The sequence below is a fragment of the Brachybacterium sp. genome (assembly GCF_052095815.1).
GTDB lineage: Bacteria > Actinomycetota > Actinomycetes > Actinomycetales > Dermabacteraceae > Brachybacterium.
Genome location: NZ_JBQDLF010000002.1, coordinates 56,690 through 112,437 on the forward strand (window position 1 = coordinate 56,690; position 55,748 = coordinate 112,437).

The following is a 55,748-nucleotide window of genomic DNA, read 5'->3' on the forward strand; positions in this document are numbered from 1 at the left end:
GCCTGGCAGGTGTTCAGCACGCCGCGCACGTTGACGGCGAAGACTCGGTCCCACAGCGCGGGGTCGAAGCTCTCCAGCGGCCCCTCGGCGTTGATGCCGGCGTTGTTGACCAGCACGTCGAGCCTGCCGTGCCGCTCCTCGATCCTCGCGATCGCCGCCCGTACCGCCTCAGGATCGGTGATGTCGCAGGTCAGGACCGTCTCGGCGAGGCCCTCCTCGCGCAGCTCGGCGAGCGCGTCGGGGTCGATATCGAGCCCCACGACAATCGCTCCCTCCCGGGCGAAGGTCTGTGCGATGGTGCGGCCAATCCCCCGCGCGGCGCCGGTGACGAGCACGACGCGCCCTGACATGTCGATCTGCATGCTTCTCCTCGGATCATGGGCTCCCGGGCGCGGGCGCGTGAGTGCGCTCTACGCTGGGCGGGACCCGATCTCGGGTCCACAGACACCGGGTCCCACTGTCGCCCCTGCTTCGGGCGTGGTCAAGGGACCGGAAGGAGAGACAGCGATGGATGCACGCACCGTCTGGGTGACCGGCGCGGGATCGGGGATGGGCCGCGCCTCTGCGCTCCTCGCGGCGCAGGACGGGAGACCGGTGGCGCTGTCCGGTCGGCGTGCCGAGCCGCTCGAGGAGGTCGCCGAGGAGATCCGCGCCGCGGGCGGGACCGCGCTCGTGGTGCCGCTGGACGTCGCCGATCGCGCAGCCGTGAAGGCGGCGGCCGTGCGGATCGGCGAGGAGCTCGGGAGCATCGAGGCGCTGGTGCTGTCGGCCGGGGCGAATGCGCCCCGCCGCTATTGGCGCGATCAGGACCTCGAGCAGTTCGCGGCGCTCACTGACATCAACCTGCTGGGACCGGTGGCGGTGATCGACGCGGCGCTCCCGGGGATGCGGGAGCGCGGCGCGGGCACGATCGTGCTGATCTCCTCGTATTCGGCCTGGCGCTTTTCGCCAGACGCCGGGGTGGCCTACAGCGCCTCGAAGACGGCGCTCGGTCCGCTGGCGGCGACCCTGAATGCGCAGGAGAACCAACACGGCATCCGTGCCTGCCACCTGTGCCCGGGAGACGTCGACAGCGCCTTCCTGGACCAGCGGCCGCAGGTGCCGGGAGCCGCCGACAGAGCCGTCATGCTCAGTCCTGAGGACGTGGGACGGGCCGTGTCGTTCGTGCTGACCAGTCCGCCGCATGTGGTGATCGACGAGCTCGTCATCAGCCCCGCGAAACCGGCCGTCTGAACCGGCTGTCTGAACGGCACCCGGAACTTCGGCCGGAACGGCATCCGGAACTGCGGAAGGGCCCCGCTCCTGTGCGTCACAGGAGCGGGGCCCTTCTGCATGCGGAGCCGCCTAGGAGAATCGAACTCCTGACCTATTCATTACGAGTGAATCGCTCTACCGACTGAGCTAAGGCGGCGTCGTCGCCGGGGCACGGCGGACCGGTTCACTGTACGTGACCTGCAGGGCCCTGTGCAAAGCAGGAAGGGGCGATCCGTGTCACCCCGTCGGCCGCCGCGGGCTCAGCAGGTCAGGCCGTCCTCCGGCACGGTGCCCTCGAGCAGGTAGGCGTCGACCTGTTCCTCGATGCAGCCGCCGGAGCGCCCATAGGCGGTATGGCCCTGCCCCTCGAAGGTCAGCAGCACACCGCTCTCGAGCTGCTCGGCGAGGCTCTGCGACCACTGGTACGGGGTGGCCGGGTCACCGGTGGTGCCGATGACCACGATCGGGCCGGCGCCCTCGGCGGCGATCGGGGCGGGCTCACGCAGCGCAGGGACCGGCCACTGGGCGCAGCCGCTCCCGCTGAACGTCGGGCCGAAGGTCGGGAACTCCTCCGCCAGGCGCTGCGCCTCCTGCGCGACCCATTCCTCGTCGGCGACCTCGGGGCGGTCCAGGCAGTTCACCGCGGCCTGCGCGAAGGTCGCGTTGGTGCGGTAGGTGCCATCCGCGGAGCGTTCGGAGGAGCTGTCGGCGATCGAGAGCAGCAGCGAGCCGTCCCCGCTCATCGCGGCGGAGAGCGCGTCGCGGCCGTAGTCCCATAGCCCGTCGTCGTACATCAGCAGCATCACGGCCGACCGGGCGAGGCTCCCGGTGAGCGGCCTTTCCGGGTCCCCGCTGTCCAGGGGGGAGGATTCCACGGCGGTGAAGAAGGAGAGCAGCTGCTGCCTGGCGTCCTCCTCGCTGCCCTTGAACGGGCAGCCCTCCCCCGCCTCCAGGCAGTCCGCGAGGAACGCCTCGGTGGCGCGTTCGAAGCCCTCCGACTGACCGGCCGCGAAGTCGTTGCTGGTCAGTGTGGGGTCAATTCCGCCGTCGAGCACGAAGTGGCCCACCCGCGCGGGGTACAGCTCGGCGTAGCTGGCGCCGAGATAGGTCCCGTAGGAGTAGCCCAGATAGTCCAGCTGCTCGGAGCCGAGCGCCGCACGCAGCACGTCCATGTCGCGAGCGGCGGAATAGGTGTCGAGATAGGGAAGGACATCCTCGGAGTGCGCTTCGCAGGCTTCGGCGACGCGGGTGCCCCATTCGATGGCGAGCTGCTGGGCCTCCGGAGAGCCGGGCTCCGCTCCGGCCGCGAGGTACTCGTCGGTCTCCTCGTCGCTGAGGCACTCGATGCCGGCGGAGCGGTTGACCCCGCGCGGGTCGAAGCCGACCAGGTCATAGGCGGTGCGCACCTCGGGTGAGATCAGGTAGGGCATGCTCTCGAGGTAGTTCACGCCGGAGCCTCCGGGCCCGCCGGGGTTCGTGACCAGGGCGCCGACCCGTTCACCCGAGGCCGCGATCCGTCCTACCGCGAGCTGGATGTCCCCGGCCTCCGGGTCGTTCCAGACCAGCGGCACGTCGATCGTGCCGCATTCGATGTCCGGCCCGTCCACGCCCTCGCAGGGTCCCCACTCGATGTCCTGCGCGTAGTAGTCCGCGTAGGCGGGATCCTCGGCGGGATCCGCAGGCAGGTCCACGGCGGCGGAGGTGCCGAGCTCCTCGAGCGCCGACCCGTCCGGTGCAGACCCGTCCGGCGCAGGCCCCGGCGCTGCTGAGGCGCCGCCGCCGTCGCTCGCCCCGTCACCGTCATCCGGCGCCCCGTCGGGCGCGGTGCAGCCGGCCAGCAGCAGGATGGTCACGGCTGCCGCGGCGGCGAGACGCGTGAGGCGGGGGTGGGCGGCGAGAGTCATGCAGGTTCCTTGTCCGTACGGGAGGCGGGCTGGACGGGCGGGGCGGCGGGATCCGCAGGGCCCGGGGGCGCGGCATGCGGTGGGCTTGGCGTGCGGGTGGCGCGGGGCCCGGCCATCCTAGGCCCCGCGCATGTCCTGCTCCCTGACCGTTCAGCCCACCTCGCGCCGGTTCCAGCGCCGGATCCCGAACACGGTCGGCACGATCACCAGCAGCAGCAGCGGCAGCAGCTCGAAGGCGGTCGCCTCCCCGCCGCCGAAGGTGATGGCGGCGGTCTGCAGGTCGACAGCGCGGATGATGTCGCTGATCACCTCGGAGCCGAACACCATCGCGAGGGTCCCGGCGGTGGTGATGACGAAGGGTGTTCCGATCGCGGTGACCAGGCCGATCACCGTGGACTGCAGCAGGATCGCCATCGCCAGGGAGAACAGCAGCGTCGCCGCCATCATCGCCAGCTGGGTGGTCAGGACTCCCTCCATGCTGGAGAAGATCGCGCCCTCGCCGAGCAGCTCACCGCCCACCCAGGTGGCGGCGGCCGCGAGACCGATGGACAGTGCCATCAGCGCGAGGAACACCACCGTGGCGGCGAGCACCTTCGAGGTCAGCACCGCGAGCCGGCCCGGCCGCTGCAGCAGCGTGTTCTGGATGGACTTGTCGGACCACTCCCCCGCCACCATCATCACCGTGATCACGGGGATGATCAGGCTCAGCGGGAGTGCGAGGACGGCGAAGGTGAACTCCACGTCGGAGGTGCCGCCCGGCATGACGGCTGGCTGGATGAGCCCGCCGAGGGCGGCGAAGCCGGCGATGATCAGCACGGACAGGGTCAGCAGGAACGCGGCTCCACGGGTGTCGAGGAAGCTGCGCAGGTCGATGGCGGGTCTCATGGGGTGACTCCTCAGGTGGGTCAGTGCGGGGCAGTGCAGTGCAGTTCAGGTCAATGCGGTGCGGGTCGGGTCGGGCGGTGCCGGCCAGCGCAGGGCGGGCCGCGCGGTGCTGATCAGCGCAGCGGTGCCGGGGCGGGCTCGGGGGCGGCAGCGGTCTCCGAGAACGCAGCGGCGTTCACGGGCTCCGCGCCACCGGACTGCTCGGCGCTGCCGGTGAGGGCGAAGAATAGGTCCTCGAGCCCGCCGCCGGAGGTCGCACCCAGGGAGGTGAGCACCAGCTGCTCGCGCAGCGCCAGGCGTCCCATGTCCTCAGGGGCGAGGCTCACCTCGAGCTCGGCGTCGAGGCGCTGCTCATAGGCGATCCCGTGCTTGTCCAGGGCCTTCAGGAGGGCGGCTGCGTCCAGTGCGGTGACGCGGGTGCCCGTGCCCGAGTCGGTGGTCAGCTCCTCGAGGGTGCCCTCGCGCACCAGGCGGCCCTGCGAGATGACCACCAGGCGGTCCACCGTCGCCTCGACCTCGCGCAGCTGGTGGCTGGAGAGCAGCACGGTGCCGCCGGCTGCGGCGAAGGAGCGCAGCAGGCGGCGCATCCAGCGGATCCCCTCGGGGTCCAAGCCGTTCGCGGGCTCGTCGAGGACGAGCACGGCGGGGTCACCGATCAGCGCCACCCCGATCCCGAGCCGCTGGCGCATGCCATAGGAGTAGCCGCCTACGCGCTTGCCCCCGGCGTCCTGGAGACCCACCTGCTCGAGCACCTCGTCGGCCCGGGAGGCGGGCATCCCGATCGTGCGGGCGGTCAGCCGCAGCGTCTCCAGGCCGGTGCGGCCACCGTGCAGGGCGCGGGCATCGAGCATCACCCCGATGGTGCGTGCGGGGTGGGAGAGCCGCCGGTAGGGCTCCCCGCCCACGAGCGCCTCGCCGGCGTCGGCCTGCGCCAGGCCGGTCAGGATGCGCAGCGTGGTGGACTTGCCGGCGCCGTTGGGGCCGAGGAAGCCGGTGACGGTGCCGGGACGGCACACGAAGCTGAGGTCGTCGACGGCCGCGCGCTCGCCGTAGCGCTTGGTCACGCCGCGCACCTCGAGGGTGGGGCCGGAGGATGTGGATGAAGGGGTCGTGATGCTCATGGGACGAGACTCCTCCTGCATCACGCGGCCGCGACAGCGTCGCGGGGCCAGGCCGGTGGCGACGAAGGTCGGGCCGCGGGTGGTCCACGGGGACGGCAGGGGCGACCTCCGTCGATCCCGTCCCCGACCTGGGGCGAGGACCGGGCGGACGCTGCTGGTCCGGGCGGGGGCCGGGAGCTGCGCGATTACAGTGGCCACGTGGATGAACCCGGAGCCCCGAGGCGGCAGCGCTGGCAGGAGGTGCTCGTCCTCGCCGTCGTCGTGGCCGAGGCGATAGCGCAGCTGGTCGTCGTGACCTCCCCCTTCGAGCCGTGGCGCGCCGCCCTGACGCTCGTGCTCGGGAGTGCTCTGCTGCTGCGCCATCGGCACTGGCGCTGGCTGCTGCCCGTGCTGCTGGTGCTCAACGCGGCGGTGATGGCGCTCTCGGTGCTGATCATCGTCGTCTACAGCTTCGCAACCCGCAGCCACCATCGGCTGCTGACCCTGCTGGTCGCAGCGCTGGCCGTGGCCGCCGGGGCGGTGCCCTCACTGCTCTGGGTCGGGGCCGGCCCGTACATGGGCATCACCGGACTGGTGGTGAGCACGCTGATCGTCGCCGCCTCAGCCGCGACCGGGATGTACACCTCGACCCGACGCGCCCTGCTCGCCCAGCTCCAGCAGCGGGCGGAGCAGGCGGAGTCCGGACGTGCTGCCGCCGAGGAGCAGGCCCGGCGCGCCGAGCGCACCCGCATCGCCCGCGAGATGCACGACATCGTCGCCCACAAGATCTCGCTGGTCGCCCTGCAGGCCGGCGCTCTCGAGGTGAACCCGAATCTCGAGCGCGCCCAGGTGCAGCAGTCCGCCGGCCTGATCCGGCAGACCGCGACGACCGCGCTCTCGGAGCTGCGCGAGGTGCTGGGAGTGCTGCGCGGCGATGGGGAGGAGGCGCCTCTGGCACCGCAGCCCACCTGGGAGGACGTGCGCCGCCTGGTGGCCACCTCGCAGGACGCCGGCATCTCCGTGGACCTCTTCGATTTCATCGACGATCCGGTGCCCGATCAGCTCGCGCGCACCGCCTACCGGGTGGTGCAGGAGGGGCTGACCAACATCCATAAGCACGCCCTGCACACCAAGGCGCGGGTGGCGCTGATCGGCGAGCCCGGCATCGAGCTGGTGATCGAGGTCAGTAATGTTCTCCCCAAGGGGTTCACGACGGATCTTCCCGGGGCCCGGATGGGCCTGTCGGGCATCGAGACCCGTGTCACCCACGCGGGTGGCACCATCACGTCGGGCCCCACCGACGACGGACGCTTCGAAGTGAGGGCGGTGATCCCGTGGCCGACGGCGACGTGACTCGTGTAGGACTGATCGACGACGACTCCCTGGTGCGTGCTGGGCTGGCGATGATCCTGGGAGCTGATCCGGCCATCGAGGTGGTGGGTCAGGGCAGCGATGGCGCGGAGGCGGTGACACTGGTGCAGAAGCACCGCCCGGACGTGCTGCTGATGGATGTGCGTATGCCGAAGCTCGACGGGATCGCCGCGACCCGCGCGGTCAGCGCCCTGCCGAACCCGCCCAAGATCATCATGTTGACGACGTTCGACATGGATGAGTACGTCTTCCAGGCGCTCGAGGCCGGAGCCAGCGGCTTCCTGCTCAAGGACACTCCGCCCCAGGACCTCGCCCGTGCAGTCCATGTGGTCGCCGGAGGCGAGGCCATGCTCTCCCCCACCGTCACCCGACGGATGCTCTCGCACTTCTCCGACGCCAATCCGGGCTCGCGCCAGGAGCAGCACCCCGGGCTCGATCAGCTCACCGAGCGCGAGACCGAGGTGCTCGGCGCGGTCGGCGCGGGACTGTCCAACGCCCAGATCGGGATGCGGCTGTTCATGAGCGAGGCGACGGTGAAGGCGCACGTCTCGAAGATCTTCGCGAAGCTCGACTGCACCAACCGCGTGCAGATCGCGATCATCGCCCATGAGGCCGGGCTCACGGACCTCGACGCCGACCAGGTCTGAGCGACCCGGCAGCAGTCCTCACGGGTCAGCCCCAGCCGAGCTCGTGGAGGCGGGCGTCGCTGATCCCGAACAGGTGGCCGAGCTCATGCAGCACGGTCACCGCGATCTCCCGGACCAGGTGTTCGCGGGAGATGGCATGGCGCTGGAGCGGGCCGCGGAAGATGAAGATCCGATCCGGCTGGGCGTAGCCGTCGAAGACCGAGCGCTTGTCCAGCGGGATCCCCTCGTACAGGCCCAGCAGCTCGCGACCGTCGGCCTGCTCCGGTGACGGCTCCTCCTCCACCAGGATCACAACATTCGCCTCGGCGATGGCGCGGGCGATCTCCTCGGGCAGCGAGTCCAGGGCGTCATCGACCGCTTCCTCGAACTCCTCGCGACTGATCCGGATCATGGAGCCATCGAACCATGCGCGGGCCGTACGTGGCGGGCTGCGCGCGGGACGTGACGCGACAGCCTGGAACTGCGCCGCATCGTGTCGGATACGACGCATCCATGCCGAACCCGGAGGCATAGATCGCCAGAGATGGGTATGCTCTGCGTCGGGCAGTTCTGCTGCCCGGGCCCCCATCGTCCAGTGGCCTAGGACACCGGCCTTTCACGCCGGCGACACGGGTTCGAATCCCGTTGGGGGTACTTCGCTCCAGGTGCGACGGAAACGTCCGGACCAGGCGAAACGGAAGTGCGAGACGGCTCACAGCCAGTTTGGTCGAGAGCCATCTGAACATCCGGTAGAGTTATTCGAGTCGAAGCGAGTACGCGAAGCGCACAGACACGCATGGCCCTGTAGCTCAGTTGGTTAGAGTGCCGCCCTGTCACGGCGGAGGTCGCCGGTTCAAGCCCGGTCAGGGTCGCCATCGAAAGCAGGCCCCGGAACATCGTTCCGGGGCCTGCTTCGTTCTCTGGATCCCCCAGCAGCCGACGCAGGTTCGAGTCCCCTAGCGGGGCATATGCCACCGCTCGCAGCTCACCCCCTCCGCTCGTTTCCCCTTACGCTCGAGGGATGAGCACCTCCCTGCGCAATCACCGCATCCGCCTCGCCTCACGCCCCCAGGGCGAGCCCGTCCCCGACGACTTCACGCGCGACGTGAGCGAGGTCCGGTCCCCCGAGGCGGGCCAGGTGCTGCTGCGCACCCGCTACCTGTCCTTGGACCCCTATGTCCGCGGCCGGATGAGCGCCGCGAAGTCCTATGCGTCGCCGATGGAGGTCGGGGACGTGATCGTCGGCGGCACCGTCTCCGAGGTGGTCGAGTCCGCGGCCGACGGCTTCGCGCCGGGCGACACCGTCCTCTCCTACGGCGGCTGGCAGGAGTACAGCGTCGAACCCGCCGCGCAGCTGCGCCGCCTGGACCCCGCCGCCGCCCCGGTCACGACCGCTCTCGGGGTGCTCGGCATGCCCGGCTTCACCGCCTACGCCGGTCTGCTCGCGATCGGAAAGCCCCAGCCCGGGGAGACCGTCGCGGTCGCGGCGGCCACCGGGCCGGTCGGCTCTGCCGTGGGCCAGATCGCGAAGATCCACGGTGCCCGCGCGATCGGCATCGCCGGCGGCGAGCAGAAGGTCGCACGCCTGCAGGAGCTCGGCTTCGACGCGGCGCTCGACCACCGGGCCCCGGACCTGGCCGGCAGGCTCGCCGCGGCCGCCCCCGACGGCATCGATGTGTACTTCGAGAACGTCGGCGGCACAGTGTGGGACGCGGTGCTGCCACAGCTCAACGAGTTCGCGCGAGTGCCGGTATGCGGGCTGGCCGCGAACTACAACGCGACCTCGCTGCCCGAGGGCCCCGACCGCAGCGGGCAGCTCATGGGCGCCATCCTCGCGAAGAGCCTCACCCTGCGCGGATTCATCCAGCGCGAGTTCGTCTCGGCGATGTTCGAGGACTTCCTGCGGGACATGACCGGGTGGCTCGCCTCCGGCCAGGTGCAGCACACCGAGGACATCACCGAAGGGCTCGACCGCGCCCCGGAGGCGTTCGCGGGCATGCTGCGGGGCCGGAACTTCGGCAAGGCGATCGTCCAGGTCTCCTGAGCAGAATCCTCGGCCCGACCGCGTCTCGTGGCGTGCCTTACACCACGCCGATCTGGTGAGGTGCCGGCCTCTCCCGCCTGGTACTCTGTTCCCTGGTCGCCTCGGCGGCCGCGGCTCTGTAGCTCAGTTGGTAGAGCGTTCGACTGAAAATCGAAAGGTCACCGGATCGACGCCGGTCGGAGCCACCACCACGAAGCCCCCTGGTACGCCAGGGGGCTTCGTCGTTCTCCAGGCTCGATCTCCTGCTGGGTCCGCCCTCGCGCTAGGTCCGACCCCGTGCTGAGTCCGGCCCCGTGCTGAGTCCGGCCCCGTGCTGAGTCCGGCCTCGTGCCGGGCCCGGTCTGACACTGTGCCCGGTCTTGTGCCGGGTCCTCCACCGCCCTACCGTCGGCCTGGTGAACCCCCGCGACGTCCTCCCTCTCCTCCACGCCGAGCGCCTCGCTCTCGCCGATGCGCTGCGGGACGTGCCCGACGTGGACTGGGAGCGTCCTTCGCTCTGCGCCGGGTGGACGGTACGGGATGTGCTGACACATCTCACCGCCGCAGCGCGCACCCCGACCCTCCCCTGGCTCATGAACATGGCCGCCGCACGGTTCGACACAGACCGGCACAACCAGCGCCTGCTGCACCGGCATCGCGCTGCGGATCCGGCCCGCGGGCTGGCTGCCTTCCGTGACTCGGCGATGTCGTCGGCCGCACCGTTCGGGGAGCGGGCAGGCATGCTCGGAGAGGTCGTGGTGCACGGGCAGGACATCGCGCGACCGCTCGGCCTGCCGCTGGTCCCCGCGCGCGAGGCGGTACGGGTCGTGGCCGAGTTCTTCGCGAGCAAGGACTTCGCCGTCAACAGCCGCACGCTGGTGCGAGGACTGCGCCTCGAGGCGACCGACGATGACCTGGCCGTCGGCGACGGCCCCGAGGTGCGCGGCACAATGCTCGACCTCGTCATGGCGATGGCGGGACGTACCGCTGCGCTCGACGAACTGGAGGGAGCAGGCGCGGAGGTGCTCAGGGAGCGGCTCGCCCAACCCTGAACGCGGCGACCGGGCGACGTGCCCGGAGCTGGGCGGGACGGATCAGGACCGGCTCAGTCGTCCGTCGGCTCCTCCAGGTCCATATCGACCATCCCCCGCTCAGCCTCGACGGCTGCGACGATCTCCTCCACGGCTTCGTCGAGCGACATCTGGCTGGAGTCAATGATCAGGTGATAGCGACCCTCGTCGGTCGGCTCCCAGTGCATGAGCCGGCGCGACATCCGCGGCCGCATACGGTCCTCGCGCACCTGCCGCTGCTCGGCGACCTCGCGGGTGATCCCGTAGTCCGCGGCGGCCCGGTCCACGCGGTCCTGGACATCTCCGATCATCCGGATGTGGACCGCGCCGCGCATGTTGTCGAGGATCGCGGTCGCATCCCGTCCGAGCACCACGCCGCCGAAGCCTTTGACCAGGCCCATCACCTCGTCGATGTTCTTGGAGACCAGATTGGTGCCCACCTGCGCGTCTCCGGAGGCGGTGGCGACGTTGACGTCCATCCCCGGCCAGGAGAAGGAGTGCAGCCATCGCAGGGACCTGCCGGTGGTGTCGTCGGCCAGCACCTTCGGGTTGGAGGAGGACGCCCGTTCGAGATCCTCGGAGCTGAATGCGAGGCCCGCGTACGGCACCCCGAGCTTCTCGGCGACGCGCGGAGCCACGTAGGAGGCGCCGGCGCCGTAGTCCTCGTTGACGGTGACCACCGGGCGGCGGGCGATGAGCTGGTCGCCGCGCGAGGCGAGCACCACTCCCGCGCCGGGCGCGGTCTCCCCCAGGGCGCTGCGTGCTCGCCGCTGGTGGAGCTCCTTGACGATCCCGGTGTGCTCCTTCGCGGTGAGCGGGTACAGGAGCATCACCAGCACCGCGATCAGGCACAGCACGGCAGGTGCCCAGCCGGCGGCGAACTTGATGCCCTGCACCGCCTGGTCGGGCTGGTCCGGAGCGCCGGAGACGTAGCCGAAGGCGGCGATGATCGCGCCGCCCAGGAAGCCGCCGATGCCCTGGCCCGTCTTGCGGACGAAGGAGAGGATCGAGTAGCTGCCGCCCTCGGCGCGGGTGCCGGTCCTCCATTCGCCGTAGTCGACGGTGTCGGCCTGCATCGAGAACATCAGCGCATTGGTGCCGCCGAAGCCGATGCCGTAGATGAGGAAGGCCAGCAGCGTCATCGGCAGGTTCCCGGTCGGGGTGAGGCCCACGATGCTCAGGCCCAGCACGGCGAACATCGCCAGGCCCACGTAGCTGGTGCGCTTGCCGAAGCGTTCCGAGATCCGCGGGATCACCGAGGCGATCGCGATCGTGCCGACCGTCTGCAGCAGGAACAGGAGCGCGAATTATCCGGCGCCGCCGACCACGTCGCGGGCGTAGTACATCATCACCGCGTTCATGGTGAACGAGCCGCCGAGCAGGAACAGCGCTCCCACGCACAGCACGATCAGCGGCTTGTTCCGCCGCACCATCGACATGGTGGTGCGCAGGTTGACGGTGCCCGTGCCGGCCGTGACGACCTCCTTGGTGTTGCGGAAGCAGACCCAGTAGAAGACGAGCGCGAGGGCGGCCAGGACCAGGGTGGCGATCGTGAATTTCAGGCGGATGCCGTCGACGGCCGTGTTCTCGAACTGCGGGGAGAGCACCATCGACAGGATCACGCCGGTGACCGCGCCGCCGATGGAGCGCGCGCCCGCCAGGCGTGAGCGGTCGGTGCCGCCGATGCCGAGCCGGTGCCTGGTCCGCCCCAGCACCAGGTCTGCAGTTCCCGCGTCTTCCTTCTCCCACCGCCGTAGGCTGGTCCTCGGATCAGCCCGGCCCCGTGCCCGGGCGCTCGACACCCAATGGAGGACGACGATGTCAGCCGAGAACCCGGACCTTGCGATCGCCCAGGCGGCGACCCTGCAGCCCATCACCGAGATCGCCGAGAGGGCCGGGGTGCCCGCCGAGGCCCTGGTGCCCTACGGCTCCTACAAGGCCAAGGTCGATGTGCGGAAGATGACGCCGACGGGGACGACCGGGAGACTGATCCTGGTCTCGGCCATGTCCCCCACTCCGGCCGGTGAGGGCAAGTCCACCACCACGGTGGGTCTGGCCGATGCCTTCACGCTGCTGGGGCACCGGACCATGGTCGCGCTGCGCGAACCGGCGCTCGGCCCGATCATGGGGATCAAGGGCGGCGCCACCGGTGGCGGTCACGCCCAGGTGGTCCCGATGGAGGACATCAACCTCCACTTCACCGGGGACTTCCACGCGATCCAGATCGCCAACAACACCCTCGCCGCCCTGGTCGACAACCACATTCACCAGGGCAACGCCCTGAACATCGATCCCCGCCGGATCCAGTGGAAGCGCGTGGTGGACGTCAACGACCGGGCTCTGCGGAAGATCACGATCGGTCTGGGCGGCCCGACCCAGGGCGTTCCCCGCGAGGACGGCTTCGACATCGTGGTCGCCTCCGAGATCATGGCCGTGCTGTGCCTGTCCACCGACCTGAAGGACCTCGAGGCCCGCATCGATCGCATCGTGCTGGGCTTCACCTACGACCGGAAGCCCGTGAGCGTCGCCGACCTGGGCGTGGGCGGCGCGGTCACGATGCTGCTCAAGGACGCTCTGCTGCCGAACCTCGTCCAGACCCTCGGCGGGACCCCGGCGCTCGTGCACGGCGGCCCCTTCGCGAACATCGCCCACGGCTGCAACTCGCTGGCCGCGACCCAGCTGGCGCTGTCCCTGGCGGACATCACCGTCACCGAGGCCGGCTTCGGCTCGGACCTCGGTGCGGAGAAGTTCCTGGACATCAAGGCCCGCCTCGGCGGTCTCTCCCCCGACGCCGGGGTGGTGGTCGCGACCGTGCGCGCGCTGAAGATGCACGGCGGGGTCGCCAAGGACGGGCTGGCGACCGAGGACATCGACGCCGCCCTGGCCGGCACCGTGAACCTCGCCCGTCACGTGCAGAACATGCGCAAGTTCGGCATCGAGCCGGTCATCGCGCTGAACCGCTTCCCCACCGACACCGAGGCTGAGCTCGAGGCAGTGCTCGGATGGGCGAAGGAGCAGGGCTTCCGCGCCGCGCTCTCGGAGGTCTGGGCGAAGGGCGGCGACGGCGGCCTGGCGGTCGCCGAGCAGGTGCTCGCCGCGATCGAGGAGGACGCCCCGGACTTCCGCCACCTCTACGACCCGGCCGAGGGGATCGAGGCATCACTGCGGACCCTGGCTCGCGAGATCTACGGGGCCGACGACGTGGTCTTCGAGGACCGCGCACCGGCACAGCTGCGGATGCTGAAGCGCAACGGCTGGGACACCCTGCCCGTCTGCGTCGCGAAGACCCAGTACTCCTTCTCCGATGATCCCAAGGCGCTCGGCGCCCCCACCGGGCATGTGCTGCATGTGCGGGATCTGGTGCCGAAGATCGGGGCCGGCTTCGTGGTCGCGCTGACCGGCGCGATCATGACGATGCCGGGGCTGCCCAAGGAACCTGCCGCGCTGCGCATGGGTGTCACCGACGCCGGGGAGTCGGTCGGGCTGTTCTGAACTGAACTGAACTGAGTTGAGCCGGGGCGGGCCCGGCAGCCGGTGCGAGCCGGGCGGCCCGGCGGAGCGAAGGGCGCGGCGGGGCGGGCGGGCCGGCCCGGCGGAGCGAAAGGCGCGGCGGGCCGACGAGCCGGGGTGTCGGCCCGTCACCGGTGGTCGCGGCGGGCCGACGAGCCGGGGTGTCGGCCCGTCACCGGTGGTCGCGCTCGGCGACCTCCTCGGCCTCGAGCTCGGTCTCGTCGTCGAGGTCGATATCGATGATGTCCTCGTCCTCGACGTCGTCCGCGCGTTCCTCCGGGTCCACCCAGTTGGGATCCGTGAGCGGTTCGACGGTCTCGGTGAGCACGTTCTCGGGGAAGCGATCCACGTCGCCGTCGGCCATCCCCCGGTGATCGTCCCCCTCTTCGTCGATGAAGCCGTCCTCGTCATCGTCATCATCATCGGTATCTGCCAGCCGGGGGCTGAGCTCGTCGATCGCGTAGTCGCCGCCGCGCACGAAGCCGCGGCGGAAGGCGGCACGGCCCACCATGACGCTCGAGACCGGCACGGTCAGCATCTGGGCGAGCAGCACCACCAGCAGGAAGGCTGCCAGGGACCAGGAGCCCGAGAACAGCGCCGCCCCGCTGAACACCAGGATCAGCCCCAGCACCTGGGGCTTGGAGGCTGCATGGATGCGCATCAGCACGCCGTCGAAGCGGTTGAGCCCGATCGCGGAGACCACGCCCAGCAGCACGCCGCCGGCGATCAGCACAGCGGCGATGATCTCGATCGTCGTCATCGGGGCTCCTCCGTCGTTCCGGGATCACGGACGCCGCGGCGCTCGTCCTCGAAGCCGCGCCAGCCCGGCTGGGCACCGAACCCGTGCTCGTCCCCGTCCTCGAACGGCTCCGGCTGCTGCGGGGCGTCGCGCCCCTCCCCCGGCCGGCCTGTCTCCTCGAGAGCCTCCCCCGGCTGGAGCGGATCCTCCAGCGGGTCCTCGGCGGTCAGCGGGTCCTGGGACTCGGCGTCGACGAAGGTGTTGCCCGGCGTGCTGCCCGGTGTGCTGTCCGATGCGCCCCCCGGCGCCTGGTCCCAGGCCTCCGAGCTGGAGGGGTCGGGGTGGATCGCCTCATGGGGGCCGGTGTCCGTGCGCGGCTCGCGGGAGTGGCGGGTCCGGCGGCCCTGCATCGGGTCCTCGCGGGCCACGAAGCGGGCGAAGGTGACGGTGCCGATGAAGGCCAGGCCGGTGAGTCCCAGCAGTGCCGGCCCCGCCCAGGCCGCCTGGGCGTGCGCGGCGTAGAGGGCCATGCCCATCACCACCAGCGTGACCAGGGAGTCGCTGGAGATCGCACGATCCAGGATCGTCGGGCCCACCACCATCCGGTACACCACGCCCAGCGCAGCGGCCGCGAGGATGGCGGCATAGATGACCAGCAGGATCTCGAAGGTGCTCATCGCAGACCCGCCTCCTCGAGGACCTCGCGGCGGCCGACGGCCCACAGCAGCCGCTCCTCCTGGGCACGGACCTGTGCCCGCGCCTTCTCGACCTCCTCGGGAGTCCCGGTGTTGAAGGTGTGCAGGAACAGCATCCCGGTGGCGCGCTGCGCCTCGACCACGACAGAGCCGGGGATCAGGGTGCACAGCACGCCCGTGAAGGTCAGGAAGAAGTCCGAGCGCGACGCCATCCGCACAGCGATCACCGAGCTCGGCGGCTGCGGGCCCGGGCGCAGCGAGTAGTAGCCGACCTGGATGGCGGAGACCACCACATCGGCCAGGAAGCGGGCCGCGAAGAGGAGGAAGCGCACCGGGCGCAGGGTCAGCTCGTGGCCCGTCGGCGGCATCGGGAACAGCACGAAGACGAGGACGGCGACCGCGATGCCGCCCAGCACGTTCTTGAGGTCCACACCACCCCACAGCAGGCACCACAGCGCCACCGAGACCAGCGCCCAGATCCATGAATGCCGAAGGTCCCTGAAACGTCGGGAGATCATTCGTCCACCTCCTGCCCGTTGCCGTCGAGGCGGTGCCCGGCGTCATCGATCCGGTACTGCAGCTCGCCGGCGGCCTCGTCGCCGAGCACGGCGCCCACATACGGGGTGCGCTCGAGGATGGAGCTCGCCGCATTGTCGGCGTAGGTCATGATCGGGCCGGCGAGCACCGTGAGCACGAGCGAGAAGGCGATCATCGCGGCGGTCGCCCCGCCCATCACCTTGGGCAGCGGGACGTCACGGGCGATGATCTCGGCGCTGGGCTCCTGCCAGAAGGCGCGGTTCCAGATCTTGGCGATCGCATACAGCGTGAGCAGGCTGGTCAGGACGCTGATGACGATGAGGATCCAGCCCGCGGTGCGGTCGTACTGGATGCCCGCCTCGATCAGCCCCACCTTGCCGATGAAGCCGGAGAAGGGCGGGATGCCGGCGAGGTTCATGGCGGGGATGAAGAAGAGCACCGCGATCACGGGGGCCAGCTTCTGCAGCCCGCCGAGCTTGATCAGGTTGGTGGTCCCGCCGCGGTGCTCGATCAGGCCCGCCGCGAGGAACAGCGTGGACTGCACGGTGATGTGGTGGGCGACGTAGAAGATGGTTGCGCCCATGCCCAGCTGCGTGCTCATCCCGATGCCGAACAGCATGTAACCCATATGGGAGACCAGCGTGAAGGACAGCACTCGCTTGAGGTCCGTCTGCGCGACGGCGCCGAAGATGCCGATCAACAGGCTCAGCGCCGCCGCGGCCAGCAGCAGGTTCTGGATCTGCGAGGCCGGGAAGAGCAGGGTCTCCAGGCGCAGGATCGCGTAGATGCCGACCTTCGTCAGCAGGCCCGCGAATACGGCGGTGACCGGGGCGGGGGCGGTCGGGTAGGAGTCCGGCAGCCAGGCGCTGAGCGGGAAGATCGCGGCCTTGATCCCGAAGGCCACCAGCAGCATCAGCTCCAGGACCATCCGGATGCCGGGGTCCAGGCCATCCAGCCGGACCGCGAGCTCTGCCAGGTTCACGGTGCCGGTCGCGGAGTACACGGCGGCGATCGCGGCCAGGAAGATCACCGAGCTCAGCAGCGAGACGATCACATAGGTGGTGGCTGCGCGCACACGGCTGGCGGAGCCGCCGAGGGTGAGCAGCACGTAGCTCGCCGCGAGCAGCACCTCGAAGCCGACGTAGAGGTTGAACAGGTCGCCGGCGAGGAAGGCCATCGACACCCCGGCCACCAGGGCGAGGTAGGTGGGATGGTAGATCGCCACCGGGGTCCGCTCGGTGTTCTCGCTGACTGTCTGCGCGCTCGAGTACACCAGCACCGCGAGGGTGACGAAGCTGGAGACCAGCAGCATCAGCGCGGTAAGACGGTCCGCGACCAGCACGATCCCCAGCTGCGGGGTCCAGTTGCCGATCTGCAGGACCAGCACGCCCTCCTGCGAGACGTAGTAGCCCAGCACCATGGAGACGGTGAAGATCGCGGCCAGGGTGAGGATCGCGACCCAGAGCTGGATCCGGGTGTAGTGGCGCAGCAGCAGCGTGAACGCGGCACCGGCCAGCGGAAGCATCACCGGCAGCGCGAGGAGCAGTTCGATGCTCATCCCTCACCCCGCCCATCTGTGTGCTCTCGGTCGGTATCGGTGGCGGGGCCCGCGCCGGGCACGCTGCCCATGTCCTGGGACGCCTGGTCTGCAGCGGAGTGCCCTGCGCGCGGCGGGTCCTCGGGCCGCTTCCCTCCCTTGTCGGCACGGCGACGGCCGGGCCGTGGGGGCGGCGGCGCACCTCCCTCGTCGGCCTCGGTGGCGTCCTGCGGGACGTCCTCGGCACTGGTGAGGTCCGAGCCCAGCGGATCGTCGTCCTCTGCGGCGAGCAGTCCCTGGGACTGTGCCAGGGCACCGCGGCGGGACTCCTCCGAGAGCGCCTGGGACCAGGGCAGGTGGTCGGTCTCCTCGGGGCGGCGCCTCCGCCGACGCAGCACCCGTCGGTCCTCGACGTCGTCGGGGACCTCGTCGTGGCCGAAGAGCTGCCAGGCCCGGTAGGCCAGGGCCATGCCGAAGGCGGTGATGCCCAGCGAGATCACGATCGCGGTGAGCACCATCGCGAAGGGGAGCGGATCGGTCATCTCCGCAGGATCGCCGGTGCCCTCGAAGGGTGGCAGCCCGGGCTTCCCGGCGGCGATGATGAACAGCACGTTCACGCCGTTGCCCAGCAGCACGAAGCCCAGGATGATCCGCGAGAGGGTGCGCTCGAGCATGAGGTAGACGCCGCAGGTGATGAGCACCCCGGCGATCAGGAGCAGCGAGAGACTAACGGGCATCGATCTCCGCCTCCTGCTGCTGGTCGATCTGCGATCCGAGCGACCGCAGGAAGTCGAGCATCACGCCGACGACCACCAGGTAGACGCCGACGTCGAAGATCAGTGCGCTGGGGAAATGCAGCTCCCCCAGCAGCGGCACCTGCACCACCGGGGTCGCGCTGGCGAAGACGGTGCCTCCGAAGAGCACCGGGAGCACGCCCGCCAGGACCGCGATCGCCATCCCGGCGCCGAGCACGAGACCCGCCTGCACCGGCGCGGCCTCGCTCAGCTCGTAGCGGCCGCCCGCGATATAGCGCAGTGCCAGGGCGAGACCTGCCACCAGCCCGCCCGCGAAGCCGCCGCCGGGCAGGTTGTGCCCTGCCATCAGCAGGTACACCGAGAACATCATCATCATCGGGAAGGCGAGGCGTGTGATGACCTCGAGCATGACCATGCGCCTCTCGGGGGCCAGGGTCAGTCCCGCGGAGAGCCAGGTCCGCCAGCGGTTGCCCTCGGAGACGTCATCCGGGCGGGCGTCGAAGTCCAGGGCATTCTGGGGCAGCTCGGAATCCATCCGTCGCGGCCAGATGGAGGTCTTGGACTCCAGGTCGCGCACCCGGGAGATGGGGCGTTCGCGACGGGTGACGAAGATCAGCGAGGCCACCCCGGTCGCCACCACCAGCAGCACGGAGATCTCGCCCATCGTGTCCCAGACGCGGGCATCGACCAGGGTCACGTTGACCACGTTGTGGCCGCCGCCGATGGTGTACGCCGGCTCGATCAGGCCCGGGCCGAGCGCCTCGCGGTAGCGGGCATCGGCGGCATACAGGGTGCCGCCGCACAGCACCACCGCGGTCGCGATCGCGATCCCCCAGCGTCCCCAGGCACCGATCCGCAGGGGTCGGCGGGAGAAGTGGATCGGCAGGCGACGCAGCACCAGCACCAGCACCACGGTCATCGCGGTCTCGACCAGCACCTGGGTGGTGGCGACGTCCGGTGCGCCGGCGACCAGGAAGAGCAGGGCGACGCTGTAGCCCGTCACGGTGATCAGGAAGACGGCTCGCAGTCGCCGACGGGAACGGGCGGCGCCGAAGGCCGCCAGCGCCGCCACCGGCAGCAGGATCAGCTCGAGAGGATGCTGGAAGAGCACCAGGTTGTCCGGCAGCGGGGCCTGGGACACCGCGACCGGCCCCACCAGGGCGATCAGCACCACCAGCATCGTGCCCAGAGTGTAGGGCAGGGACCCTCGCTGGAACAGCGCGGTGGCCGCGATCGACAGCGCATCGGTGCCGCGCAGGATCCGGCGGAAGCCGCGCTCGGCATCGAAGGCCTCCAGCAGGCCGCCGTCGGCCCAGCGCTGCGGGGAGACCCGCTTCTGGAGCTTCGCGAAGGGCTTGGCGAGCAGGGCGAGTCCGATGCCGAGGCCGAGGGTGAGCACGGAGGCCAGCAGCGGGACTCCCAGATGCGGGATCACCACCAGGTGCACTCCCGGGCCGGTCTCCGGCAGCACCGAGGAGGAGGCGCGCAGCACCTCCTCGAGCGGGCCGGTGGCGACGGCGAGCGCCACGGAGAACACGGCCACCAGCGCGGGCGGCAGCCAGTAGAGCACCGGGATCTGCGGCTTCTGGACCCGGGGAGCTCCCGGGGCGGGCCCGAAAGCGCCCCAGACGAATCGCCAGGAGTAGGCGACGGTGAGGATCGATCCGGCGATCAGGGCGAGCAGCAGCAGGCGCTGCCAGCCGCCCGCGTACCAGAGCGCGGAGTAGATCGATTCCTTGGCCACGAATCCGTACAGCGGCGGCACCGCGGCCATCGAGGCGGCGGAGAGGGTGCCGATCACCGCGACGACCGGCGCGACCCTGCCCACTCCGGACAGCACGCGCAGGTCACGGGTGCCGAACTTCTTGTCGATGATGCCGACGACCATGAACAGGGGTGCCTTGAACACCGCGTGCGCGATCAGCATCGCGAGGCCTGCGAGCACGGCATCGTGCGTGGCCAGGCCGGTCACCGCGGCCAGGAATCCCAGCTGCGAGACGGTGCCGTAGGCGAGCAGCAGCTTGATGTCCGTCTGCCGCAGCGCCCGCCAGCCGCCGACCAGCATGGTCGCCGCACCCACGGCGGCCAGGATCATCGTGATCACTTCGAGGTGGGTCAGTGCCGGGGCCATGCGCAGGATCAGGTAGACCCCGGCCTTCACCATCGCCGCAGCATGGAGGTAGGCCGAGACCGGGGTGGGGGCGGCCATCGCGCCAGGGAGCCAGAAATGGGTGGGCAGCAGCGCCGACTTGCTGGTGGCGCCCGCCAGGATCAGCACCATCGCGGTGACGAGATACGGGCCGGCCTGCTCCCACATCGGATCACCGACGATCACCGAGAGCCGCATCGACCCGGCCTGCGAGGCGACCATCAGCAGGCCCACCAGCATCGCGAGCCCACCGGCGGTGGTCGAGATCAGGGCATTCAGTGCAGCACGCCGCGAGGCCTGCTTGTCCTGGTAGTGCCCGATCAGGAGGTAGGAGAAGACGGTGGTGAGCTCCCAGAAGGTGTAGATCACCATCACGTCATCCGCGAGCACCAGGCCCACCATCGCCCCTGCGAACGCGGTCAGCACCCCGGCGAAGCGCCCCAGCCCGGGTTCGGTGTCCTGGAAGTAGCGCGCGCAGTACAGCAGCACGATCGCGCCGATGCCGGTGGCGATCAGCGCCAGCACCCAGCTCAGCGGATCCAGCCGGAAGGCCAGGTCGATGCCGAAGGCGGGGATCCAGGGGATCGATTCCTCGCGCGGGAGCTCCGCGAGGGCCCGGGGGTCGATCGTGGCGAGCCAGAGGGCTGAGGCCCCCGGCACCACGGCCAGCGGATAGAAGGCGTTCCGACCGATCCATCGCACCAGGAGGGGTCCCACGAGCGCCGCCACCAGGTGGGCGAGCAGCATCAGGAACACGCGAGTCTCCAACCGGAGCAGGGGGAAGGGGCCGACGACATCTTACGGGAGGCCGCGCCCCCATTCCTGAATCAGGGGCATCCGACCACACATCTCACGGACTGCGGCACCGACACCCCGGCTGCTCCGTAGAGTGAGCACATGGCCACCATCTCGGACCCGGAGGCGCACGTGTCCGCTTCCCGCCCCGCGCGCCCGCCCGTCGTCCCCTTCGCGCTGTGGGACGGAGGGATGTCGGCCTTCAGCTCGGTGATCCTCACGTTCGTGTTCGCGACCTATGTCGCCAGCGCCGTGGCCGCCGAGGGTGCCGTGGGCGATGCGGCGATCACGGCCGCGCAGGCTCACGGCTCACAGGTGCTGACCACCTGGCAGTCCATCGGTGCGGTGGCGGTCGCGCTGCTCGCTCCCCTGCTGGGGAACCTCGCCGACCGGGGCGGTGCCCGCAACACCCTGCTGCGCGTCACCACCCTCGCCACCGTCGTGGTGATCGCCCTGATGCCCCTGGTCGCGCTGGACTCCGACTACCTGATGCTCGGCGCGGCCCTGATCGCGCTGGCCGTGGTGTTCAGCGAGCTCGCCGGGGTGTTCGTGAACTCCGTGCTGCCGGAGATCTCCACCCCCGCCAACCGGGGCCGCATCTCGGGCACGGCCTGGGCGGTGGGCTACTGGGGCTCGATCGTGTGCCTGGCCGTGGTGCTGGTGCTGTTCGTCATGCCCGGGACCGGGCTGCTCGGGATCACCGGCGAGAACGGCTGGAACTACCGGGCGATCCCGCTGTTCGTCGCGCTGTGGATCCTGGTGGGCACGATGCCGCTGATGCTGCGGGCCCCGAAGCACCCCGCCTCCGCCCCCGGCGAGAAGTGGAACCCCTGGCAGGGCTACGCGCACATCGTGCGCCGCGTGATCCGGGCCTTCCGCGAAGAGCCGATCATGCTGCAGTACCTGGTCGCCTCGGCCATCTATCGCGACGGCCTGGGAGCGGTGTTCTCGATCGCCGGAGTGCTGGCAGCGAACGCGTACGGCTTCTCCTTCACGGAGATCATCATCTTCGGCATCGCCGCGAACCTGGTGGCCGGCGTCGGGGTGTTCCTCGGAGGTCGCGTCGATGACCGCGTGGGGCCCCGTCCTGTGATCATCGCCGGGTCCCTCGGGGTCATCGTGCTGGGCCTGGTGGTGCTGTTCTTCAGCTCGAGCCTCGTGTTCTGGATCGCCGGCCTGGCGATCTGCCTGTTCGTCGGCCCCGTGCAGTCCGCGTCGAGGAACCTGCTCACCCGGCTCTCGCAGCCCGGTCGGGAGACGGAGAACTTCGGCCTCTACGCGACCACCGGCCGTGCGCTGGGCTTCCTGGGCACCGCCGCCTTCGCCGCGACGGTCGCGATCTCGGGCGAGACCCGCACCGGGATCTTGGGGATCGTGCTGGTGATGGCCGTGGGGCTGATCGCCTTCGTGCCGATCCGGCTCGGTGCCGCCGGGCGGGCTCCGGCGGCTGACTGAGGACTGGAGGCGTCAATGGCGCAGGCCGGCCCTCCCGCCGTAGGGCTGGAGGGTCAGCGGCGCAGGCCCGCCCTCCCGCCGTCAGCCGAGATCAGCAGGGTCGACCAGGAACCCCTCGAGGTCCACGACGTAGCCACCGACGCTCTCGATGAGCAGCCCGGCGATCAGTCCGATCCGCCGGTAGGCGTGCTCCCACCGCTCGGCGACCTCGGCCGAGGGGACCTCGACCGCATCCTCTTCCGGGTCTGCGGTGACATGCACCACCTGGTACTCCACGGCGTCGTCGAGCCATTCCAGCGCGGACAGCGCCGCAGGGCGAGAGCTGAGCCCCACCCGCACCGAGATCTCTTCCCCTCCCGGCAGCGAGATCGAAGCGCTGTACCCAGAGCGGGCGATATGTTCGGGAACCTCGTCGAGCGAGATCTCCGACTCGAGCGGGGCGAGCAGCTCGACCAGGGACTCCGGGGCCAGCGCGTGAGCGCTCACCACGCTCAGATCACGGATCTGGAAGGGATGCGGCTCGAGCCGCACACCGCCGTCGGTGACCACCGCGCCGTAGAGACGACGGCCCAGCGACCAGGCGAGGTCCAGCGCCCGCCGCTCGGCGCCGAAGGGCATCCCCTCGGGGAAGGCCCGGTCGTAGCCATGGGAGTCACCCATACCCTCGGGCAGCGGCACCTCCCGCTCCCGCGGGGTCTCCAGATCCCAGCGTCCCGCACCGCGCGGCGAGCGGTCCGGCACCAGGCGCACCTGCGCCTCGAGCTCGATCGCGCCGTCCTGGTCCTCGCCGGCGTCGGGGAGCACGTTACGGATCATGGTGAGGACGTCACCGGGGTCGGTGTCGCGGGGCAGCTGCAGACGATGCCGGGTGCGGCTCTGCTCAGTGCTCGACGGGGGGACCGAAGCGGTCACTGCTCCTCCTCGACAGGGATCAGGGTGCGATGGAAGTTCTGCGCGGAGCGCGACGGCGTCGGGCCGCGCTGGCCCAGGTAGCGGTTGAGATTCCCGGCGCTGCCATAGGGGCGCTCCGAGGCGCTCGAGAGCTGGAAGAAGCACAGCTGCCCGATCTTCATCCCGGGCCAGAGCGCCACCGGCAGGGTCGCCATGTTCGACAGCTCGAGAGTGATGTGGCCCTGGAAGCCGGGGTCGATGAAGCCCGCCGTGGAATGGGTGAGCAGGCCGAGCCGTCCCAGGGAGCTCTTCCCCTCGAGGCGCGCGGCGACGTCATCCGGCAGCGTGATCTGCTCATAGGTCGAGGCGAGCACGAACTCCCCCGGATGGAGCATGTACGCCTCCTCGGGGTCGACCGCCACCTCACGCGTGAGATCGGCCTGCTCGAGTGCAGGATCGATCATCGCGTGCTTGTGGTTGTCGAAGAGGCGGAAGAAGCGGTCTATCCGCACATCCACGGAGGCGGGTTGGATCATCTCGTCATCGAAGGGGTCCAGGCGTACCCGACCGGCCTCGATCTGGGCCCGAATTTCACGATCGCTGAGCAGCACGGCGCCCAGACTAGTCTCCCCGCGTCGAGGAAGGCACAGCATCCCAGCATCACCGCCCATGGCGGGGCTCCACCGGTGGGGCATCGCCGGTGGGGCATCGCTGGCGGGGCTCCACTGGCAGCGCATCACCGGCGGGGGCCTGCCGCCGGTGCGGAGGAAGCGCCCGCGCTCCGCCCGGACAGGACGCGCGGCGCCGGTTGGCGGAGCACTGCCGGGAGAGGGTATGCTGATTCGCGTTCGCTCGAGCAGCCGTGGTCCTCCGGGATGGCAGGCCAGGTCGGACGGCGTTTCGCGGGTGTAGTTCAATGGTAGAACTTCAGCTTCCCAAGCTGATAGCGCGGGTTCGATTCCCGTCACCCGCTCCGCAGGGAAACCCCAGGTCAGACGGCCTGGGGTTTCGTCTTTCGCGGCCTGAGAGCGCACCGTAATCCCTTCCGAAACGTCCCGGCGCGGGGCTTTGCGGGGCTTCATGCTCCGCGGAAGGGATACGACGATGCCTCGTCGCCGCTCACATCGCGAGTTCGGACAGATCGACCGCCAGCGCTCGGGCCGCTACCGCGCCCGCTTCACCGCCCCCGACGGGCGCATGGTCTCCGCGCCGGCCACCTTTGCCACCAGGCCCGAGGCCAGCGAGTACCTCGCCCGGGTACGGGCTGAGCTGCTCGCCGGCAACGTCGCCGCAGTCGCCCCCTCGCAGGTGACCCTCGCGCAGTACGCCGAGAGCTACCTGCGCACCTCCGCTCCCTCGCTCCGGCCCCGCACGCGGGACCTGTACCAGCGACTGACCGACCGCTGGTTGCTCCCTGCCGTCGGTGAGGGCACCTCGCGGGTCCAGCTCGGGCCGCTGCCACTGGGAGAGCTGTCGATCCCGCTCGTGCGTGAGTGGCACGCCGCCGTCGTCTCCCAGGCCCATGCCGACGTCGTGCGCGCTGCCCGTCGCAGCGTGGCGCGAGCCGAGTCCCGCTCGCACCCGGCCCGCGCCTGGGCCAAGAGCGAGGGGCTGGAGGTAGCCCCCACCGGACGCCTACCCCGCTCGCTGGTCCAGGCGTGGGAGCGCGCCGGGTCGCCCCGCCCCGGCGAGGTCACGGTGCCCGAGAGTGCCGGACGCACCGGAGCGGCGCAGGCGTACCGCCTCCTGCACACGATCCTCGCCCAGGCGGTCACGGACGGATTGATCGCGGCCAATCCGGCCCGGGTGAAGGGCGCGAGCACGGTCGATCACCCCGAGCGCCTGCCGTTGACACCCGAGCAGGTGAGCGCCCTCGCCGAGGCGATCACCCCCCGCTACCGGGCCGCGGTGCTCGTGGCCGCATGGTCCGGACTGCGCCCCGGCGAGGTGTTCGCGCTGCGCCGCGGCGACGTCGATCCCGAGGCCCGTACCGTCACCGTCCGCCGCACGCTGGTAGAGATCGCAGGCGAGGCCACCCGCTACGGCCCACCGAAGACCGCCGCGAGCCGGCGCACCGTGAACCTGCCGGCCTCCGTGGCGCTCGACCTCGCCCAGCACCTGGAGACCTACACCGATCCTGACCCTGAGGCGCTGGTGTTCAGCACGCCTCGCAGCGGCGCGGCGCTGCGCGCCGGCGACCGCTCCCGGGCGATCCGTCCCGCTCGTGAGGCGATCGGACGTCCGGACGTGACCTGGCACCATCTCCGGCACACCGGTGCGACCCTCGCCGCGATCGCGGGCGCGACGCAGGCCGAGCTACAGCGACGCATCGGGCACTCGACCTCTCGCGCGGCGGCGATCTATCAGCACGCCCGTTCGGAGCGGGATCGCTGGATCGCCGATCAGCTCGACACGCTCACCTCTCCGCAGCCCGATTCTCCGACCCCGCCGACGCCGGAGCCGGTCACCGACGAGCCGGCCCCCGCGCGCTCCCGAGCGCATCTGTCCCTGGTGAGGTCGGCATGAGCATCTCGCGCACCTGGCCGGAGGTGATCGCCGCGCAGCGCCGCCGCTACACCGTCGCCGGCACCCCGCAGGCGCTGGCCGACCTGCGCTGCGGGGCCGTGAGCGCGGTCGCCGAGCACCTCGCCGACCTCGCCCCTGGGCAGGTCACCGTCGCCGAGCTGCTGGAGACCCTCGCAGCGTTGGGACTGGACCACTACACCTGGCACCTGCACCGGCTCGCCCTGCTCGACGCGCTCCCTGCCGCCGCGCTCCCGACGATCCGAGCGCCCCGACCCCTGACCGTCCGGCCCCGAGAGGTGACCCTGTGAACGACCTTGGACCCGAGGAAGAGCTGCCGATCTGGCACGCCTGGATCATCGCGCTGATGTGGTGGGAGCAGTCCCGTCCCGCCCCCGAATGGGCGCTGAGCGACGACGGCCTGCCCGTGACTCGCGACCGCGGCCCCGCCGCTCTGCTGGCGGTGCTCGATGAGCTGGGCGAGCCGTCGCCGCTGGACGTGACCGGAGAGGACCTCGCTGCTGCCGCCGAGGCCGTGACCCCCGGTCTCCCTGCCGACCTCGCCGCCGCGCTGCCGGAAGCGCTGGCCGACTTCACCCGCTGGGGAGTGAGGGTCGGCGTGCTCGACGGCACCGACGACGGCCCCGAGACCAGCCGACCCGTCCTGGAGCTGCTGCGATGATGAAGCCCGCCGACCTCGCCGCCCTCGCCCCGCGCGAACAGTGGACCTATCACCTGCTGATCTTCGACCTGCACCTGGCCGCGACCGGTGCCGCGGACAGCTCCCGTCGCAAGCACTCCGGCGTCCTCGCGCAGCTCCGGGACGCCCATCGCAACCAGGCCCCGTGGGCGCTGTCTCATGAGGACCTCGTGGCATGGCTCGCCGCCGAGGCGATCGCCCCGGCCACCTGGCGGTCCAAGGCCGCGAGCGCTCGCGCGTTCTATGCCTGGGCGGTGAAGGCCGGTCACCTGGCCGAGTCCCCCGCTGGCGCACTCCCGACCAGCCGCCCCAAGAGCCTGCCGGCCCCGCGCACCGGTCCGCAGCGCAAGAGCGGACCGCCCCGCGCCGTGGTCCCCGAGGCATGGCGCGAGCCGCTGGCCGCATTCGACGTCCACCAGACCGTCCGCGGACGTCCCGAGACCACCCGAGCGACCAGGCGGCAAGAGCTGTCCCGACTGGCGAGGCGAGCCGCCCCGCTGGGACCGTGGGAGCTGAGCGAGGCAGACCTGTACGCGTATGTCATCGCAGATCAGGGACTCGCCCCGGAGACGAGGCGGACCCGCCGAACCACCCTGCGCACCTTCTACCACTGGGCCGTGGACGCCGGCCACCTGGAGACCTCCCCCGCCCATCGCCTCCCCCCGGTCAGCGTCCCGCAGCCGCTGCCGAGACCGATCCCCGACCAGGCCCTGGCAGATGCACTGGACGGGGCCGACGATCGCGTGCGCCTGATCCTGCGGCTCGCCGCCGAGCTGGGACTGCGCCGAGCCGAGATCGCGCAGGCCCACACCCGGGACCTGCACGAGGTGGGCGGACGCACCCTGATGCTCGTGCACGGCAAGGGTGCTCGGGAGCGCACGGTGCCCGTGCCGCAGCGCCTGGCGCGCTACCTTGCCACACTCACCGAGGGATACCTGATGCCTGCCGCCTCCGAGGCCGGTCACCTCACGCCGCGGACGGTCGGCAAGCTCGCCGCCGCCGCGCTGCCGGCCCCGCACTCCCTCCACAGCCTCCGGCACCGCTATGCGACGTCGGCCTATCGGGTGAGCCGAGACCTGTACGCCGTGCAGAGACTGCTCGGGCACTCATCGCCGACCATCACACAGCGTTACGTCGGCCTGGACGTCGCCGGTCTGCACGGCCTCGCCGATGCGATCGCCGAGGGCCCGCTGCCGGCCCCTTCACGACTGAGCGCGGGCGCATGAGCACCGCCCGCCGCCTCTCCAGCACATGTCCAGTGCCTGTCCGGTCGCTATCCACTTTTGGGGGAACCGTGGGACAGCGCCCGCGCCTGCCCTCGAACGTCTGAGGAGTCAGGCACACTCATGCGTATGTTCACGTCCGCTCAGCATGGCGACGGCCCCACCGGGGCCGACGCTGGCGCGCTCTCCTGGAGCCGCCTGCGCTGGCGTGACCGCTCGCAGGTGCGTCGGGCCGGCGTCTCCCGTGCCCGCTGGGCATCGTTGGACACCTCGCTGCGACGCGAGCTGTTGACCTCCGCACGGCACACGCACCCCGCACCTCTGACCCGCGCTGCCGATCGCGGGGCGCTGCATGGCCCTCGCCGCGAGGTGCTCCCGCCCGATCACCCGCAGCATGTCCTCGCTCGGAACGGACGCCGCACGGATGCCTGCTACCGGCGCGCCGAGGCCGAGACACCTGCGGAGGCGATCGCCTCCGATGCGCAGCGCGCCGACCTGGAGCGCGCCGAGAGCACTGCGGGTTACCAGAACGGTCTGACGTTCTTCGACGTCCTGACCGCCCGTCTACTCGCCGAGCTGGGCGAGCAGACGCAGCCTGAACAGCGACCGATCACCCATCGCCGCGGCGTCGCAGTGGATGCTCGCGCCCTCGCACTCCGCGAGGAGGCCGAGCGCCGCGCCGAGCACACCGCGGCGGCACTGTCCGCCGTCGTGTTGCTGATCCTCTCCGCCCTGGTCGTCCTCGCCGAGCGACCCGAGCAGGTGACCGGTGCCGGCCCCGAGGCCCCTCGCCCTGACCCTCCGTCGCCGCCGCCCGCGCAGCTCGCGCTCGTGCGCTCAACGCTGACCGCAGCACCCCCGCGGGGCACCGTGTCGGTGCCCTCCCTGTGCTGCGCTGTCCCTCTTTATCTGTCCGCCGCCTGACGCTGTAGGCCGGACGCACCGACACTCGCGCTCCCACCCCGCCAGGCGGCGGACGATGGAGACCCTGCGATGTACGCGCCCCCGCGCTTTACCACCTTCGACCTGCCCGAACACCTCGTGCTGCTCGCACGTCACGAAGCCTCAGAACGGGCTGACTGCCACCCCCGCACGCTGGATAGCCTGATCAACGAGGGCAGACTGCCCGTCGTCCGTCTCGGCTCTCGCGTCCTCGTGCGCATGTCCTCGCTCGACGCCTATCTGGATGCGCGCCGCACCCCTCCCGTGGTCCGCGCAGCACCCGCCCCGGGCGATAACGCGTTGGGACCATTCCTCGCCGATCGCCGCGAGACGGCCCACTGGCTGCGCGTGAGCACGTCCGCTCTCGATCGGTGGTCCCGTGCGATCGACAACCCCGACCAGCACCTCCCGTCGATCACAGTCGGACGCCGCCATGTGCGCTACCGGGCGAGCGACGTCGCCGAGTTCATCGACCGCCACAGCCACCCCGCCACGCACGGCCCGCTCGCAGGTCGGATCGCATGAGCCAGACACCCGACGCCCCCGACCTCAGCACCGATCCGGAGATCCTGAACCAGCGATATGTGCTCGTGGACGCCGAGCACCCCCGAGGCTGGGCGGAACGGATCACTGCCCGCCTGCGCTACCTCACGCCGACCGCTGCCCTCGTGGCCGAAGCGATCGCGCTCGACAAGTGGTCATCCAACCCCAGCGACCGCGCCGACTACACCGCACCGGGCGCTGAGAAGCTCGCCCGCTTCACCGCCCTATCGGAGGATGCTGTAGGCGATGCACTCGCACTGCTGACCATGCCTCTCTCCGAGCGCGGAGCGCCCTTCACCGAACCGCTGCTGTTCCGATACCAGTCAGCGCGTCAGGCCTCGGAGAGCCGCCCTGGCACCTTCTCGCGGTTCCAGCTCCGCGCGCCTGAGCTGCTCCCGGGCGAGCGAGGCGACGTGCTGACCGGCGCGCGTCCTGCCGTGCTGCCGCTGAATTTCATCCCCCGCGCAGACCTACGCAATGGTGACCGTCGGGTGCTGACCCGCATCGCCGCCCGCTCTCGCGACGGCCTCACCTACGCCGGCACCGTCAGCGCGCTCGCTCGCACAATCGGCGTCAACTGGAAGACCGTGCACGGTGCCCTCGCTCGCCTCACCGCACCAGGCACCTATGACGACGGCTGGGCCACCTACCAGCGCCCGCCGCTGCTGGAGCAGGTCACCGCCCCCGAGGCAAACCGTGAGGGGCGCTGGTCGCTGGCCCCCCTGTACGAGTACCTGCCGCCCTACCTCCGCGAGGCGTACACACCAGTGCCCACCTCTCCAGTGCCTATCCATTCCTCCGTCCACAATCCGCAGGGCGAGGCATCGGGCGCTCTCCAGTCGCTCTCCAGTGCCTATCCAATCGCCTCTCCAGTCCCTATCCATTCACCTCTCCAGTGCCTCCAGCAGAACTCCCCCCCCTACTCAGTCTCAGTCTCAGTCTCAGTCTCGATCCCAGTCACTCAGTGCCAGCGCAACTCCAGAGAGTGACTCGCGCGCTGTGGATAACTCAGAGAGCGAGGACCGATGAGCACTGCGCAGATCAACTCGACCTCGCTCCTAACGTCCGCCGCGCTCCGCGTCTCCGACGCGCAGCCGATGCTCGCCGGCCTCGCCTCTTTTTCTGAGGTGACCCCCCAGACCACCCCGCGCCTTCCCTGGAAATCCCCCCCGACCGACCCAGAAAAAACGGATAGGGACCGGACAGCGACTGGAGAGGCTGAGACGACCAGCCCCAGCCCGCTCACGGCCCCTCAGATTCACTCGGATTCCAGCGGATCAGCACCGATGCCGGCTGATCAGGTCTGCTGGCTCGAAACGTCACCGATCCGCACCGAAGACGACCGAAGCGCGCAGGCGGCTTCTGTGATCTTCGCTCTGAGGCCCTCGTGCCGCTGGGCCGGCTGCTCACGCCCACTGGTCTACGTCGCGCAGATGCTCTGCCGCCAGCATTACCAGCGCATCCGCAGGTCTTTGCGCTCCCCCAGCGGACGTGCCAACGACGGGCGAGGCGCGCCCACTCGTGACGTCGTCGGCTACTTCGGCGCGCACGCCCGAGTCCGTGACCGCTACGGGCCGGCCTCGCTGTACGGGTGCGAGCTGTGCCCAGACCGCGCTGGCGAGTGGGCGCTGCTGCCGTCCGTCGCGCCCGAGCTGTGCCCGCGCACCGGCCTTCGCTACTCGCTCGATCCGGAGGACTACATGCCGCTGTGCGTCTCATGCCACAAGCTCCTGGACGGCGGCAATCCACCGATGCCAGGACTCGTGCCGCTGTCTCTGGGCGGCGATCTACGGCCCGTGGTCCGGCGCGAGTCGTGGGGAGGTGACGAGCGATGAGCCGGCGCGAGTTCGGACAGATCGACCGCCAGCGCTCGGGCCGCTACCGCGCCCGCTTCACCGCGCCGGATGGCCGGCTGGTCTCCGCCCCTGTGACCTTCACGAGCCGGCGCGAGGCGGCGGAATACCTCGCCCGTGTGCGAGGCGAGCTGCTCGCCGGACGCGCTGCCGGCGTGGTACCGACCGCAACTGCTCTCACGGACTACGCCGAGAGCTACCTGCGGACCTCCGCTCCCTCGCTCCGGCCCCGCACTCGGGACCTGTACCGGCGCCTGACCGACCGCTGGCTGCTGCCTGCCGTCGGTGAGGGCACCTCGCGGGTCCAGCTCGGGCCGCTCAGCCTCTCCGACCTCTCCCCGGCCCTCGTGCGCGAGTGGCACGCCGCCGTCGTCTCCCGAGCCCATGCAGAGGCTGTGAGGGCCGCAGCGGGCCGCAGGGCCACTCCTGCCCGTGCCGCTCGCTCCTGGGCCACGGGCGAGGGGCTGGAGGTTGCTCCCACCGGACGCCTGCCGCTGTCTGTGCTGGCGGCGTGGGAGCGCGCCGGATCACCACGCCCCGAGCCTGAGCAGGTCCGGGAGGACGCTGGACGCACCGTCGCCGCTCAGGCGTACCGACTCCTGCACACGATCCTCGCGCAGGCGGTCACGGACGGGTTGATCGCGACCAATCCAGCCCGGGTGAAGGGCGCGAGCACAGTCGATCATCCCGAGCGCCTGCCGCTGACGCCCGAGCAGGTCAGTGCCCTCGCCGAGGCGATCGCCCCGAGGTACCGCGCCGCGGTGCTCGTGGCCGCATGGTCCGGACTGCGCCCCGGCGAGGTGTTCGCGCTGCGCCGCGGCGACGTCGATCCCGAGGCCCGCACCGTCACCGTCCGCCGCACGCTGGAGGAGGTACCGGGCGAGCCGCTGGGATTCGGTGAGCCGAAGACACGCGCCGGTCGCCGCACGGTGAGCGTGCCCGCTTCCGTGGCGCGAGACCTCGCCGAGCACCTGGCGACCTACACCGACCCCGGCGCCGAGGCGCTGGTGTTCGGACGCCCGGATGGTCGCCCGATCCGTTCCGGTGACCGTGCGCGAGCACTCCGCCCCGCTCGTGAGGCGATCGGACGTCCGGACGTCACCTGGCACCATCTCCGGCACACCGGCGCGACTCTCGCCGCGCAGGCCGGTGCGACGTCCGCAGAGCTACAGCGCCGCATCGGGCACTCCGACCCGAGAGCTGCCGCGATCTATCAGCACGCCGGCGCGGAGCGGGACCGCTGGATCGCTGACCGCCTGGAATCACTCACCGTCCCGCAGCCGCCCGCCCCGTCCGATCCGTCACCGACACGCCCAGCACCGGCCCCGTCCGCCGTGCTCCCAGAGGTCGCCAGCGACGCCCCACAGCCTGAGCCGGTGCACGCTCCGAGGCGTAGGCACCTCTCGCTCGTGAGGTCCGCATGACGGCTGATCCTCCCTGGCCAGCACCGATGACCGGTGCCAGCGCCCCGAGTGGCAAGTGCCGCCCGGGGCGCTCGTGCGTCTGGCACCCGGTCGGCCCCCAATCCTGCGGGGCTTTGCGGGGCTTCGCACGCCAACCTCTGGCGACACGCGCTCACTCGTGCGTACAATAGGCACCGCACGCAATCCACCGAAACCTCCCCTGACCAGGGACAACGGCAGGGATTCGGTGCGTTTCCCAAGCTGATAGCGCGGGTTCGATTCCCGTCACCCGCTCTCGATGATGTCGCAGGACATCCGAAGGGCCCGGCACCGTGAGACATGGTGCCGGGCCCTTCGTCATGCCGGGAGATCCCGGGGCCAGGCGGAGCTCAGCGGGCCGGCAGATGCTCCTGGATCCAGCTGATCAGCTGGTCCCGCACCTCGTCGCGGATCGGCGGCTCGTTGTGGATCTCGTGGCGGTATCCCGGCCATACCCGCACCATCACGTCCTCCACGCCCGCCTCGCGCAGCTTCCGGCCGACCTCCTCCGGACCCGCCCCGAAGCCGCCGACGGGGTCATCCTCCCCCGCGAGCACCGCCACCGGCAGGTCCGTGGGGACGCTGGAGTACCAGGCATCGGGGGTCACCTCGCGGTACAGGCCCACGAAGTTCCGCAGGAACCGCAGGGTCATCACCGCCTGGAAGTTGTTCAGCGGGTCGCTGGCGTGGTCGGCCACGACGCCGCGGTCCGCGGCTACCCAGTCCGTGGGTCCCTGGACGTCGTCGTAGCGATCGAGGAAGCCCTCGAACAGGGTGGGGAGGAAGGCGCCCGCGGGGGCGTCGCCTCCGTCCCGTGCGATCGCCGCATCGATCTCTGCGAGCGCCACGGCCTCGAAGGACGGCTGCGCGGCGGCGATCCCTCCGAGGAGGAGGCCCGCGAGCTCCTCGCCGTGCTGCGCGGCATAGCCGCGCGCGATGATTGAGCCCCAGGAGTGCCCGAACAGCACTAGCGGGAGGTCGGGGTGGAGCTCCCGGACCTTCTGAGTCAGGGCCCATTCGTCGGCGATGACGCCGTCGGGATCGGCCGTGCCCGAATCCTGCCAGTGCCCGCTCAGAGCGGCGGTGCGACCATGCCCCATATGGTCATCAGCGGCGACCACGAAGCCCGCGTCCAGGAACGCGGAGATCAGACGCAGATAGCGACGCGAGTGCTCGCCCAGGCCGTGCACGATCTGCACGATCGCCCGCGGCTGCGGCGGGGAGTAGATCCAGGCTTGGATCCGATCCTGACCGGATGTGGACTCGAACTCGAACTCATGCAGGGCCATCGTCACTCCTTCGTGGGGGTCTGGGTGCGCACACCCTACTCGCGTGCGTCACTATGCCTCCAGGTCAGCGCCGTACCTTCAAGTCAGCGCCGTCGCCACCTCCTCCTGGGGTCAGGCCTTGCCCGAGCCCGGTGAGCAGGAGCCTCCCGCACGGAGAGCACGGACAGCGCGGAAACCCGCACGTCGGCGCATCGCCGCCCGGGTTATGTCGATCTTCGCGGAAGTGTAAGAATGCGGCATGCCCAAGATCATCGGAGGATCCCTCGAGGAGCATCGCGAGCGCACGCGGGAGAAGATCTTCGCCGCGCTCGCCGAGCTGCTCGAGACGCAGTCGTTCGAGTCGGTCACCTTCTCCCGCATTGCGTCCGCGGCCGGCGTGGGGCGCACGGCGATGTACAACCACTTCCCCGACCGCGAGACCCTCCTGGTCGAGTACGCGATCCATGAGACGACGGACTACATCGCCCAGCTGCGTGCCGGGGTGAGCGATTCCGCCACCCCCCGCGATGCCGCGATCGCCTACGTGCACACCCAGCTGGACCTCAACATCTCCTTCCATGTCCCGCAGACCTCCGGCGGCGCGAGCCTCACCCCGGAGACGGCCGCGCGCATGCGCGACCACGTGGTGCTGATCGAGGACGTGCTGCGCACGATCGTCACCGACGGCGTGGCCGGTGGTGACTTCGCAGCTGATCTCGATGTGGACGCGACCGTGCGCATCATCAACGGTCTACTGGTGGGCTCCTCCGCCAAGCGCTACTCCCGTGAGGCGCTCGAAGGCTTCGTCCTGCGAGGCCTGGGCGTCGAGGCCTGACACCGGCGCCGACGCCGACGCCGCGACGCAGACAACCGAAACGCCCCGTTCGAACCGCAGCTGCGGATCGAACGGGGCGCTTCGCTGTCTGAGGCCGGCGGGGCCGTCTGAGCCCGACTACGCGGTCTGGACCCGGCGGGGCCGTCTGGGCCCTGCGGGGACGGTCAGTCCTCGTCCTCCTCGTCGGACTCCTCTGCGGCCCTCGCCTCGGCGCGGCGCTTCTTGCGCTGGGCGCGGGTCGGCTTCTGAGCAGGCACCGGGACCTGCTCGACGTTCTCATCGTCGGCCCCCCAGTCCATCGCATCCAGACCCCCGTCCGCAGTCTCCTCGGCCCGGGCGAACAGCGGCCGGGAGATCTCTCCCTCACCATCTTCGAGATCCACCTCGGGGGCCGTCGCGGCCACCACCCAGCAGACCAGCACGATGACGAGGGCGAGCACGGCGATGCCCCAGCGCAGGAAGGCGCTGGTGCCGTCGGTGGTCATGCCCACCACGGCGCTGACGGACAGCGCCGCCAGCAGCGAGGTGGTCAGCAGCAGCGGGAGCGCGACGGAGCCGACGGCGGCGCGCAGGATGCCGGTCAGCACCGTGCCGCCCAGGGCGCCGGAGTGGCCCCAGGAGCCGCGACCGCCATAGCGGCCCGAGCCGATCACGGCCGCGGCGTTCTCGAGGGTCGAGGCGGAGCCGAGCAGCCACAGGCCCAGGCCTGTCGCCGTGAGCACCACCCCGATCACCAGTCCGGGCAGAGCCCCCGGTCCCAGACCGAACCCGGCCACGATCGGCATCAGCACGACCAGCACCACGGACGGCACGGCGGCGCGGCGCACCATCTCCGAGAGCTCGACCAGCTCGGCGCGGGCACGGCCCTCGAGCATCGAGGCGCGGGTCTCGACCACGGCATTCGCACCGAGGCGGCGGGCGCCGTCGAGCAGGGAGGCGGTCACCAGCAGCACGGTGATCACGCCGAGCCCCACCCCGCCGAGCACGGTCAGGGAGGTGGGACCGACGGCGTGCAGGGCACGGTCCTCCCAGACGGTCGCGGCGCGGGGTGCGAGCTGCAGGGCGCTGCCCAGCGGGCCCAGCACGGGCAGGGCGGTGAGGGCGCCTGCCAGCAGCAGCGCCGCGCGCGGACCGGTCGCGGCACCGGCACCGGCGTTGGCCAGCCCGGCGTCGATCTCCGGGCCCTCGGTCAGAGTGGACGCCAGGAGGGAGCCCGCATGGGCCGCCACCACGATCAGGGCGCCGATCCCGGAATACGCCAGCAGCGCGAGCGCGAGGGCGGGCACCCCGGCGGAGAGCACGGCGATGACCGTGGTGATCAGGACCAGCAGGGCCACGACTCCGGCCGCGGTGAGCGCGGTCGAGCCGAGCCCGGCGGTGAGGCCGAGCGCCCCGCCGGTGCGGGCGGTGCGGGCGGCGCGCAGCACGGTCCCGCCGAAGCGGTGCCCGGTGCCGCCCAGCAGCGCCACCGTGCCCAGCGCGGTGAGGGCGCCGAGGCCGAGGGCGATCGCGACCACCACGTTGGGGGTGATCGAGTAGAGCGTGAGGGTGTCCAGGAAGGCGCTCGCGTACTGCGACTCATCGGTGCTGGTCAGCCACTGGCCCATGTCAGTCAGCGCGCCCTCGATCTGCGGCTCGAGCTGCTCGCGCGGGGTGGGGGTGCCGCCGGTGATCGCCGGGTCCGTGAAGTTCTCGAGGCCCACGTCCTCGAAGCGGAGGTCCTTGTAGAGGGACGGGATCCACAGCGCAGCGGCGGCGACTGCTCCGGCGGCGCCGAGCACTGCCGGGATCAGCCCGCCCAGACGGAGCGCTCCGCGCTCATGGCCGGTGCTGCCGACGTGAGGCATCACTGCGGCGACGGCAGCGGCCAGCAGTGCCGCTCCGAGCCCCAGCAGCACCACGATGAATCCTTCCGCCGCGAAGACGGGGATCCCCAGCAGCACTCCGACCGCGGCGACCGCTGTGGCCACGGCGACCAGATCGGCGCTGAGTCCACCTCCGCGGCGGAACATGCGGACGCTGCGCAGGTGCGGACCGCCCAGGTTCTGCGGGTCTTCCGCGTCCAGCTCGTGCTCGTCGGTTCCCACGAGGAGCCCGGCGGAGGAGGCGGCCGCCTCGATGGGTGCCCCGCAGACCCGGATCGCCAGGGCGGAGATCGCAGCGCCTGCGGCCAGGGCCATCAGCGCCGGTCCGGCGGTCGTCTGCAGGAACCACACGATGATGACGATCGGGATGATCGCGACGGCCAGCGCCCCGGTGACGGCGAGCGCCCCCAGCCGGGAGATCATCGCGGCGCGTCGTTCGGCGGCGATGCCGAGGGCGGCCAGCTGGATGGCGATGCCGCGCCAGGCCGCGAGCGGTCCGAGGGCGACGCCCACCAGCAGCAGCGCGGAGCGCAGGATCCGGTCATCGGTCGTGCCGGGAGCGAGGTACAGCAGCACCGCGACCGGCAGGCCGATCCACAGCATCAGCGAGCCGGCGGAGAGCAGCTGCGCGCCGAGGCGATGGCCGAGTGCGTCGTCGACCTGGTCGCTGTCCTCATCTCGACGCATCCGGCTGGGGACGACGGCCCCCGCGACGAGGGCGGCGAGGGCGAGCACGCCGAGCGCCAGGAGGGTCCAGGCGAGATCGTCGCCCAGGGGGAATTGCGTGATCAGATCCACGGGTGAGCTTCCGACGACGGGGCTCGGCAGGCCGAGCAGGTCAACGCACCGGAGCGGGGCTCCGGCGGACGAGAATAGCGGAGGGCGGCGGCCGGGGCCTGGACCGACTCAGTCCAGCAGCGAGAGATCGAGATGATCCGGTCCGCCTTCGACGACTCGGATCGGGACTCCCCAGTCCTGCTGATGCATGTGGCAGGCCGGGAACTCGACCGCCGGATCTGCATCGCAGGAGGCGGCCCGGGCGCTGACGTGCAGCACTCCCTCGGTGTAGGCGGGATCGAGCTCGAGCGTGCGCTCGAGGGCGGTGTCCACCCCGGCACCTGCGGTGAGCATCGAGGACGGGGTGGTCGAGATGGTCACCTGGGTCGAGGGGCCCAGGGAGTCATCGAGCTTGTGGCCCGGCGGCGGGGTGAACAGCACTCGCACGGTGAGCGGGCCCGGTCCCACCTCGGTGACCGGCCGTTCGGAGCGCTGAGCGCCCTGGTCGATCATCCGTTCGGCAGCCTTCGCCACAGGCACCCAGGTGATGCGGTGGGTGCCGGACTCGACGACGATCAGCTGACCGATGCCGTCCACCGGCGGGCCGACGATCGCGTCCGACGGCTCCTTGAGGTCGGTGGCGACCGTGACCACGTGCGCGGTCCCGCCGCCGTCCCCGGCCCCGTTCCCCCCGGCAGCGGTGCCCCCAGCAGCGGTGCCTGTGCCCGAGGCGCCCGGAAGGTCCGCGATCCCGACCATGCCGCTGAGGGCGGTGATGCCGCCCGTGGTGGCGTGGTCGCCGTCGGCCGACGGCTCCTCGATGATCCGGATCGCGCCGTTGTAGGTGTCGCTGACCGCGATGCGGCCATCGGGCAGTGCCGTCACCCCGAGCGGGTGCTGGAACCGCGCGACGTCCGCGGCGCCGTCCACATGCCCGAAGTCGAACAGCCCGTGCCCCACGAGGGTGCTGACCTGCATCGTGCGCGGGTCCAGGATGCGCACGGCGGAGGTCTCGGAGTCGGCGATCACGATGCGGCCGTCGGGCAGCTCGTCGAGCCCGGAGGGCTGGGCCCACCAGGAGGTCACGGCCGGACCGTCCACCAGGCCCTCCTGGGTGGTGCCGGCGAGCACCATGAGCGCACCGGTGACCGGGTCGAAAGTCCACAGCTGGTGGATGCCGGCCATCGCGATGACCGCCCGGTTCAGCACATGCGACCAGGTCAGGTCCCACGGCGTGGACAGTGAATAGGTGCGTGCATCCCCCTCGCCCCGGGGCAGCGGCTCGCCCTGCATCCACTGCGCACCGGTGCCGGCGACGGTGGTCACCTCGGTCGCGGTGCGCGAGCGCAGCAGGCGGTCCTGGCCGACCTTCACCCCGCGCAGGCGGTGATTCACCGTATCGGCGATCAGCAGGTCATAGCCGACCTCGGCGGCGATCTCGTCAGGGAGCGCGAGGACGCCGTTGGGCTCGGCGAACTGTGCGATCTCGGCGTCACCGTCGGCGTGGCCGCGGGTCCCGGTCCCGATGATCGCGTCGACCGTCGTGCCGTCGTTCTGGAAGACCACCAGCCGGTGCTGGCCGGCATCGGAGACCACCAGGCGCCCGTCCGGCAGGACCGAGAGCTTCGAGGGGAAGCGGAGGGTCTGGGGGGTGCGCTCGGTGAGCACGGTGGGGGCCGGGCCGCGACGCAGCGAGCCGTCGGCCTCTCCCTCGGCGACCAGCTGCTCGACGAGCTGGTCGAGGTTCGCGGCATGCCCCTCACCGGAGAGGTTGCCGGCGATGCGGCCATGGGTGTCCAGCACCATCAGGGTGGGCCAGGCGCGGGCCCCGTAGGCGCTCCAGGTCTCCAGCTCCGGGTCATCGATGACCGGGTGGGTGACCTCGTAGCGCTCGATGTTGGCGGCCAGTGCCTCAGGGTCCTTCTCGAACTCGAACTTCGGCGAGTGCACCCCGATGACCACGAGCTCCTGCTCCCACTTCTCTTCCAGAGGGCGCAGCTCGTCGAGCACATGCAGGCAGTTCACGCAGCAGAAGGTCCAGAAGTCCAGCAGGACGATCTTCCCCCGCAGCGCTTCGAGGTCGAGCTCCGCACCTCCCGTGTTCAGCCAGCCGCGGCCGCGCAGGGCGGAGCCGTGGGCGCGGGCGGTCAGGGGCGCAGAAGGATCGGACGCTGTGCTCATGGGGACCAGTGAACACCGGATCGGCGTCGCAGGTCGAACTCGGGTGACATGCGCGGACATCCGGGCCGCTCTCCCGCGTGCCCGCTCCTGCTGACGACCACGCTGACGACCACGCTGACGATCACGTCGTTCCCACGCCCTGCGAGACGGCCGGAACGGCTCCTTCAGCTCACCAGCTGCGGATCCAGGCCGCGAGGTCGGGGTCGGTCAGCGAGGTCAGCGCCAGATCCGCGGGCGGGGCGTCATAGCCGGGAGCCGGGACCGCGATCAGGCGCAGACCTGCATCGCGCGCGGCCTGCGCCCCGGTCCCCGAGTCCTCGAAGGCGAGCACGTCCGACGGCCCGATGCCGAGGGCACGGGCCGCGGCGGCGTACATGTCCGGAGCGGGCTTGGCGTTCTCGACGGTGTCCGAGGCCTCGAGCACCGCGAACTTCTCGCGCAGCCCGCCGAGGGTCAGCTTGTCCTCCAACGCGGCCAGCCACGAGTTCGAGGCGCATCCCAGCGGCACCTTCTCCCCCGCCAGGCGCAGGATCTCCTCGGCGCCCGCCACGGTGCGGATCCCGGCGGAGAGCTCACGCTCGAACTCGCGGTGGAGATCCGCGAGGACCTCCTGCTCGTCGTGGCCGGAGCGGCGTGAGATCAGCTCGGCGGCAGCCTCGATGGTGGAGCCGTGCAGCACGTCCTCGTCGCCGGCCTGGAGCTGGGCGTCGTGTGCCGCGACGACCAGGTCCTCGGTGCGCTGCCAGACCGATTCGGTGTCCAGCAGCAGTCCGTCGCAGTCGAAGACGACGGCGCGCGGGGTCCAGTCCCCGAATGCCTCCGCGAAACGGGCCGGCACCTCCGCCCCGCTCATCGCCGCAGCTCCCAGCCGGCGATCCAGCCGCTCAGCACCGGGTCGGCCATGGATGCCAGTCGGCGCGGCGCGCGCGGCTCCTGGCCGAGGATCGACGGCACCGCGATCAGCTGCAGGCCGGCCGCCAGCGCGGCCTCCGCACCGGTCTCGGAATCCTCGAAGCCGAGGCAGTCGACGGGGTCGACGCCGAGCGCACGGGCCGCGGCGAGATACATGTCCGGAGCAGGCTTGGGCTCTGCGACGTCGTCGATCGCGATCGAGGTGTCGATGACGTCGGCGATCCCGAGACCGTCGAGCTTGGCGTCGAGCAGATCGCGCGGGGAGTTCGAGGCGACGGCGACCGGGCGCACCGCGGCCATCGCACGCAGCGCCTCGAGCGCACCGGGCAGCGGAGTGAGCCGGTCCCCGACGTGCTCGCGGTGCGCGGAGATCAGCTCCTCGCCGACCAGGAGCGGGTCCTTGTCCACGACGTCCGCGATGGTGAGCACGACCAGCTCGGCGGCGCGGCCGGTGATCGCGCGGCGGGTCTCCGGGTCGAGGGCCGCGCCGTGCCGGGCGAGGTAGTCGTCCTGCAGCGCGACCCACTGGCTCTCGGTGTCCACCAGCAGCCCATCGCAGTCGAAGATCACTCCGCTCGGCGACCAGCGCGGGGGCCACTGGTCCAGCGGGGAGGAAAGAAGTGCAACAGGCTCGAGGGTCATGCCGACCAGGGTATCCACCCATCCTGCACGGCGGTCGAACCGCTCACGCCAGCTGCTCCCGACCAGGCTCCTCCTCACCAGGCTCCTCCCTCACGGTCGCGCAGCATCTCCCCCGCTCCTGACGACCATCCCTCCCCCGCTCCCGACAAGCATCCCCTCTGAACTGTCGCTTCGAGGTGCGCGAGCGACAGCTCAGAGGGGATGGAGGTAGGACCGGCGCCTCACGCGGCGAGGGGCGTGCGCCAGACGACGTGGGCGCGCGTCAGACGACGCGGCACGGGCGCGGGTCAGGCTGCGGCGGCGAGGCCCTGCTCGATGTCGGCGAGGATGTCGTCGATGTGCTCGATGCCCACGCTCAGGCGCACGAAACCGGGCTCGATCCCGGCCGCCCGCTGCTCCTGCTCGGAGAGCTGCGAGTGAGTGGTCGAGGCGGGGTGGATCACCAGCGAGCGCACGTCACCGATGTTCGCGACGTGGGAGTGGAGGGTGAGGGCGTCGACGAAGCGCTTGCCGGCCTCGAGCCCGCCGGGCAGGACGAAGCCGAGCACGCTGCCCGCGCCGCGCGGCAGGTACTTGTCGGCGGTCGCCTTGTAGGGGGACGAGTCCAGGGACGCCCAGGTCACCGGGCCCACGCGATCATCACCTTCAAGGAAGGCGGCGACCTTGTGCGTGTTCTCGAGGTGACGCTCCATGCGCAGGGGCAGCGTCTCCAGACCCTGCCCGATCAGGAAGGCGTTGAACGGGGATACGGCCGGGCCCAGGTCACGCAGCAGATTGGTGCGGGCACGGGTCGCGAACGCGGCCGGCAGGCCGGCGAAGACGAGGCCGTTGTAGGACTCGTCGGGCTCGTTGAACTGGGGGTACTTCTCCGCGTGGGCGGCGAAGTCGAAGCTGTCGCCGTCCACGATCACGCCGGCGATCGAGGTGCCGTGGCCGCCGAGGAACTTGGTCGCCGAGTGCACGACGACATCCGCGCCGTGCTCGAGCGGACGCAGCAGGAAGGGGGTCGCGACGGTGTTGTCCACGATCAGCGGCACCCCGACCTCGTGGGCGACGTCCGCGATCGCGCGCAGGTCCGGGATGTCCTGCTTGGGGTTGGGGATCGACTCGACGAAGAACGCGCGGGTGGTGTCATCCGCGGCGGCGCGCCAGGACTCGGGATCGGTCGGGTCGGCCACCCACTGCGCGGTGATGCCGAGCCGCTTCAGAGTGTGCTTGAAGAGGTTGAACGAGCCGCCGTACAGGCTCGGGGAGACGGCGATGGAGTCGCCGGTGCCGGCGAGGTTCAGGATCGACAGGGTGATCGCGCTCTGCCCGGAGGCGAGCAGCAGCCCGGCCGCGCCACCCTCGAGTGCGGCGATGCGATCCTCGACCGCGCCCTGGGTGGGGTTGTTGATGCGTGAGTAGATGTGGCCGGCCTCGGCGAGTGCGAAGCGGTCCGCGGCAGATTCTGCCGAGGGGAACACGAAGCTCGTGGTCTGGTGGATCGGCAGGGCGCGGGAGCCGGCGTCCGAGTCGGGAGACTGGCCGGCGTGGATGGTCAGGGTCTCGAACTTCTGCGTCTGCTGTGTCATGGCGGTGCTCCTCCTGGGACGGGTGATGGGCGCAGCCTGGCCCGGCAGATGGTTCCGTGCCGAGGAAGATGAACGCGTGTGACATCGCCCCGTCGCTGCCCGACGGAGCCGAGCCGCTGGCGCAGAACGCAGGACCAGAACGCAGGGCGCAGAGCGCAGAACGCAGGACCCAGGACCCAGGACCCAGGACCTAGAGCCCAGGACCCAGGACCCAGGGTCAGGCTCCGAGCTCGAGCCGCTCTCCCTGCCAGCGGCTGCGCAGCCAGCGGTCGTGGGAGGCGATCAGCAGGGTGCCGTCCCAGTCCTCGAGTGCCGCCTCGAGCCGGGTCGCGGTGATCAGAGCGAGATGGTTGGTGGGCTCGTCGAGGACCAGCAGCTCTGGCGGGTCCAGAAGCACCGCGGCGAGCATCACCCGTCGCAGCTGGCCGCGGGAGAGCAGCTCGAGCGGCCGGTCGAGGTCACGAGGATGGACCAGTCCGAACAGTTCGGGGACTGCATCGTCGGCCGTCGCATCCAGCCCTGCGGCCGCGTGCAGATGCTGCCGGACGCTGCGACCCGGAATGGCCTCGTCGTCCTGACCGAGGTGCCCGATCCGCAGGCCCCGGGGCCTGTCCACGGTGCCACCGGTGGGGGCGAGCCGGCCGGCGATGACGTCGAGCAGCGTGGACTTCCCGCTCCCGTTCGCGCCGGTGATCAGCAGCCGCTCCCCCACCGACAGACTGAAGGAGGTGGGGGCGAGGCGGCGGGCGACCTCGACCTCGCTGACCGCAAGCTGCACCGTCCCGCTCTGCGCGCGGCCGGTGGCCTCGGGGAGGTGGGTGAGGTGCAGTTCGGCGGCGGGCTTGCGCACCTGGCTCTCCTCGAGCTGGGCGAGGCGTGCCCGCGATTCCCGGAGCCGGCGGGAGACGACGGTGGCGTTGCGGTCCTCGTAGAACCGCTTCGCCATCTTTCCCTCGGTGCGCGGCGCGGCACCTACGTGTCCGACGGTCTCGGAGTCCTTCACCTCCTGGCGCAGCGCCTTCAGCTCCTCCTGCTCGGTGCGATAGCGATGCTCCCAGCGGTCGCGCGCCTCGAAGCGGGCCAGCAGGTAGTCGCTGAAGCCCCCGGTGTAGACGGTGAGCCCGCCGGGCTCGTCCGCGACCGGCGATTCCGCGGGGTCCAGGTCGAGCTGTGCAGCGGTGGCGTCGTCGAGGAAGGCGCGGTCGTGGCTCGCGATCAGGACCGGTCCGGGGTGCGCGGCGATCGCGCTGGCCAGGAAGGCGGCGCCGTCGTCGTCGAGGTGGTTGGTGGGCTCGTCGAGCAGCCAGGTGGTGGGGCGGGCGATGAGCAGATGGGCGAGCGCCAGGCGCTCCCGCTGGCCGCCGCTGATCCTGCTGATCTCGGTGCTGGGCGCCACCGGGTCCAGGCCCAGGCCGCTCAGCACCTCCTCGGCGCGCCGGTCAGCGTTCCAGACGTCCGCGAGGGTCGCCTCCGCGAGCAGGGCGTCGTATCGGAGCACAGCGTGCGCGGCGAGCTCTCCCCCGTCGGCGGCGAGCGCCTCTCCGGCGGCGACCAGCTCCAGTTCGAGGCGGCGGGAACGCTCGAGGGCATCGGCGACCACGTCGTGCACGGTCGCCGCAGGGCCGAAGGGGAGCTCCTGATGGAGCACGCGGACAGGCCCGGGGGCAATCCTCGTGCCCGCATCGGGGGCGAGCTCTCCGGAGAGGATCCGCAGCAGGGTGGACTTCCCGCTGCCGTTCTCGCCGAGCAGGCCGGTGGGTCGGCCGGCGGGCACCACCAGGCTCACATCGGTGAGGACGCGGCGATCCGGGAAGGAGAAGGAGATCCCGTCGGCCCGCAGATGGAGGGCGGGGTCGCCGGTGGCGGTCGCCATGGCGGAGGGGAAGGGCGTGGTGGGGTGCGCAGGCATGGAGCAGCTCCTCGACGGGGAGGGTCGGTGGACGACGGAGGCTGATCACAGGCGCATGGGAGCACCGTAGACATCCCTTGCGCGGAGGTCCAGGGAATTCTCTGCGCGGCACCCCGCCGCGATCAGCTCCGCTCGTCGAGCGCGGCCACGGCGGAGCGGATCCCGGCCGGATCACCGGCGCGGCGGGCATCGCGCGGGAAACGCTCGAGCACCTCCGCGGCGGCGGCCGGCTCGGCGCCTGCCAGCAGCGCGACCAGTGCCACCCGCACGCTGCCGGCGGCGGCCTCGAGCACCTCGGCGGCGTGCTGCGGCGTAGCCCCGCTGGCCTGCACCAGCATCCGCACCGTGCGCGCCACGAGCTTCGCGTTGGTGGGCCGCACGTCGATCATCAGGTTCCCGAAGGTGGTGCCGAGCCGGACCATGGTCGCGGTGGACAGGGCGTTCAGGGTGAGCTTCTGGGCCGTGCCCGCTTTCATCCGGGTGGAGCCGGTGACGACCTCTGGGCCGACGTCCAGCAGGATCGGGTGATCGGCGAGGGGGGCGAGCGAGGCCTGGGGGTTCGCCGAGATCAGGGCAGTGGGCATCCCGGCGGCGCGTGCCGCCTCCAGTGCGCCGCCGACGAACGGGGTGCGACCGCTCGCGGCCAGGCCGATCACCACATCCCCGGCACGGCATTCGGTGCGCACCAGCTCCGCTCCTGCCTCGGCCGAATCCTCGGCGCCCTCGACCGCGGTGAGGAAGGCGCCGTCGCCGCCTGCCAGATGTGCGGTGATCATCGACGCATCGGCGTTGAAGGTGGGGGCGAGCTCGACGGCATCCAGGACAGCGAGCCGCCCGGAGGTGCCGGCACCGAGGTAGTGGACGGTGCCGCCTGCGGTGATCGCCGCGACGCAGGTTTCGACCAGGGCGGCGATCTGCGCGGCCTGCGCCTGGACTGCCGCGGCGACCGTCGCCTCCTCGGCGAGGATCACGTCGACCATGCCGCGGGCATCGAGCACATCGAGCTCGGAGCTCGCGGGGTTGCGCTCCTCGGTCGGGGAGGCGAGGTCGACGAGGCGGACGTCGAGGAGGCTCGGGTCCGGCTGGGGGGTGCTCACGTCGGTCTCCTGTGGATCGGGGCTGGATGTCAGTGCTGGAAATCCGGGCTGGACGTCAGAGCCAGATGTCGGGGCTGGATGTCGGGGCTGGATGTCAGGGCTGGAGTTGGGGCTGGATGTCCGGGCCAGATGTCGGTGGGGCGATGCCGCTGGACCTTCATCGGTCCTCGGGGCGTCGCTCACCGTGCTGCGGACCAGGGTAGCGAGATGTCGGCGCTCTCCCGTGCGGCCCGCCTACCATGTGAGGTCCAGACGAGGGGAACCGATGAATACGTCCGACGCTGAGCCGGCCTTTGAGCTGCCCACCGTGCCGTCCACCAAGCCGGTCATCGCGCCGTCGGTCGAGCCGGTCGATCGGCCGCCGACGGACGACGTCGCCGCGGCGCAGGCCGGTCACGGCGACATGCTCCCGACGAGGTCCGAGGCTCCGTCGCTGCTGATCGCGGGAGACATCGGCGGGACCAGCTCCCGAGTGGTGCTCGCGCAGAGGGACGGGTCCGTGGTCGCGGAGGCCGAGGGGCCGGGGGCGAACCTTCGTTCTTCGGGAGTCGAGGCCCTGGACAACTTGGTCGAGACGGTCCGCGAGGTCCTGTCCCGGGGGCGCGGGGAGCTGGAGCAGGGCGTCCAGGGACATGACGGTCTGGGACAGGCCGACGGGGTCGCCGCGGTGGCGCTCGGCATCTCCGGTGCAGGGCCGGCTCGGGCACTGGAGGTGCGCAGAGCGGTCGGCGAGCGCCTGACCCAGCTCGGCATCGATCCGGCCCGGGTCCTGATCACGGATGACCTGCACACCGGCTTCCTCGCCGGCGGCGTGGGCGATGACGGGCTGCTGGTGCTGGCCGGGACCGGCGCGGTCGCGGTCCGTTTCCAGGACCGGGAGGCGGTGGCCCGTCGCGACGGGATGGGGTGGCTGCTGGGCGACATCGGCTCCGCGGTCTGGCTGGGGCGCCGCACGCTCGAGGCGGTCGCCGCGGACATCGACGGCCGCGGACCGCGGACTCTGCTGACCGAGGAGGTCGGTGAGCTCCTGGCTCTGGATCTGCGGGAGGGGCTGCTGCCCCCGTCGGCCACCGGCGATCCCCGCCAGGACCTGATCCGTGCCCTCGATGAGCAGCTCCCGGCGGGTGCGCCCGCGGCGCTCGGACGCTTCGCCCGCCTGCCCGGACGGGTCGCGACCGATCCGGTGGCCCGCGAGATCCTCGAGGTCGCGATCGGCCATGTGCTCGAGACCGTGCAGGCGCTGGATCCGCAGGGCGAGCTGCCGGTGGTGCTCGCCGGGTCGGTGCTGGCAGGCCCGGGGCCGATCCGCGAGGCCGTCGAAGCCGGGCTGCGAGCGGAGGGGCGTTCCTTCCGCACCGCCGCTACCGGGTTGCCCGGGGCGCTGCTCCTGGCCCGGGAGCTGGCCGGAGAGCTGCAGTCATGACCGACTCCCCCACCGAGAACAGCCCGAGACCGTGGCTGACCAGCCCGACCACACGGCCGAACAGGCCCTCCAGCCCGACGACACGACCGAACAGACCCACCAGTCCGACGGTGCGGCCGAGCAGACTCACCAAGCCGACGACGGTGCGATCGAACAGACTCGCCAAGCCGACGACGGTGCGGCCGAGCAGTCGCCGAGCGAGCAGTCCCGGAGTGCGGCCGACCGTCCGGTGGTGAGGGAGCGGGTGCGTCCTGCGCGCCGCCGACGGCTCCCTCGGCACCGCCGTTCACTGCGCCGCCGCCTGCTCTCGGAGAACCTGCGGCTGCTGGCATCGAGCGTGCTCTCCCTGGGGATCGGTGCCGTCATCGTGGTGCCACTGGCCTCGTCGCTCCGTGGGGCGGAGACCGCCGAGGTGCAGCTGCCGCTGTTCCTCATGCTGCTGATCATCACTGTGTCGCTGTACTCGCTGACCTTCGCGGGACTGACCCTGTGGGTGCTCACTGCTCAGCCGCACCATCGCCTGGTCGCGGCCGCGCGGCTGCCCCGGGCACGGCGCCACGTGCGCTTCTACCGGTGGTAGATGGGCCGTTCGAGCTCTTTCAGCGAGGTGATGCAGATGCTGCTGATCGCAGTGCTCGCGGCGCTGCTGCTGATCGTCCCTCCGGCGGGGATACCGATCGCCGCGCTGCTCGCGCTGACGGCAGGTGCCGTGGTGACGGCCTGGATCGGTGCGGTGATGACCTTCGCGGTCGAATACGCCGCCGAGGACTCCCACGCCACCGCCTTCTCCCTCCCGGGGACCACCGGCAAGGACCGGGGCATCGCCGAGTACGTGTACGGGGCGGTGCTGATCCAGGCGTCCTCCGGCGCCGGGGACCTCACGCCGCTGACCGCCTCGGCCCGTCGCCTGGTGCGGAACCACGTGATCCTCGCGCACGTCACCAGCACCATCATCGTCACGCTCGGTGTCTCTGCGGTGGTCACCGCGGTGACCTGAGCCGCGGACTGCTCGTCGGCGCCCGCGGTGACGTCCCGTCGATCACGCTCGCGCCGTTGCGGCATCCCGCGGCGGGCTCGGCGATTAGGATGGCCAGCGTCCGCCCGCTGCTGAGCCGGGTGTCCGGAATCCGCACCGGGCACCGCGCGCCGCCCGACTCGGAAGAAGGCTCCTCTCGATGCCCGATCTCCACGACCAGATCCCCACCCGCGAGAAGGTGCTGATCATCGGCGCCGGCCCCGCCGGTCTCGCCGCCGCCGCAGCGCTGAAGGCGCTCGAGGTGCCCTTCGACCTGGTGGACCGTGCCAAGCACGTCGGCGGGATCTGGGACCCGGAGCGCGAGGACTCCCCGGTGTGGCCCACGATGGAGATGATCTCCTCGCGCGAGCACACCCAGTACGAGGACATGCTGCAGCCGGTCTCCTTCCCGGAGTTCCTCTCACCCACCCAGATGTCGAAGTACCTGCGCGCCTACGCCGCCCGGCACGACCTCACCGAGCATTTCCGACCCCGCACCGCGGTGCGTTCCGCCCGCCCCTTCGAGGAGGGGGTGTGGCAGGTGGAGCTGTCCACTGGCGAGATCGGGATCTACCGCGCGGTGATCTCGGCACACGGCATCTCCGAGCGTCCCCACCGTCCCGACTGGGCGCAGACCGTCCCGGCGACGGTGCGGGTGATCCACTCCAAGGACTGGAACGGGGCCGACGGGCTCGAGGGCCAGCGGGTGCTGGTGGTCGGCTCGGGCCAGTCCGCCGCCGATATCGCGGTCGACGCCGCCCGGCGCGCCCTCGAGGTGCGCTGGTCGATGCGCACCGGCCACTGGGTGGTGCCGCGCCGCATCGCCGGGACCCCCGGTGACGTGGCCGCCTCCCGCGAGCCCGCCGCGCTCGGAGGGCTCAACGCGAAGATTGCCGAGACGCTGATCCGCCGTACCGTCGGCGACCCCGCCTCCATGGGCCTGCCCGCCCCGGTGGCGCCCCTGCTCGAGGATGCTGTGATCGTCTCCGACGATGTGCTGGACCGGGTGCGTGAAGGGCGGATCACCCCTGCCGGGGAAGTCACCGGGATCGATGCCGAGGGCATCGTCACCCATCTCGGCACCGGATCCCATGCCGGGCATCAGAGCTTCGCCCCGGATCTGATCGTGCTCGCCACCGGATACGAGTCCGGTGCCGATCATCTCCCCCAGGACGTGGTGCCGCGCACCGCCGACGGCGACCTCGATCTGTTCCTGGGCGCCTTCGCCCGTGGCCGCGACGACCTGGTGATCCTGGGCCAGCAGCGAGTTGCGGGTGGGGTGCTGCCGATCCTGGTCGAGCAGGCCGATATCGCCGCATACATGATGGCTGCGACCCGCGACGGCTCCTCGTCCTCTGCGGTCGAGCAGTTCCGTCGCCTGCGCGCCGGTGCCGAATCCGCGGTCCCGGTCACCCACCCGCGCGCCGGGAGCGGGCTGCTGGGCCGGCTCGGCAGCGTGGTCGGCGCGAACCGCGTCACGATCCGCAGCGCAGCCTCGACGCACGAGACCGGCGAGAAGCTGGTTCCGGCAGCGGACCGCGACACCCTGCTGGCGCGGCTGAGGTCAGTGCGGGGCCTGTTCGCCTGATCTCGACCTCGCCAGGCCCGTCGGCCCACTGGACCGACGGGCCTGTCATGCATCACGGCCGTCAGGCAGCAGCGCGGTCACGCAGCAGGACCGTCATGCAGCACGCCCGTCGGGCAGCGGGGCCGTCGGGCCATCGCTCTCCAGGGCCCGGCTGCCGCCAGGCCGTCACGAGGCTCGCCGACGCCGCCTCAGGCGGCAGGATCTGAGCGGCGCCGACGCGGCACCATCACGATCACCGCGGCGACCGCCACCACCACCAGCACCGCGATGCCCGCGCGCTGCTGATCCGCGAGCGCATCAGCCCACCAGGTGCGGCCCGTGGCTCCGAACCAGCTCGCCGCCAGCAATGAGTCGGTCAGCAGCAGCGCGACCCCGGTGCCGAGACCCAGCAGCAGCGGAGCCCCGCGCAGCAGCAGGCGCTGCCAGGGCCGAACCGTGACGGGCACAGCCCGGACGGCGAGCGCGGTGAGCACTCCTCCGGCCAGTGCCAGCATCTGCAGCGCCAGATGCGCGGCATGCCCGTCCAGCGCGAGCCGGAGGAACGGGCTGACGTAGCCGAGGATCAGCAGCAACGGGCCGGCCAGGGCCAGCAGCATCCCCACCCACCAGCGGTCCTCGACCAGTGCCCGCAGACGCTGCGGAACGGCCCCGACGCTGCCCAGCAGCGTCCCGGCCAGAACCATCAGCAGCACATGCTGCAGCACGTGGGCGGAGACCAGCACCTTGCCATAGACGTTCAACGGTCCGCTGGTCATCAGCACCAGCACCATTGCGCCCAGCAGCAGGCGGAGGCTCTGTGTGCGCGGACGACGGGGCGCCCGGGGCCGCCACCACACCAGCGCCAGCGCGCAGGCCAGCGCCATCCCGAAGGGATCAGGCCGCCAGGCGGTGAGCACGCTGGACACCTCCGGCATCGCCGGCAGCGGGTAGCCGGTGAGCACCCCGGCGGTGCCCCCGGGCGGAGTCCCCGCCTCGGCGGGTGGTGGGGAGGAGCTCATCGCGGCGGCGAGTGCCACAGCGAGTCCCATCAGTGCGAGCTCTAGCACGGCGAGGCGCCGGTAGGTGGCTCGTGCGTGCTTGCCCGCATCCTTCGAGACGGCGCCCCGGGCAGCATCCGGGGCTGTGCCGAAGCCCTCGGCGATCTGTCGGCGCTGCAGGACCCCGAGGCCGCCGAGCAGGAGCAGCAGGACGGCCTTGGCGACCCCCAGCTGCACATACGGGCTGGTGAGGATCTCCCCGGGATGGTTCATCCTCACCGCGAGCGCCCACACCCCGCTCAGGGCGAGCGCCACCCAGCAGATGAGCGCCAGGTGCGAGTAGCCGCGCACCACGGCCCCGTCATCGCGTCCGCGGTCCGGGAGGAGCTGCAGCACGGCCAGCCCTCCCAGCCAGATCCCTACAGCGAGCAGGTGGATGAGCATGGTCGAGGTGCCCACCTCGTGGGTCTCGTCGCCGGCTGCGTGGCCCGTCATCGCAGCGCAGAAGGAGATCAGTCCGGCCAGCACCGCGACCGTGCGTGCGATGCGGACGGAGCTGCCGAGCACCGCGACGGTGGTGGTGGCCGCGGCGACAACCAGAGCCGTCAGCAGCCAGATCCCCAGATCGGTGGCGACGAAGACACCGAGATCGGACCCGAAGCGCGGCGAGCCGACGGGCTGCCCGGTCGCGACCGCATAGGAGAAGGCGAGGGAGGCTCCCCGGGCGAGGGTGGTGATCGCGGCGGCCACTCCCACCACGATCAGCACCCGGGCACGGTCCGCCTCATCACGCAGCAGCCAGCCGGCGATCACCGCACCGCCGAGGGTGAGGGCTGCGGCGAGGTCGGCGAGAGTCGCCGCGACCGGTGCGCCGTGGCGGGCGATCGGCCCGGCATCCAGCAGCACCAGGTTGCCGCCGCCCGCAGCATCGGCGGCGAGCACCGACAACCCGGCGAGCAGGGCGAAGACGGCCCCGAGGATCACGATCAGCATGGGCCGCGAACGCTGCGCGACAGACGTGCTCATGACGCGATCACCAACCCCAGCCACAGCGCCGCCATCCCGCCGCCGGCGCTCAGCATCAGATAGGCCAGGGCCAGGGAGAAGGTGGTGTGGCGCACCAGCTCGACGATGTCGAAGGCCGCGGTGGAGAGGGTGGACAGGCCGCCGCAGAAACCGACCGCCAGCAGCAGGTAGACGAACTCGCCGGTCCCTGTCGCGGAGCCGAACCTCGCCACCACGATCCCGATCAAGAAGCATGCGATGAGATTGGCGCCGAAGGTGGACCAGGGGCGCAGCCGCTCGCTGCCGCCAGCGGAGCGCGCTGCGGCCACGGCCGTGATGAGCTCTCGCAGACCCCACCGTGCGACGGCCCCGAGTCCGCTGCCGATCCCCACCAGCAGCGCGGCCAGCAGATACATCCCCGCGCTCATGCCCGGCCCTCCGCATCAGCATCGCGAGGGGCGACATCACGGGGCCCAGCATCACGGGCCGCTGCATCACGGGACTCAACATCACGGAGCGAGGCTTCACGAGGTGCGGCGAAGCGCCGACCGAGGATCAGTCCCACGATCAGGCCGCCGAGGCACAGCAGCACCGTCGCCGCCCCGTAGGCGAGGGCCAGCAGCGGGAAGTCGGCGCCGATCATCGCCGACCCTTCGAGCACCACGGCAGAGAAGGTCGTGAAGCCCCCGCACAGGCCGGTGCCCAGCAGCGGCTGCATCCAGGACCTCCCCGACCGCACCTCGAGCGCGCCGTTGAGCCCGCCGAGCGCGAGGCAGCCGAGCAGATTCACCCAGAACGTCGCCCAGGGCACCTCGACCAGCGTGGGAGTGGTGACCGTCGGGGCTAACGCCGACAGTGCGAATCGCAGCATTCCTCCGAGCGCACCACCTGCCGCGACCAGCAGCGCGGTCTGCCACCAGGTCAGTGGAGCGCGAACCGGCCCGGAGCCCAGCGTCTCGGAATCGATGACGTCCTCGAGGTGCACGGCGGCCATCTCGACCGTGTGCATCCTCGGGTCATCGCGACGCGGGGTGCGGGGCGCGGGAGAGGGGCTCGAGGTCACCGACACAGCGTACCGACGACTGCGCCGCCGCTGACCGCTCCCGCCGCCGAGGCGCTCAACCCCACACCTTCAGGTCGAGCTCCTCCCGCTCCGCCTCCACCGCCGACTCGCACGCTCGCCGACGGCTCCAGCTGCGCAGTTCGTCGCTCAACCCCACACAAGCCCCAGGGAGGGGTCCTCCAGCACTGCGGAGACGTCGCGGAGCAGCTCCGCGCCCAGGGCGCCGTCTATCAGGCGGTGGTCGAAGCTGAGTGACAGCGTGGCGACCTGGCGCGGCACGATCTGCCCGTCCACCACCCATGCCTTCTCCTTGATCGCGCCCACCCCGAGGATCGCGGACTCCCCCGGGTTCAGGATCGGGGTGCCGGAGTCGATGTCGAACACGCCGTAGTTGGTGACCGTGATGGTGCCGTCGCGGGTGTCGCGCAGCGAGGTGCGGCCGGCGCGAGCGGTGCGAGCGAGCTCGCTGATGCCCTCGGCCAGCTCCCGCAGGGTCATCAGATGCGCGTCCTTGAGGTTCGGCACGATCAGTCCGCGGGGCGTCGCCGCAGCGATGCCGAGGTTCACGTAGTGCTTGTAGACGATCTCCTGGGCGGCCTCGTCCCAGGAAGCATTGACCTCGGGGTTGCGACGGATCGCGACCAGCAGCGCCTTCGCGATCACGGCGAGGGGGCTGATCTTGACGTCGGCCCACTCGCGGGAGGCGCGCAGCTGGGTGACGATCTGCACTGCGTGGGTCATGTCGATCTCGTTGAAGACCGTCACATGGGGTGCGGTGAAGGCCGAGGCCACCATCGCCTCCGCCGTGCGCTTGCGCACCGAGCGGATCGGCACCCGCGTGGTGCGATCGTCGCTCGTGACACCCGAGAACGGCTGGTCGCGCGTGGACTTCATCGCGCCGCCGAGACCTTCCGGGGCCTGCGGGGACTCCTCGGGGAAGTAGTCTCCGTCGGTCTCGCCGCCATATGAGCGCTGCTGCGCGTTCAGCACGTCCTGGCGGGTGACGGTCCCCTCGGGCCCGGTGGCGAGCACCTCGTGCAGCGCGACGCCGAGATCACGGGCGAGCTTGCGCACGGGCGGCTTGGCCAGGATGCGGCCGATCGGCACCTGCTGGCCGTCATCGGACTGGGCCGGTTCGGCGAGCCGGCGCCGGCGGCGCTGCGGGGCGGCCTGTGCGCCATAGCCGACCAGGTTCTTCGGCTCCTCCGTCGCAGCGGCTGACGCAGCAGAGGAGGCGGACGTGGACTGCGCGGCGAGCTCCTCGGCCGACGGGTCCGCCTCGGGCTGTGCAGAGTTCGACTGCACGGAGTTCGACTGCGCAGAGCTTCGCTGCGCGGCGGCGGGCTGAGCCTCATCACCGGGCTGCGGCGCAGCAGCGGGCGCCGCGCCGCCGGCGGTGTCGACCTGGATCAGCCCGGCACCCACTGGCACCTCGTCGCCGACCTTGACGAGGATCGCGACGACGGTGCCGGCGACATGGGTGGACAGCTCGACGGCGCTCTTGGCGGTCTCGACCTCGACCACCGCGGCGTTGATCTCGACGCGATCGCCCACGGCGACCTTGATCTCCAGGATCTCGGCCTCGGTGAGGCCTTCCCCGGGGTCGTTGAGCGGGATCGTCACGATCGAGCTCGCGCCGGAAGTTCCGGCGGAGCCTGCAGAGGTGGCGGCATTCATGGTCGTGATCCTTTCACGCGCGAGGCGCTTCCGTCAGTGCTCGAGCAGGCGGTCCACGCCGTCGAGCACCCGGTCGAGGTCGGGAAGGTAGGCATGCTCCATCCGCGAGGGCGGGTAGGGCAGGTGGTAGCCGCCGACGCGGAGCACCGGGGCTTCGAGGTGGTAGAAGCACTCCTCGGAGATCCGGGCCGCGATCTCCCCGCCGAGGCCGCCGAGCACCGGGGCCTCGTGGGTGATCAGCAGGTGGCCGGTGCGCTTCACCGAGGCGACGATGGTCGGGTAGTCGATGGGTGCCAGCGAGCGGGCGTCGATGACCTCCAGGTCGATGCCGTCCTCGGCGGCGGCCTCCGCGCTCTCGAGCGCCAGCGGCATGCTCGGTCCCCAGGCCAGCAGCGTGGCGTCGGTTCCGGGTCGCACCACCGCAGCCTCCCACGGGGACAGCTCAGGACGGTGGTCGGGATCCACATCGCCCTTGACCCAGTACCGCTTCTTGGGCTCGAAGATGATGACCGGGTCCTCGCACTCGATGGCCTGGCGGGTCATCCAGTAGGCGTCCTGCGCGGTCGCAGGAGCCAGGATCCGCAGGCCCGCGGTGTGCGCGAACAGCGCCTCCGGGCTCTCGGAGTGATGCTCGATCGCACCGATCCCGCCTCCGTGGGGGATCCGGATCACGATCGGCATGTGCACCGCACCGGCGGTGCGGTTGTGCATCTTCGCGACCTGGGTGGTGATCTGGTTGAAGGCGGGGAACACGAAGCCGTCGAACTGGATCTCGACCACGGGCCGGTAGCCGCGCACGGCCAGGCCCACAGAGGTGCCCACGATGCCGGCCTCGGCAAGCGGAGTGTCCACCACGCGCTGGGAGCCGAATTCGGCGTGCAGGCCGTCGGTGACTCGGAAGACGCCGCCGAGCACGCCGATGTCCTCGCCCATCAGCAGGACCTTGTCGTCCGCGGCCATCGCGTCGCGCAGCCCGGCGGTGATCGCCTTCGCGATCGGGAGGTTGGTGCTGCTCATGCGTGCGTCCCGTTCTGCTCGTCGCTCTCGTCGGCGGCGTCGTTCTCGTCTTCGAACTGGGCGACGTACTCGAGGTACTGCTCCCGTTCGGCCTCGACGATCGGATGGGGCTCGGCGTAGGCATGGGTGAACATGCCCACCGGGTCCGGGTCCGCCATGCCGTGGATGTGGTGGTGCAGCTGCATGGCGAGGTCGTGCGCCTCCTCCTCGCAGCGAGCGATGTACGCCTCGTCGATCTCGCCGATCTGCTCGAGGTGGCGGCGCAGGCGCAGGATCGGATCCTTCTCGGCCCATTCCTCCTCCTCGGAGGAGGGGCGGTAGCGGGAGGCGTCATCGCTGGTGGTGTGGGAGGCCATGCGGTAGGTGAGGGCTTCGACGAACACGGGGCCCTTACCCGCCCG

49 protein-coding genes, 5 tRNA genes and 1 pseudogene (2 of these 55 running past the window's edge) are annotated in these 55,748 nt (G+C 71.1%); 25 read left to right on the forward strand and 30 right to left on the reverse strand.

Annotated features, from left to right (window positions below; all coding sequences use genetic code 11):
• Positions 1-362: the start of an SDR family NAD(P)-dependent oxidoreductase gene (locus ACTH43_RS01230; protein ID WP_441443108.1), read on the reverse strand. 412 nt of this gene lie to the left of the window's left edge; the window shows 362 of its 774 coding nt (coding positions 1-362); it begins with the start codon at positions 360-362; its stop codon lies off the left edge, out of view.
• A 145-nt stretch (positions 363-507) separates the two neighbouring features.
• On the opposite strand from ACTH43_RS01230, the gene ACTH43_RS01235 reads away from it, so the two are divergent.
• Positions 508-1,233: an SDR family oxidoreductase gene (locus ACTH43_RS01235; RefSeq protein ID WP_441443109.1), complete on the forward strand. Its 726-nt coding sequence runs from the start codon at positions 508-510 to the stop codon at positions 1,231-1,233.
• A 105-nt stretch (positions 1,234-1,338) separates the two neighbouring features.
• On the opposite strand, the gene ACTH43_RS01240 is transcribed toward ACTH43_RS01235, so the two are convergent.
• The 4 genes from ACTH43_RS01240 to ACTH43_RS01255 all read right to left on the reverse strand — a co-directional run bounded on the left by ACTH43_RS01240 (position 1,339) and on the right by ACTH43_RS01255 (position 5,164).
• A tRNA-Thr gene (locus ACTH43_RS01240) sits at positions 1,339-1,411 on the reverse strand.
• A 103-nt stretch (positions 1,412-1,514) separates the two neighbouring features.
• Positions 1,515-3,158: an alpha/beta hydrolase gene (locus ACTH43_RS01245; protein WP_441443110.1), complete on the reverse strand. Its 1,644-nt coding sequence runs from the start codon at positions 3,156-3,158 to the stop codon at positions 1,515-1,517.
• Positions 3,159-3,308: 150 nt separating this feature from the next.
• The gene (locus tag ACTH43_RS01250; protein WP_441443111.1) at positions 3,309-4,043 is read right to left on the reverse strand and encodes an ABC transporter permease; all 735 of its coding nucleotides are present in this window, start codon (positions 4,041-4,043) and stop codon (positions 3,309-3,311) included.
• A 113-nt stretch (positions 4,044-4,156) separates the two neighbouring features.
• A complete protein-coding gene (locus tag ACTH43_RS01255; RefSeq protein WP_441443112.1) occupies positions 4,157-5,164 on the reverse strand; it encodes an ABC transporter ATP-binding protein in 1,008 nt (335 codons plus the stop codon).
• 198 nt (positions 5,165-5,362) lie between these two features.
• On the opposite strand from ACTH43_RS01255, the gene ACTH43_RS01260 reads away from it, so the two are divergent.
• Positions 5,363-6,496, forward strand: a complete 1,134-nt coding sequence (locus ACTH43_RS01260) for a sensor histidine kinase (RefSeq protein ID WP_441443113.1) — start codon at positions 5,363-5,365, stop codon at positions 6,494-6,496.
• On the forward strand, positions 6,493-7,161 hold the full coding sequence (locus ACTH43_RS01265; RefSeq protein ID WP_441443114.1) for a response regulator: 669 nt from the start codon (positions 6,493-6,495) through the stop codon (positions 7,159-7,161). The genes ACTH43_RS01260 and ACTH43_RS01265 overlap by 4 nt, the downstream gene beginning before the upstream one ends.
• Before the next feature lie 25 nt (positions 7,162-7,186).
• On the opposite strand, the gene ACTH43_RS01270 is transcribed toward ACTH43_RS01265, so the two are convergent.
• The gene (locus ACTH43_RS01270; RefSeq protein ID WP_441443115.1) at positions 7,187-7,552 is read right to left on the reverse strand and encodes a metallopeptidase family protein; all 366 of its coding nucleotides are present in this window, start codon (positions 7,550-7,552) and stop codon (positions 7,187-7,189) included.
• A gap of 169 nt (positions 7,553-7,721) precedes the next feature.
• Here ACTH43_RS01270 and ACTH43_RS01275 point away from each other — a divergent pair.
• From ACTH43_RS01275 to ACTH43_RS01295, 5 genes are all read left to right on the forward strand, one after another.
• Positions 7,722-7,794 (forward strand) — tRNA-Glu (locus tag ACTH43_RS01275).
• Between the two features lie 144 nt (positions 7,795-7,938).
• Positions 7,939-8,015: transfer RNA gene (locus ACTH43_RS01280), tRNA-Asp, on the forward strand.
• Between the two features lie 146 nt (positions 8,016-8,161).
• Entirely contained in the window at positions 8,162-9,184 is a 1,023-nt protein-coding gene (locus ACTH43_RS01285) for an NADP-dependent oxidoreductase (protein ID WP_441443116.1), read from the forward strand.
• A gap of 112 nt (positions 9,185-9,296) precedes the next feature.
• A tRNA-Phe gene (locus tag ACTH43_RS01290) sits at positions 9,297-9,372 on the forward strand.
• 207 nt (positions 9,373-9,579) lie between these two features.
• On the forward strand, positions 9,580-10,215 hold the full coding sequence (locus tag ACTH43_RS01295) for a maleylpyruvate isomerase family mycothiol-dependent enzyme (RefSeq protein WP_441443117.1): 636 nt from the start codon (positions 9,580-9,582) through the stop codon (positions 10,213-10,215).
• Positions 10,216-10,268: 53 nt separating this feature from the next.
• On the opposite strand, the gene ACTH43_RS01300 is transcribed toward ACTH43_RS01295, so the two are convergent.
• Positions 10,269-11,063, reverse strand: coding sequence for an AAA family ATPase (locus tag ACTH43_RS01300; protein ID WP_441443201.1), 795 nt, complete (start codon positions 11,061-11,063; stop codon positions 10,269-10,271).
• A pseudogene (locus tag ACTH43_RS01305) lies at positions 11,055-12,107 on the reverse strand (MFS transporter); the annotation flags it as partial. The gene ACTH43_RS01300 and the pseudogene ACTH43_RS01305, both read right to left, overlap by 9 nt.
• Between ACTH43_RS01305 and ACTH43_RS01310 the strand changes: the two are divergent.
• The gene (locus ACTH43_RS01310; RefSeq protein WP_441443118.1) at positions 12,052-13,725 is read left to right on the forward strand and encodes a formate--tetrahydrofolate ligase; all 1,674 of its coding nucleotides are present in this window, start codon (positions 12,052-12,054) and stop codon (positions 13,723-13,725) included. The pseudogene ACTH43_RS01305 and the gene ACTH43_RS01310 overlap by 56 nt on opposite strands.
• Before the next feature lie 190 nt (positions 13,726-13,915).
• Here the strand turns inward: ACTH43_RS01310 and ACTH43_RS01315 are convergent, their stop codons facing one another.
• The 6 genes from ACTH43_RS01315 to ACTH43_RS01340 are packed head-to-tail and all read right to left on the reverse strand — an operon-like array spanning position 13,916 to position 20,902.
• Entirely contained in the window at positions 13,916-14,503 is a 588-nt protein-coding gene (locus ACTH43_RS01315) for a cation:proton antiporter (protein WP_441443119.1), read from the reverse strand.
• Positions 14,500-15,159: a monovalent cation/H+ antiporter complex subunit F gene (locus ACTH43_RS01320; RefSeq protein ID WP_441443120.1), complete on the reverse strand. Its 660-nt coding sequence runs from the start codon at positions 15,157-15,159 to the stop codon at positions 14,500-14,502. Before ACTH43_RS01320 ends, ACTH43_RS01315 begins: the two co-directional genes overlap by 4 nt.
• Positions 15,156-15,695 carry a Na+/H+ antiporter subunit E gene (locus ACTH43_RS01325; RefSeq protein WP_441443121.1) on the reverse strand — a complete coding sequence of 180 codons (540 nt, stop codon included), beginning with the start codon at positions 15,693-15,695 and terminating at the stop codon, positions 15,156-15,158. The genes ACTH43_RS01320 and ACTH43_RS01325 overlap by 4 nt, the downstream gene beginning before the upstream one ends.
• Positions 15,692-17,272 carry a Na+/H+ antiporter subunit D gene (locus tag ACTH43_RS01330; RefSeq protein ID WP_441443122.1) on the reverse strand — a complete coding sequence of 527 codons (1,581 nt, stop codon included), beginning with the start codon at positions 17,270-17,272 and terminating at the stop codon, positions 15,692-15,694. Before ACTH43_RS01330 ends, ACTH43_RS01325 begins: the two co-directional genes overlap by 4 nt.
• Positions 17,269-17,988 (reverse strand): Na(+)/H(+) antiporter subunit C, encoded by a 720-nt coding sequence (locus tag ACTH43_RS01335; protein ID WP_441443123.1) that lies wholly within the window; start codon positions 17,986-17,988, stop codon positions 17,269-17,271. The genes ACTH43_RS01330 and ACTH43_RS01335 overlap by 4 nt, the downstream gene beginning before the upstream one ends.
• Complete coding sequence (locus ACTH43_RS01340) at positions 17,978-20,902, reverse strand: Na+/H+ antiporter subunit A (protein WP_441443202.1); 2,925 nt, start codon at positions 20,900-20,902, stop codon at positions 17,978-17,980. Before ACTH43_RS01340 ends, ACTH43_RS01335 begins: the two co-directional genes overlap by 11 nt.
• 150 nt (positions 20,903-21,052) lie before the next feature.
• Between ACTH43_RS01340 and ACTH43_RS01345 the strand changes: the two genes are divergently transcribed.
• On the forward strand, positions 21,053-22,405 hold the full coding sequence (locus ACTH43_RS01345; protein ID WP_441443124.1) for an MFS transporter: 1,353 nt from the start codon (positions 21,053-21,055) through the stop codon (positions 22,403-22,405).
• 81 nt (positions 22,406-22,486) lie between these two features.
• Here the strand turns inward: ACTH43_RS01345 and ACTH43_RS01350 are convergent, their stop codons facing one another.
• Together ACTH43_RS01350 and dcd are read right to left on the reverse strand one after the other, a co-directional pair.
• A complete protein-coding gene (locus ACTH43_RS01350; protein WP_441443125.1) occupies positions 22,487-23,317 on the reverse strand; it encodes a hypothetical protein in 831 nt (276 codons plus the stop codon).
• Positions 23,314-23,967, reverse strand: a complete 654-nt coding sequence (dcd, locus tag ACTH43_RS01355) for a dCTP deaminase (protein WP_441443126.1) — start codon at positions 23,965-23,967, stop codon at positions 23,314-23,316. Before dcd ends, ACTH43_RS01350 begins: the two co-directional genes overlap by 4 nt.
• Positions 23,968-24,198: 231 nt before the next feature.
• Here dcd and ACTH43_RS01360 point away from each other — a divergent pair.
• The 10 genes from ACTH43_RS01360 (at position 24,199) to ACTH43_RS01405 (ending at position 32,504) form a co-directional block, all read left to right on the forward strand.
• Positions 24,199-24,269 (forward strand) — tRNA-Gly (locus ACTH43_RS01360).
• Positions 24,270-24,400: 131 nt separating this feature from the next.
• Positions 24,401-25,822 (forward strand): tyrosine-type recombinase/integrase, encoded by a 1,422-nt coding sequence (locus ACTH43_RS01365; RefSeq protein ID WP_441443127.1) that lies wholly within the window; start codon positions 24,401-24,403, stop codon positions 25,820-25,822.
• The gene (locus tag ACTH43_RS01370) at positions 25,819-26,130 is read left to right on the forward strand and encodes a hypothetical protein (protein ID WP_441443128.1); all 312 of its coding nucleotides are present in this window, start codon (positions 25,819-25,821) and stop codon (positions 26,128-26,130) included. Before ACTH43_RS01365 ends, ACTH43_RS01370 begins: the two co-directional genes overlap by 4 nt.
• Positions 26,127-26,501, forward strand: coding sequence for a hypothetical protein (locus tag ACTH43_RS01375; protein WP_441443129.1), 375 nt, complete (start codon positions 26,127-26,129; stop codon positions 26,499-26,501). Before ACTH43_RS01370 ends, ACTH43_RS01375 begins: the two co-directional genes overlap by 4 nt.
• A complete protein-coding gene (locus ACTH43_RS01380) occupies positions 26,498-27,745 on the forward strand; it encodes a tyrosine-type recombinase/integrase (protein ID WP_441443130.1) in 1,248 nt (415 codons plus the stop codon). The genes ACTH43_RS01375 and ACTH43_RS01380 overlap by 4 nt, the downstream gene beginning before the upstream one ends.
• Before the next feature lie 126 nt (positions 27,746-27,871).
• Positions 27,872-28,666 (forward strand): hypothetical protein, encoded by a 795-nt coding sequence (locus tag ACTH43_RS01385; RefSeq protein ID WP_441443131.1) that lies wholly within the window; start codon positions 27,872-27,874, stop codon positions 28,664-28,666.
• Between the two features lie 69 nt (positions 28,667-28,735).
• Entirely contained in the window at positions 28,736-29,209 is a 474-nt protein-coding gene (locus tag ACTH43_RS01390; RefSeq protein WP_441443132.1) for a helix-turn-helix domain-containing protein, read from the forward strand.
• Positions 29,206-30,216, forward strand: a complete 1,011-nt coding sequence (locus ACTH43_RS01395; protein ID WP_441443133.1) for a hypothetical protein — start codon at positions 29,206-29,208, stop codon at positions 30,214-30,216. Before ACTH43_RS01390 ends, ACTH43_RS01395 begins: the two co-directional genes overlap by 4 nt.
• A gap of 444 nt (positions 30,217-30,660) precedes the next feature.
• On the forward strand, positions 30,661-31,062 hold the full coding sequence (locus tag ACTH43_RS01400) for a hypothetical protein (protein WP_441443134.1): 402 nt from the start codon (positions 30,661-30,663) through the stop codon (positions 31,060-31,062).
• On the forward strand, positions 31,059-32,504 hold the full coding sequence (locus tag ACTH43_RS01405) for a tyrosine-type recombinase/integrase (RefSeq protein ID WP_441443135.1): 1,446 nt from the start codon (positions 31,059-31,061) through the stop codon (positions 32,502-32,504). The genes ACTH43_RS01400 and ACTH43_RS01405 overlap by 4 nt, the downstream gene beginning before the upstream one ends.
• A 368-nt stretch (positions 32,505-32,872) precedes the next feature.
• Here ACTH43_RS01405 and ACTH43_RS01410 read toward each other — a convergent pair whose 3' ends face one another.
• Positions 32,873-33,811 carry an alpha/beta fold hydrolase gene (locus ACTH43_RS01410; RefSeq protein ID WP_441443136.1) on the reverse strand — a complete coding sequence of 313 codons (939 nt, stop codon included), beginning with the start codon at positions 33,809-33,811 and terminating at the stop codon, positions 32,873-32,875.
• Between the two features lie 238 nt (positions 33,812-34,049).
• Between ACTH43_RS01410 and ACTH43_RS01415 the strand changes: the two genes are divergently transcribed.
• Positions 34,050-34,625, forward strand: a complete 576-nt coding sequence (locus ACTH43_RS01415) for a TetR/AcrR family transcriptional regulator (protein WP_441443137.1) — start codon at positions 34,050-34,052, stop codon at positions 34,623-34,625.
• A 164-nt stretch (positions 34,626-34,789) separates the two neighbouring features.
• Here the strand turns inward: ACTH43_RS01415 and ACTH43_RS01420 are convergent, their stop codons facing one another.
• From ACTH43_RS01420 to ACTH43_RS01450, 7 genes are all read right to left on the reverse strand, one after another.
• Positions 34,790-37,288, reverse strand: a complete 2,499-nt coding sequence (locus ACTH43_RS01420) for a pyrophosphatase (protein WP_441443138.1) — start codon at positions 37,286-37,288, stop codon at positions 34,790-34,792.
• A gap of 108 nt (positions 37,289-37,396) precedes the next feature.
• Positions 37,397-39,448, reverse strand: a complete 2,052-nt coding sequence (locus ACTH43_RS01425) for a thioredoxin-like domain-containing protein (RefSeq protein ID WP_441443139.1) — start codon at positions 39,446-39,448, stop codon at positions 37,397-37,399.
• Between the two features lie 169 nt (positions 39,449-39,617).
• Positions 39,618-40,301: an HAD family hydrolase gene (locus tag ACTH43_RS01430; RefSeq protein WP_441443140.1), complete on the reverse strand. Its 684-nt coding sequence runs from the start codon at positions 40,299-40,301 to the stop codon at positions 39,618-39,620.
• On the reverse strand, positions 40,298-41,002 hold the full coding sequence (locus tag ACTH43_RS01435; RefSeq protein ID WP_441443141.1) for an HAD family hydrolase: 705 nt from the start codon (positions 41,000-41,002) through the stop codon (positions 40,298-40,300). The genes ACTH43_RS01430 and ACTH43_RS01435 overlap by 4 nt, the downstream gene beginning before the upstream one ends.
• 287 nt (positions 41,003-41,289) lie before the next feature.
• Positions 41,290-42,576: an O-acetylhomoserine aminocarboxypropyltransferase/cysteine synthase family protein gene (locus ACTH43_RS01440; RefSeq protein ID WP_441443142.1), complete on the reverse strand. Its 1,287-nt coding sequence runs from the start codon at positions 42,574-42,576 to the stop codon at positions 41,290-41,292.
• 217 nt (positions 42,577-42,793) lie between these two features.
• Complete coding sequence (locus tag ACTH43_RS01445) at positions 42,794-44,485, reverse strand: ABC-F family ATP-binding cassette domain-containing protein (protein WP_441443143.1); 1,692 nt, start codon at positions 44,483-44,485, stop codon at positions 42,794-42,796.
• A 122-nt stretch (positions 44,486-44,607) separates the two neighbouring features.
• Positions 44,608-45,582 carry an N-acetylmuramic acid 6-phosphate etherase gene (locus ACTH43_RS01450; RefSeq protein ID WP_441443144.1) on the reverse strand — a complete coding sequence of 325 codons (975 nt, stop codon included), beginning with the start codon at positions 45,580-45,582 and terminating at the stop codon, positions 44,608-44,610.
• A gap of 265 nt (positions 45,583-45,847) precedes the next feature.
• Here ACTH43_RS01450 and ACTH43_RS01455 point away from each other — a divergent pair, with 265 nt between their 5' ends.
• The 4 genes from ACTH43_RS01455 (at position 45,848) to ACTH43_RS01470 (ending at position 49,608) form a co-directional block, all read left to right on the forward strand.
• Entirely contained in the window at positions 45,848-47,005 is a 1,158-nt protein-coding gene (locus ACTH43_RS01455; protein WP_441443145.1) for an N-acetylglucosamine kinase, read from the forward strand.
• Between the two features lie 31 nt (positions 47,006-47,036).
• The gene (locus tag ACTH43_RS01460) at positions 47,037-47,585 is read left to right on the forward strand and encodes a hypothetical protein (protein WP_441443146.1); all 549 of its coding nucleotides are present in this window, start codon (positions 47,037-47,039) and stop codon (positions 47,583-47,585) included.
• The gene (locus ACTH43_RS01465) at positions 47,586-48,002 is read left to right on the forward strand and encodes a DUF1345 domain-containing protein (protein ID WP_441443147.1); all 417 of its coding nucleotides are present in this window, start codon (positions 47,586-47,588) and stop codon (positions 48,000-48,002) included.
• 178 nt (positions 48,003-48,180) lie between these two features.
• Positions 48,181-49,608: a flavin-containing monooxygenase gene (locus ACTH43_RS01470; RefSeq protein WP_441443148.1), complete on the forward strand. Its 1,428-nt coding sequence runs from the start codon at positions 48,181-48,183 to the stop codon at positions 49,606-49,608.
• A 188-nt stretch (positions 49,609-49,796) separates the two neighbouring features.
• Here ACTH43_RS01470 and ACTH43_RS01475 read toward each other — a convergent pair whose 3' ends face one another.
• The 6 genes from ACTH43_RS01475 to ACTH43_RS01500 all read right to left on the reverse strand — a co-directional run.
• A complete protein-coding gene (locus tag ACTH43_RS01475; RefSeq protein ID WP_441443149.1) occupies positions 49,797-51,611 on the reverse strand; it encodes a CopD family protein in 1,815 nt (604 codons plus the stop codon).
• A complete protein-coding gene (locus ACTH43_RS01480; RefSeq protein WP_441443150.1) occupies positions 51,608-52,018 on the reverse strand; it encodes a fluoride efflux transporter FluC in 411 nt (136 codons plus the stop codon). The genes ACTH43_RS01475 and ACTH43_RS01480 overlap by 4 nt, the downstream gene beginning before the upstream one ends.
• On the reverse strand, positions 52,015-52,653 hold the full coding sequence (locus ACTH43_RS01485) for a fluoride efflux transporter FluC (RefSeq protein ID WP_441443151.1): 639 nt from the start codon (positions 52,651-52,653) through the stop codon (positions 52,015-52,017). The genes ACTH43_RS01480 and ACTH43_RS01485 overlap by 4 nt, the downstream gene beginning before the upstream one ends.
• Positions 52,654-52,800: 147 nt before the next feature.
• A complete protein-coding gene (locus ACTH43_RS01490) occupies positions 52,801-54,330 on the reverse strand; it encodes a dihydrolipoamide acetyltransferase family protein (protein WP_441443152.1) in 1,530 nt (509 codons plus the stop codon).
• Between the two features lie 33 nt (positions 54,331-54,363).
• On the reverse strand, positions 54,364-55,347 hold the full coding sequence (locus tag ACTH43_RS01495; protein ID WP_441443153.1) for an alpha-ketoacid dehydrogenase subunit beta: 984 nt from the start codon (positions 55,345-55,347) through the stop codon (positions 54,364-54,366).
• A protein-coding gene (locus ACTH43_RS01500; protein WP_441443203.1) for a thiamine pyrophosphate-dependent dehydrogenase E1 component subunit alpha crosses the window boundary here: on the reverse strand, positions 55,344-55,748 show its 3' portion. It continues 735 nt past the right edge of the window; only the last 405 of its 1,140 coding nucleotides appear in the window; its start codon lies off the right edge, out of view; the stop codon is at positions 55,344-55,346. Before ACTH43_RS01500 ends, ACTH43_RS01495 begins: the two co-directional genes overlap by 4 nt.

Excerpts from the sequence above, each read along its gene's own strand:
- ACTH43_RS01335 (WP_441443123.1), bottom strand. The coding sequence starts at position 17,988 with ATGCCCGTTAGTCTCTCGCTGCTCCTGATCGCCGGGGTGCTCATCACC.
- ACTH43_RS01300 (WP_441443201.1), bottom strand. The coding sequence starts at position 11,063 with ATGCTCCTGTACCCGCTCACCGCGAAGGAGCACACCGGGATCGTCAAG.
- ACTH43_RS01435 (WP_441443141.1), bottom strand. The coding sequence starts at position 41,002 with ATGACCCTCGAGCCTGTTGCACTTCTTTCCTCCCCGCTGGACCAGTGG.
- ACTH43_RS01255 (WP_441443112.1), bottom strand. The coding sequence starts at position 5,164 with ATGAGCATCACGACCCCTTCATCCACATCCTCCGGCCCCACCCTCGAG.
- ACTH43_RS01455 (WP_441443145.1), top strand. The coding sequence starts at position 45,848 with ATGAATACGTCCGACGCTGAGCCGGCCTTTGAGCTGCCCACCGTGCCG.
- ACTH43_RS01405 (WP_441443135.1), top strand. The coding sequence starts at position 31,059 with ATGAGCCGGCGCGAGTTCGGACAGATCGACCGCCAGCGCTCGGGCCGC.
- ACTH43_RS01345 (WP_441443124.1), top strand. The coding sequence starts at position 21,053 with ATGGCCACCATCTCGGACCCGGAGGCGCACGTGTCCGCTTCCCGCCCC.
- ACTH43_RS01235 (WP_441443109.1), top strand. The coding sequence starts at position 508 with ATGGATGCACGCACCGTCTGGGTGACCGGCGCGGGATCGGGGATGGGC.
- ACTH43_RS01480 (WP_441443150.1), bottom strand. The coding sequence starts at position 52,018 with ATGAGCGCGGGGATGTATCTGCTGGCCGCGCTGCTGGTGGGGATCGGC.
- ACTH43_RS01410 (WP_441443136.1), bottom strand. The coding sequence starts at position 33,811 with ATGGCCCTGCATGAGTTCGAGTTCGAGTCCACATCCGGTCAGGATCGG.
- ACTH43_RS01490 (WP_441443152.1), bottom strand. The coding sequence starts at position 54,330 with ATGAATGCCGCCACCTCTGCAGGCTCCGCCGGAACTTCCGGCGCGAGC.
- ACTH43_RS01315 (WP_441443119.1), bottom strand. The coding sequence starts at position 14,503 with ATGACGACGATCGAGATCATCGCCGCTGTGCTGATCGCCGGCGGCGTG.
- ACTH43_RS01285 (WP_441443116.1), top strand. The coding sequence starts at position 8,162 with ATGAGCACCTCCCTGCGCAATCACCGCATCCGCCTCGCCTCACGCCCC.
- ACTH43_RS01245 (WP_441443110.1), bottom strand. The coding sequence starts at position 3,158 with ATGACTCTCGCCGCCCACCCCCGCCTCACGCGTCTCGCCGCCGCGGCA.
- ACTH43_RS01400 (WP_441443134.1), top strand. The coding sequence starts at position 30,661 with ATGCTCTGCCGCCAGCATTACCAGCGCATCCGCAGGTCTTTGCGCTCC.
- ACTH43_RS01310 (WP_441443118.1), top strand. The coding sequence starts at position 12,052 with ATGTCAGCCGAGAACCCGGACCTTGCGATCGCCCAGGCGGCGACCCTG.
- dcd (WP_441443126.1), bottom strand. The coding sequence starts at position 23,967 with ATGGGCGGTGATGCTGGGATGCTGTGCCTTCCTCGACGCGGGGAGACT.
- ACTH43_RS01325 (WP_441443121.1), bottom strand. The coding sequence starts at position 15,695 with ATGATCTCCCGACGTTTCAGGGACCTTCGGCATTCATGGATCTGGGCG.
- ACTH43_RS01270 (WP_441443115.1), bottom strand. The coding sequence starts at position 7,552 with ATGATCCGGATCAGTCGCGAGGAGTTCGAGGAAGCGGTCGATGACGCC.
- ACTH43_RS01395 (WP_441443133.1), top strand. The coding sequence starts at position 29,206 with ATGAGCCAGACACCCGACGCCCCCGACCTCAGCACCGATCCGGAGATC.
- ACTH43_RS01425 (WP_441443139.1), bottom strand. The coding sequence starts at position 39,448 with ATGAGCACAGCGTCCGATCCTTCTGCGCCCCTGACCGCCCGCGCCCAC.
- ACTH43_RS01445 (WP_441443143.1), bottom strand. The coding sequence starts at position 44,485 with ATGCCTGCGCACCCCACCACGCCCTTCCCCTCCGCCATGGCGACCGCC.
- ACTH43_RS01470 (WP_441443148.1), top strand. The coding sequence starts at position 48,181 with ATGCCCGATCTCCACGACCAGATCCCCACCCGCGAGAAGGTGCTGATC.
- ACTH43_RS01380 (WP_441443130.1), top strand. The coding sequence starts at position 26,498 with ATGATGAAGCCCGCCGACCTCGCCGCCCTCGCCCCGCGCGAACAGTGG.
- ACTH43_RS01250 (WP_441443111.1), bottom strand. The coding sequence starts at position 4,043 with ATGAGACCCGCCATCGACCTGCGCAGCTTCCTCGACACCCGTGGAGCC.
- ACTH43_RS01370 (WP_441443128.1), top strand. The coding sequence starts at position 25,819 with ATGAGCATCTCGCGCACCTGGCCGGAGGTGATCGCCGCGCAGCGCCGC.
- ACTH43_RS01320 (WP_441443120.1), bottom strand. The coding sequence starts at position 15,159 with ATGAGCACCTTCGAGATCCTGCTGGTCATCTATGCCGCCATCCTCGCG.
- ACTH43_RS01390 (WP_441443132.1), top strand. The coding sequence starts at position 28,736 with ATGTACGCGCCCCCGCGCTTTACCACCTTCGACCTGCCCGAACACCTC.
- ACTH43_RS01415 (WP_441443137.1), top strand. The coding sequence starts at position 34,050 with ATGCCCAAGATCATCGGAGGATCCCTCGAGGAGCATCGCGAGCGCACG.
- ACTH43_RS01430 (WP_441443140.1), bottom strand. The coding sequence starts at position 40,301 with ATGAGCGGGGCGGAGGTGCCGGCCCGTTTCGCGGAGGCATTCGGGGAC.
- ACTH43_RS01365 (WP_441443127.1), top strand. The coding sequence starts at position 24,401 with ATGCCTCGTCGCCGCTCACATCGCGAGTTCGGACAGATCGACCGCCAG.
- ACTH43_RS01340 (WP_441443202.1), bottom strand. The coding sequence starts at position 20,902 with ATGCTGCTCGCCCACCTGGTGGCGGCGCTCGTGGGACCCCTCCTGGTG.
- ACTH43_RS01475 (WP_441443149.1), bottom strand. The coding sequence starts at position 51,611 with ATGAGCACGTCTGTCGCGCAGCGTTCGCGGCCCATGCTGATCGTGATC.
- ACTH43_RS01495 (WP_441443153.1), bottom strand. The coding sequence starts at position 55,347 with ATGAGCAGCACCAACCTCCCGATCGCGAAGGCGATCACCGCCGGGCTG.
- ACTH43_RS01330 (WP_441443122.1), bottom strand. The coding sequence starts at position 17,272 with ATGAGCATCGAACTGCTCCTCGCGCTGCCGGTGATGCTTCCGCTGGCC.
- ACTH43_RS01440 (WP_441443142.1), bottom strand. The coding sequence starts at position 42,576 with ATGACACAGCAGACGCAGAAGTTCGAGACCCTGACCATCCACGCCGGC.
- ACTH43_RS01465 (WP_441443147.1), top strand. The coding sequence starts at position 47,586 with ATGGGCCGTTCGAGCTCTTTCAGCGAGGTGATGCAGATGCTGCTGATC.
- ACTH43_RS01385 (WP_441443131.1), top strand. The coding sequence starts at position 27,872 with ATGTTCACGTCCGCTCAGCATGGCGACGGCCCCACCGGGGCCGACGCT.